Below are 56,033 nucleotides of genomic sequence, written 5' to 3' on the forward strand. Positions count from 1 at the left end.
ACGGTATTCGTCCCGTCCTGTCCCATCTTGAACGACATATCGTTCAACTTCATTTCCGCCGCCTTCACCGTGTGGTCCAACGCCCCAGCGATGCTGGCATCTGGCAGAAGGCTTTGCCACGCTTCCTTGCGGGCTACTTTCTTCAAGGCGACTTCTTCTGCCGCCACTTTCATTGTCGGATTCTCATCCAGGGCAATCTCCACGGCTCTGTCTAAGGTCAAGGTCAACGTGTCTGCCGCTACCTGAGTCTGCTGCGCCTTCGCCAAACTAAACGCACAGAACACTACAGACAGCAGAAGCGTCTTCTTACTTGTCAGTCTTTTCATCTTGTTCATAAACTGGTTTCTAATTAAATCTTTTATTTGGGTTGTAGGCAGAACCTCACTCCGGCTTCACGCCCGTGTGGCTTCCGCGATATTCTTGTATAAAATCTTCCAGCACTCTCGCTCCCTTCTCCGTGGAAATACCGCGGATGTAGGTGAACATAATGGATTCGTACACCTCTATGAAGGAATATTCACTGCAAATGTCCGTGTTGAACAATACATTGAACTGCTCGCGCACCATCAGATTGGAAATGGCAAAGTTCACATCCGAACGGAAAATCCCCTGTTCTACTCCTTTCTTGAAGAAAGAGGTTATATTGACCGAATCACTGTCCTGACGGGCTTTCATCATCTCATGTACCTTCGGATATTTCTTGATGTCCTTAAAGAAACGTTTGTTGGTTTGATGAAACATCTCAATACTCATCTGAAACACCGCAAGTATCACCTCCAGCACATTGTGCGATTCGGCGTAAACCTGCTGCAAATACCCGTCTCTATCTGCCTGCGCCTTCAGGACACACTCTTTCAGCAGTGTCTCTTTATCCTCAAAAAGTTCGTAAAGCGTGCGTTTGGAGATGCTCAGCGAAGCAGCAATGTCATCCATCGTAATACTCTTGATTCCGCTCGACCGGAAGGCCTTCATTGCCGTCACCACAATGCGCTCTCTCAAATCAGCCTTTGAGGAAACGTCTTTTCCATACTCTGCCATTGTTCGTTTTTCTTTATCGTTGTTATGCAGTTCTTGTTTTATTCTTCATTTCCAGTAGAAAACGGGGGCAAAGATATATAGAAAACTTAATTAGTATAGAGAGTTTTCAGTTATTTGTTCGCCATTTGAGAATTATTATCATTCGAGTGCACCATATAAAAACAAATGTTAAGAGAAAAGTCCGAAGCCGAAAGAATCCGGAAGTTTTATCGTATTTTTACGGGCATACAATACCGGACATATCATGGAAAGACTAAAAGAGATTACCGCCACCTACCGGCAAATCATCGGGCAGACAGAACTGGAACTGCAAGAAGCACGTAAACGAATCTATTACATCAGCCTGCTGCGGCTGGCCCTGTTCGTGGGAGCCATCACCGGAACCGTAGTCTTTTGGACAGACGGATGGTTGTGGGTATCTCTGTTCGGCGTCTTACCCTTCGCTCTCTTCGTCTGGCTGGTGAAGCGGCACAATCACTGGTTCTACCGCAAAGATTTCCTGAAGAAGAAAATAGAAATCAACGAACAGGAATTGAAAGCCCTCCGATACGACTTCTCCGACTTCGACGGCGGCAACGAATATGCCGACCCGGCACATCTATATACGTTCGACCTCGATATCTTCGGCGAGCAGTCGCTCTTCCAATCGGTCAACCGTACGTCGACCCCCGTAGGCAAGCAGCATCTCGCCCAATGGTTCAACGCCCACTTGGAGAACAAAGAAGCCATCGAACAACGGCAGGAAGCCATCCGCGAACTGGCCTCCGAACTGGAATACCGCCAGCAAATCCGCCTGCTTGGATTGCTCTACAAAGGCAAACCCGCCGACACCACCGAAATCAAAGAGTGGGCAGACAGCCCAAGTTACTACCGCAAGCACACCTTGCTACGCATCGTCCCCAATGCAATAACCCTCGTCAACCTTGTGTGCATCGTTCTTGCTTCCATCGGTCTCCTGCCGTTCAGCGTTGTGGGCGTTACTTTCACAAATTTTGTAATATTCAGCGCCATCTTCTCCAAAGGAATCACCAAACTGCAAATCACCTACGGCAAGAAGTTGCAAATCCTTTCCACATACGCCGACCAAATTCTTCTCACAGAACGGAAGGAGATGCACAGCCCCGTCCTGCAACAGCTAAAAGCAGAACTGACCGACAGCCGCAAAAAGACAGCATCGCAGGCTGTGCGCCAACTCTCGCAACTGATGAACGCGCTTGACCAGCGCAACAATGTATTAATCAGTATCATCCTCAACGGGTTTATCTTCTGGGAACTGCGGCAAATGATGCGCATCGAACAATGGAAAGAGACACACGCCAACGACCTGACGCGCTGGATAGAAACAATCGGAGAAATAGACGCCTATTGCTCGCTCGCCACTTTCGCCTACAACCATCCCGAATATATATACCCTACCATCGTCCCCCGTCCTTTCCTATTGCAAGCCAACGCATTGGGACATCCCCTGATGGAACGCACCAAATGCGTACGGAACGGTATAGATATCGACAAGCGTCCCAGTTTCATCATCATCACCGGAGCCAATATGGCAGGCAAAAGTACTTACCTGCGCACCGTCGGAGTCAACTACCTGTTGGCGTGTATCGGCGCACCTGTCTGGGCAGAGCGGATGGAGCTATATCCGGCACGTCTCGTCACCAGTCTCCGCACCAGCGACTCGCTCACCGACAACGAATCTTATTTCTTTGCCGAACTGAAACGTCTGAAACTTATCATCGACAAACTGAAAGCGGGAGAAGAACTCTTTATTATCCTTGACGAAATTCTGAAAGGCACCAACTCGATGGACAAACAGAAAGGTTCTTTCGCCCTCATCAAACAATTTATGAACATGAATACCAATGGCATCATCGCCACCCACGACCTACTGTTAGGCACATTGATAGATTCTTTCCCGCAAAACATACGCAACTACTGCTTTGAAGCGGACATCACCAACAACGAACTTACCTTCTCTTACTGCATGAGGGACGGAGTCGCCCAAAACATGAACGCCTGCTTCCTGATGAAAAAAATGGGGATAGCCGTTGTCGACGACTCTCCCCATCCTGCAAAAAATTAAAGTTATGTCTCAATACCTATGGTGTATCAGCCCTATCTGCTTTTCGCCAGAAAAGCTACAACGGCAGAAGCACCGTCACCGGTAAAATAGTGTACCGATGTAATCGGCTGATAATTGTATGGCACAAACTGGAACAACTGCACGGCGGCAAATTTCTTGTCCTCGGAAAGTATCACGTCCATACGTATATTGCCACTCGATTCGCTCTTGATAGCAGAAGCGGCTGAAAACGAATCCGAATTTATCATATTCGCCAACGCCTCCATATGTTTCAAATCGAAGAAGAGACTTTGATCCTTAGTAACGCTTCCGGTAGGCAGATAAACGGTCTCTTTGGATTTCCAAAAAAGACGGAAAACACCCGACAACAGCAGTGCCGTCCCTAAAACCATAAGTCCCATCCCTATCGAAGAGGACTTGTCATCCAACTTGAAAGTGGAAGCAATTGCCAATGCGCCAAGTAGCAGCATGACAAAAGAGAATAAAATTCCGGAAACACTCGTACGTTTAGCAATATCGGGATGTGAGGATGCGAATATGGTAGCATCCGTAGCTTGAATAGTTGTCATCATATAGGAATGTTTAATTTATTAGTAAAATGAATTGATTTAAAAAGAAGAAATACCAACAAATCAAACGGCTAAATAAGCATACGCCTTAAAGCAAACACATAGTATTCGCTCGAAAACTGACAATAATAGGAAGTTGTAGTGTTATAAATCCGCCCCCAATGTTGCGTCAGACAATCATCACATTTGGCACAACATTGCAGCAAATTTCTCAAAGTGGTAATGTATTCCCTAAGCTGCACACGCTGGATACGTGTAGCGGGAGTCTGATGACTTTGCAAGTTAGTCAGTTCCGCAACCGGCGAATAAGGATATTCCGGAGCATTTATGTCGCCGGTATGGTACACTGGATAGTCCACGACACTCTCCGCTTCTTCCACCGTTCTTTCAGTGAAAGTATTGCCCGCCATCCCATGAAAGGTAACCGCCAGCAACAGAAACAATATGATTCTTACAAATTTTGCCATATCTCTTTTACATACAACAAATCCTGTCTGCAGAAGTTCATCCCGAAATCCTCTTTTTTAAAATAAGCGAGAGTCCGGTACAAATCAACATCACCCATTGCTCAGCAAAAAAGGCTACTCCCACATATGGAAGTAGCCTCTTTTATATCTATAAGAATAATCGTTGGATTATTCTGCCGATTCAGCATTCGGAGCTTCAGTTGCCGGTGTTTCAACAGCAGCAGGAGCAGCTTCTGCACTCTTCTTGGAACGACGAGTACGAGTAGCTTTCTTAACAACCTTTTCTTTTGCCATGTTTTCATTGTAGTCAACCAACTCAATGAAACACATTTCAGCGTTGTCACCCAAACGGTGTCCAGTCTTGATGATACGAGTGTAACCACCCGGACGGTCAGCAATCTTCACAGAGATTTCCTTGAACAACTCTGTCACTGCAAACTTATCTTGCAAGTTGCTAAATACAACACGACGAGAGTTCGTTGTGTCTTCTTTAGACTTAGTGATCAAAGGCTCAACAAACTTCTTCAAAGCCTTAGCCTTTGCTACAGTCGTAGTGATTCTTTTGTGCTTGATCAAAGAGCAAGCCATGTTAGATAACATAGCGCTTCTATGAGAAGCAGTACGACCTAAATGATTGAATTTTTTATTATGTCTCATTTTTTATTCTTTATCTAATTTATATTTAGAGATATCAGTTCCAAACGACAGATTCAGACTTTCCAGCAAATCATCAAGCTCGGTAAGCGATTTCTTTCCGAAGTTTCTGAACTTCAAGAGGTCGGTCTTGTTGAATTGTACCAAGTCGCCAAGCGTTTCCACGTCAGCAGCCTTCAAACAGTTGAGGGCACGAACTGACAAGTCCATATCAACGAGCTTAGTCTTCAACAACTGACGCATATGCAATACTTCTTCATCAAACTCTTCATTGCTATCAGTATCATTACTTTCCAGCGTGATTTTCTCATCAGAGAACAACATGAAGTGATAAATCAGAATTTTTGCAGCTTCTTTCAGCGCTTCCTTCGGGTGTATGGAACCGTCGGTACTAATCTCAAGCACTAACTTTTCGTAGTCAGTCTTCTGTTCTACACGGAAGTTTTCTACAGCATACTTGACATTACGTATCGGAGTATAAATAGAGTCGATTGGAATTACATTAACATCCGTGCAGAACTCGCGATTTTCATCGGCAGGCACATAACCACGTCCTTTGTTAATGGTAATATCAATCTGCATAGTTGATTTAGAATCTAAATGACAAATAACTAATTCCGGATTTAACACTTCAAATCCAGTCAAATACTTACCTATGTCACCTGCTTTAAATTCACTGGAATTCTCGACAGTGATGCTCACTTTTTCGCTCTCGAACTCTTCAACTACTTGCTTGAATCTCACTTGTTTCAGATTCAAGATAATGTTGGTAACATCCTCTTTTACTCCAGGTACACTAGAAAATTCATGCTCCACACCATCAATTCTGATAGTAGTGATAGCAAAACCCTCTAATGAAGAAAGAAGGATACGGCGTAATGCATTACCCACAGTAATACCAAAACCCGGTTCCAACGGACGAAATTCGAATTTACCGAATCTGGAGTCCGCCTCCAACATTAATACTTTATCAGGTTTTTGAAATGCTAATATCGCCATGAAATTAATTATTATTTAGAATACAATTCAACGATCAAATGTTCTTTAATGTTCTCAGGAATATCTGCTCTCTCAGGTATGTGCAACATTTTACCAACCTTTGAAGACTCATCCCATTCCAACCAAGCATACTTGCTGTGATTGAAACCAGCGAGAGAATTAGCAATCACTTCCAAAGATTTAGATCTTTCACGAACACCAATCAATTGTCCTGGTTTTACTGCATATGAAGGAATATTCACCACTTCACCATCTACAGTAATGTGCTTGTGACTAACCAACTGACGAGCAGCAGCACGTGTAGGAGCGATACCCAAACGGAATACTACATTGTCAAGACGGCCTTCCAGCAATTGAAGGAGTACCTCACCGGTAATACCTTTAGCAGTAGCTGCTTTTTCAAACAAATTGCGGAATTGTTTCTCCAAAACTCCATAGGTGTATTTAGCTTTCTGCTTTTCACGAAGTTGAACACCATATTCAGAAGTTTTTCTTTTTCTTGAATTTCCATGCTGTCCGGGAGGATAGTTCTTCTTTGACAACACTTTATCAGCTCCAAAGATTCCTTCACCGAATTTACGGGCAATTCTTGATTTTGGTCCAGTATATCTAGCCATTTCTTTTTAAATATTTAATTGTTTATTCATGAACTCAATTTGTTGCAGCCGCGATTACAGAGAGAAATTAATGCAATCCAAAAACAAAATCAAGCTCATTGTAAGTTAAAGGTAAATTAAACTCTACGTCTTTTAGGAGGACGACAACCATTATGTGGAAGCGGAGTTACGTCGATGATTTCAGTAACCTCGATGCCAGCACCGTGGATAGTTCTAATAGCAGACTCACGTCCGTTACCTGGACCCTTCACATATGCCTTTACCTTTCTCAGGCCAAGATCGAATGCTATTTTAGCACAATCCTGGGCAGCCATCTGAGCTGCATAAGGAGTGTTCTTTTTAGAACCTCTAAATCCCATTTTACCAGCAGACGACCAAGAGATAATCTGCCCTTCACTATTTGCAAGAGAAACAATAATATTGTTGAAAGATGAATGAACATGCAACTGTCCATTAGCGTCTACTTTCACATTTCTCTTTTTAGCTGCAACTGTTTTTTTTGCCATATCAACAATTATTATTTAGTAGCTTTTTTCTTATTAGCAACGGTTTTCTTTCTACCCTTACGAGTACGTGCATTGTTCTTAGTGCTCTGACCTCTTACGGGAAGACCGATACGGTGACGCACACCACGATAGCAACCAATATCCATTAATCGCTTAATGTTCAATTGGATTTCAGAACGAAGGTCACCTTCCACTTTGTATTCTGCACCGATAATCTCACGAATCTTAGCAGCCTGATCATCTGTCCAGTCTTTAACCTTCAAGTCCTTGTCTACACCAGCTTTATCTAAAATTTTTGCTGAACTACTGCGACCTATTCCATATACATAGGTCAACGCAATTTCACCTCTTTTATTCTGAGGCAAATCTACACCAACTATTCTTATAGCCATATACTAAATTATTTTTTTTGCAAAAATAACAAATTATCCTTGACGTTGTTTATACTTAGGATTTTTCTTGTTAATAACATACAAACGGCCATTACGTCTAACGATCTTACATTCTGGCGTGCGTTTTTTTAATGATGCTCTTACTTTCATATCTTATTTTATTTATATCTAAACACAATTCTTCCTTTCGATAAGTCGTAAGGAGACATTTCGACTCTCACTTTATCTCCCGGCAAAATCTTGATGTAATGCATCCGCATCTTGCCCGAAATATGCGCAGTAATCTCATGTCCGTTTTCTAATTCAACACGAAACATTGCATTTGACAATGCTTCAACTATAACTCCATCTTGTTCTATTGCAGATTGCTTTGCCATATTATATTGCTTTATCTCCTAAAACTTCTTCTATGAATTTGAATGATGATAAAATATCAGCTTCACCGGCCCCTACAGCTACCGTATGTTCAAAGTGCGCAGCACACTTACGGTCTCTTGTCCTCACCGTCCATCCATCGCGTTCCATGATCACCTGACGGTCTCCGAGTGTTATCATCGGCTCTATCGCGATGCAAAGCCCTCTTTTCATCAAGGTGCCGCTTCCTCTCTTCCCGTAATTGGGCACTTGAGGATCTTCGTGCATTTGCTGACCGATACCATGACCTACAAACTCGCGCACTACGCCATACGAATGAGACTCACAATATTGCTGGATAGCATATCCGATATCTCCGATTCTTTTGCCATGCACAGCATTCTGGATGCCGATATATAACGCTTCTTTAGTTACCTTCAACAGATTATGAACCTCTTCGTCCACCTCTCCTACACAAAAAGTATAAGCAGAATCACCACAAAAACCATTCATATATGTTCCACAATCCACCGATACGATATCGCCGTCTTTCAGTACGATATCTCCCGGGATTCCGTGCACTACCTGTTCGTTAACAGAAGTACAAAGGGTTGCGGGAAACGGGTCTCCATATTGATTCGGAAATCCTTTGAAAGTCGGAACTGCTCCGTGATCTCTGATGAACTCTTCGGCCACCTTATCCAACTCACGTGTAGTAACACCGGGTTTCACTAATTTAGCAACCTCCGCCAAAGTCTTTCCGACAAGCAGATTACTCTGACGGAGCAATTCTATTTCATCTTCTGTTTTAAGAAATATCATTTCTAATCTAAAGAATTAATATGCCGCTACACCAGCGCGTCCTTTGATACGACCGGATTTCAACAGTCCGTCATAGTGTCTCATCAACAAATGACTTTCGACCTGTTGCAGTGTATCAAGAACTACACCTACAAGAATTAACAAAGACGTACCGCCGAAGAACTGAGCAAAACCGGCTTGCACTCCGAATACGCCGGCAAAAGCAGGCATAATAGCCACCAAAGCCAAGAAGAAAGAACCCGGTAAAGTGATATGAGACATAATGTCATCAATATACTCTGCCGTTTGCTTTCCCGGTTTGATGCCAGGGATGAAACCGTTGTTTCTCTTCATATCTTCAGCCATCTGAGTCGGATTAATTGTAATTGCAGTATAGAAATATGTGAATAATATGATCATTACCGCAAAGACAAAATTATACCAGAAACTTGTATGATCTGTAAACGCCTGCAAGAAACCGCTTGCATCATTTACATTTGAAAAACCGATAAATGTAATAGGAATAAACATGATTGCCTGAGCAAAGATGATAGGCATTACACCGGCAGCATTCACTTTCAAAGGAATGTACTGTCTTGCACCACCATATTGCTTGTTGCCGACAATTCTCTTAGCATACTGCACAGGTATCTTTCTTGTACCCTGCACCAAAAGGATAGCAGCACCAATCACTAACAACAAGAATACGATTTCAATTATAAACATAATCAGACCACCACTCTTATTTGCCACTCTGGAGACAACTTCCTGCAACAGAGCATCAGGGAAACGAGCGATGATACCAATCAAAATGATAAATGAAATACCATTACCAATACCTTTATCAGTAATTCTTTCACCAAGCCACAAAATAAACATACTACCTGCTGCCAAAATGATGGTAGAGGTAACCATAAACAGAGTCCAATCTAATGAAGCATTCAAGGAAGGACCAGCCTGCATTTTAAGATTGAGCAAATAAGAAGGGGCCTGAACTAACAATATACCGATCGTCAGATAACGGGTATACTGATTCATTTTTCTTCTGCCGCTCTCACCCTCGCGCTGCAGTTTCTGGAAATACGGCACAGCGATTCCCAACAACTGGATGACGATAGATGCAGAGATATAAGGCATGATTCCCAACGCAAAAATAGAAGCATTAGAAAACGCTCCTCCAGAGAACATATTCAACAAGGCTAAAAGGCCTTCACTTGTTTGTTCGTGCAATTTTGCCAGCATTGCCGGATTGATACCCGGTAACACGACATATGAACCGAAACGATAAATTGCCACGAACAATATGGTGATGAGGATCCGTTGTCTCAGATCCTCAATCTTCCATATATTCTTTAATGTTTCAATAGCTTTTCTCATTGAATCAGAGTTTTACTACAGTTCCACCAGCAGCTTCGATAGCAGCAGTTGCAGTCTTAGAGAATGCGTGTGCTTCTACTTCCAACTTGTTAGTCAGAGCTCCGTTACCCAATACTTTTACCAACTGATTTGAAGAAATAAATCCTGCTTCAACAAAATCGTTAATACCCACTTTAGCCAAGTTTTTAGCTTCAGCAAGTTTCTGGATAGTATCCAGGTTGATTGCTTTGTATTCTACACGATTGATGTTCTTAAAACCAAATTTAGGAACCCGACGTTGAAGCGGCATCTGACCACCTTCAAAACCGATTTTCTTAGAGTATCCAGATCTTGATTTAGCTCCTTTATGACCTCTTGTAGAAGTACCGCCTAAGCCAGAACCAGCACCACGTCCAATTCTTTTTCTTGTCTTAGTAGATCCCTCTGCAGGTTTTAAATTACTTAAGTTCATATTGTAATTTCGTTTTATTATTCAACAAATAATTACTTAACAATGGCAACCAAGTGTTTTACTTTATCTACCATTCCAAGAATTGAAGGAGTGCTTTCGTGTTCAACCACACGGTTCAGTTTACGAAGTCCCAGTGCATCAAGAGTTCTTTTCTGATCAGCCGGAGCACCAATTCTACTTTTAACTTGTTTAATCTTTATAGTTGACATATCTCCTCCTTATCCTCTAAATACTTTTTCTACACTAATACCTCTGTTTTGAGCCACCATTCTTGCATCACGCATCTCGCTCAAAGCCTCAATTGTAGCTTTCACGAGGTTGTGCGGATTTGAAGAGCCTTTTGACTTAGCCAAAACGTCGGTAACACCAACACTTTCCAATACAGCACGCATAGCACCACCAGCTACAACACCGGTACCGTGAGATGCAGGTTTGATGAATACTTCAGCACCACCGAATTTAGCAGACTGTTCGTGAGGAACAGTACCTTTCAAAATAGGCACTCTTACCAAATTCTTTTTAGCTGACTCAACACCCTTAGCAATAGCAGCCGTTACTTCACCTGCTTTACCAAGTCCCCAGCCGATGATACCTTCTTCGTTACCTACAACAACGATTGCAGAGAAACTGAAAGTTCTACCACCTTTGGTAACCTTAGTAACACGATTGATAGCAACCAGTCTATCTTTTAGTTCTATATCGTTAGTTATCTTAACTCTATTATTAACTCCTGCCATAATGATTAAAATTTAAGTCCACCGTTACGAGCAGCATCAGCTACTTCTTTTACTCTCCCATGATACAAGTAACCATTACGGTCGAAAACAACAGTAGTTATACCTGCTTCCTGAGCCTTTTTAGCAATCAACTCACCCACTTTGGCAGCTTGTTCTTTCTTAGCAACTTTTTCAGTCATACCTAAAGAAGAAGCAGCAGCCAATGTTTTACCAGAAAGATCATCGATAATCTGGACATAAATTTGCTTGTTACTTCTAAATACACTCATACGCGGACGTTCAGCAGTACCTGAAATTTTATTGCGTACTCTATATTTGATTTTAACTCGTCTTTCTATTTTTGTTGTCATAATAATCTAATTTTATATGATTTATTTAGCACCGGCTGATTTACCAGACTTTCTACGAATTACTTCGCCAACAAACTTAATACCTTTACCCTTGTACGGTTCAGGTTTACGGAAAGAACGTATTTTTGAGCAAACTTGACCAAGCAACTGTTTGTCACACGATTCCAGTATGATAAGAGGATTCTTGTTTCTTTCAGACTTAGTTTCAACTTTTACCTCAGCAGGCAATTGGATGAAAATATTGTGTGTATAACCTAAAGCCAGTTCAATGATGTTACCTTGATTAGAAGCACGATAACCTACACCGACAAGTTCCAGCTCTTTTTTGTATCCTTCAGATACGCCCACAACCATGTTGTGAACCAAAGAACGATACAAACCGTGGAAAGCGTGTTTCTGCTTCGGGTTATCAAGCATTTCTTTATCGTTTTCTGTTAAAGTCACGTGTCCGTCTTCAATGGCAACATTGATAGCAGGATTCACATATTGGCTCATTTCGCCTTTGGGTCCCTTTACGGTAACCACATTGTCTTTCAGAGTGACAGTCACTCCGGCAGGGATACTAATGGGTAATTTTCCTATTCTTGACATTCTAAATCCTCCTAATTAATATACGTAACACAAGACTTCACCACCGATTTTCAATTCAGCAGCCTCTTTGTTAGTCATCACACCTTTGGAAGTAGATATTATAGCAATACCCAACCCATTAATAACACGCGGCATATCTTTGTAACCGGTGTACTTACGCATACCCGGAGAAGATATTCTTTCTAACTTTTTGATTGCGTTAACTTTGTTAACAGAATCATACTTCAAGGCAACTTTAATAGTTCCTTGAGGACCATCTTCTACAAACTTATAGTTAAGAATGTAGCCTTTTTCAAAAAGAATCTTAGTGATTTCTTTTTTCAAATTCGAAGCGGGAACTTCCACAACTCTGTGCTTTGCACTAATTGCATTCCGCAACCTCGTCAAATAATCTGCTATTGGATCAGTCATATAAAAAATAAATTAAATTAATCAGGACTACCCTGACAATATTTAAACAATAATTACCAGCTTGCTTTTTTTACGCCGGGTATCAGTCCGTTGGAAGCCATTTCACGGAACTGAATTCTCGAAATTCCGAATTGGCGAATATAACCTTTAGGACGACCAGTCAGTTTGCAACGGTTGTGCAGACGAATCGGGTTAGAATTCTTCGGCAACTCCTGCAATTTCTGTGCTGCTTCGTAAGCATCAGCAGGATCACCTGTTCTAACGATTTGCTTCAGAGCAGCTCTTTTTTCGGCGTATCTGGCTACTAATTTAGCACGCTTTACTTCACGTGCTTTCATTGATTCCTTTGCCATATCTATTAGTCTTTTTTAGCGTTTTTAAAAGGTAAACCGAATTCCTTCAGTAATGCATAACCTTCTTCATCTGTCTGTGCAGAGGTTACAAAGGTAATATTCATTCCGAGAATTCTTGTAATACTATCGATATTTATTTCAGGGAAAATGATTTGTTCCTGAATACCAAGTGTATAGTTACCTTTACCATCGAACTTGCTTTCGATACCTTTGAAGTCACGGATACGCGGCAGAGCTACACGAACTAATTTTTCAAGGAATTCATACATTCTCTCACGACGTAAAGTTACCATAACGCCAATCGGCATTTTCTTACGCAACTTAAAGTTTGCGATATCTTTGCGAGAAATGGTAGCTACGGCTTTCTGACCTGTAATAGCTGTCATTTCATTGATTGCCACTTCAATAATCTTCTTGTCAGCGACAGCCATACCTAAACCCTGATTGATAACAATCTTCTTAAGTACGGGTACCTGCATTGAAGAAGAATACTGGAACTGTGATTTCAATGCAGGCGCGATACGCTCTGCATATTCTTTCTTAAGACTAGCAGTATTACTCATTACTTAATCTCCTCTCCTGATTTTTTAGAATAACGTACTACAGTTCTTTTACCATCCAAAGAACTTACTTTTCTTCCAATACGCGTTGCTTTACCAGTTTTTGGATCAACCGGGTTCAAATTTGAAATATGGATGGAAGCCTCTTGCTTCACGATACCACCTTGCGGGTTCTTCGCATTGGGTTTAGTGCTCTTAGATACCATATTGATACCTTCTACAAACGCACGTCCTTCTTTAACAAGAACCTTCAATACACGACCAGTTTTGCCCTTATCTTCACCAGCATTTACGTAAACTGTGTCGCCTTTTTTAATATGTAATTTACTCATTACTTAAATCTTTTACAAAATTAAAGTACCTCAGGCGCAAGTGACACCACTTTCATGTTTGCAGCACGAAGTTCTCTTGCTACAGGACCGAAAATACGACTTCCTCTAATTTCACCTGCATTGTTCAACAACACGCAAGCATTATCGTCAAAACGTATATAAGAACCATCGGGACGACGGATTTCTTTCTTTGTACGTACAATCAAAGCCTTTGATACTGCACCTTTTTTAACATCACTCGAAGGGATAACGCTCTTCACTGAAACCACAATGACATCCCCCACTGAAGCGTAGCGACGACGTGTACCGCCCAAAACGCGGATACACATAGCCTCTTTAGCTCCACTGTTATCACATACTGTAAGTCTGGATTCTACTTGTATCATAATTACTTAGCTCTTTCAATTATTTCTACTACTCTCCATCTTTTCGTCTTGCTCAAAGGACGAGTTTCCATGATGCGTACAGTATCACCGATATTGCATTCATTTTTTTCATCATGAGCATGGTATTTCTTCGTTTTGCTAACGAACTTACCATATATAGGGTGCTTTTCTTTAAACTTAGCAGCAACGGTGATGGTTTTGTCCATCTTATTGCTTGACACAACCCCTGTTCTTTCTTTTCTTAAATTTCTTGCTTCCATCAAGCTGATCATTTATTGTTAAGTTCTCTTTGGCGTAACTCGGTTTTCATACGCGCGATAGTCCTGCGTAACTGTTTGATTTGAGCAGGATTTTCCAAAGGAGAAATAGAATGATTGATAACCATTTGGTCATAATTAGCTGTTTCTGCCTGTACTCTTTCTACTAAATCATTAGTAGTCATTTCTTTAATTTCTGCAATTTTCATACCACTTACGCATTTTGATTTTGAATATCATAATCACGTCTTACGACAAACTTCGTTGTAATAGGAAGTTTCTGAGCAGCTAAGCGCAACGCTTCTTTCGCAATTTCGTAAGATACTCCTTCAGCTTCGATGATGATTCTTCCCGGAGTTACAGGAGCCACAAATCCTTCCGGAGCACCTTTACCTTTACCCATACGTACATCGGCAGGCTTTCTTGTGATAGGCTTATCCGGGAATATACGAATCCAGATCTGTCCTTGACGTTGCATATATCTTGTTACTGCAATACGAGCAGCTTCGATCTGACGGCCTGTAATCCATTTAGTCTCCAAAGCCTTTATGCCAAAAGAGCCAAAGGCCAACTGGTTACCTCTTTGGGCGTTACCTTTCTGGCGGCCTTTTTGTTGTCTTCTGAATTTTGTCTTTTTCGGTTGTAACATAGTTTCCTAAAATTCAAATTCGTTTAGCGATTATTTTTCTTTCTTTTGAAGTTTTTGCCGCCGTTGTTTCCACCATTGTTTCCACGACCACTTTCTTTGCTTTGTGTAAAGTTCGGAGCCAATTCTCTCTTTCCAAATACTTCACCTCTACAAATCCAAACTTTGATACCCAGCAAACCTACTTTGGTCAATGCTTCTGCATGACAGTAGTCGATATCTGCTCTGAAAGTGTGCAACGGAGTTCTTCCTTCCTTATACATTTCAGAACGAGCCATTTCCGCTCCATTCAAACGTCCTGAAATCTGAATTTTGATACCTTCGGCACCCATACGCATTGTGTTTGCGATAGCCATCTTGATGGCACGGCGATAGGCAATTTTACCTTCTACCTGGCGAGCGATGTTGTTGGCAACAATCACAGCGTCGAGTTCGGGTCTCTTCACTTCAAAGATATTGATTTGAATATCTTTGTCGGTAACCTTCTTCAACTCCTCTTTCAGTTTATCAACTTCTTGGCCACCTTTACCGATAATAATACCCGGGCGAGCAGTACAAACAGTAATAGTAACGAGCTTCAGCGTACGTTCAATTACGATTCTTGATACACTTGCCTTTGCAAGTCTTGCATTAAGATATTTACGGATTTTGCTATCTTCCAGCAAAGAATCACCGTAATCATTTCCACCGTACCAGTTAGAATCCCATCCTCTGATAATTCCTAAACGGTTGCTTATTGGATTAACTTTTTGTCCCATCTACCTTAATTTTGATCTTCGTTATTACTTTTAGCACCAACGAACAATGTTACGTGATTTGAACGTTTGCGAATTCTATAACCTCTACCCTGTGGTGCCGGTCTCATTCTTTTAAGCGTAGCTCCACCATCAACAAAAATCTTTGTTACGAACAATTCGCCGCTTTCTGCCTTACGTTCGTTTTTCTGTTCCCAGTTAGCAATTGCAGAGCGAAGCAGTTTTTCCACTCTTGCAGCAGCTTCTTTTGAAGAAAATTTCAAAACACCAAGTGCTCTGTTCACTTCCATGCCGCGAATCATGTCTGCCACCAGACGCATCTTGCGCGGAGAAGTAGGAACATTTTGCAATTTTGCAAAATACATGGTCTTAAGGGCTTCTTTTCTCTTTTCAGCCGATATTTTTTTTCTTGCTCCCATTATTATTTATTACTTTATTATTTCAAATAAATCCTGTTATTTTTTCTTGTTACCAGCGTGTCCTCTGAATGTACGAGTTGGAGCGAATTCGCCCAACTTGTGTCCTACCATATTTTCGGTAACATAAACAGGAATAAATTTATTTCCATTGTGAACTGCAACAGTATGGCCTACAAAATCAGGCGAAATCATTGAAGCTCTGGCCCAAGTCTTTACTACGACTTTCTTGCCTGATTCATTCATTGCAAGAATTCTCTTTTCGAGTTTTACGTTGATATATGGACCTTTTTTTAATGAACGACTCATAGTTTACTCAATTAATCAGATTACTTTTTTCTTCTCTCAATAATGTACTTAGATGATTGTTTCTTAGGAGCTCTTGTCTTAAGTCCCTTAGCGTACAATCCCTTACGTGATCTTGGGTGACCTCCGGAAGCACGTCCTTCACCACCACCCATCGGGTGATCAACCGGGTTCATAACAACACCACGGTTGCGAGGACGACGTCCTTGCCAACGAGAGCGTCCAGCTTTACCTGAACTTTCCAATCCATGATCTGAGTTACCTACACTACCGATAGTAGCTTTGCATGTGCTAAGAATCTGTCTTACTTCACCTGAAGGCAACTTGATTACACAGTACTTACCCTCACGAGAAGTCAACTGTGCGAAGTTACCAGCCGAGCGAACCAACGCTGCGCCCTGTCCCGGACGTAATTCGATGTTGTGGATTACAGTACCCACCGGGATGTTCTGAAGCGGAAGAGCGTTACCGATTTCCGGTGCAGCTGTTTCACCAGACATTAAAGTCGCGCCAACTTGCAATCCATTGGGAGCAATAATGTATCTTTTTTCTCCATCAGCGTAAAACAACAAAGCGATACGAGCCGAACGGTTCGGATCGTATTCTATCGTTTTAACTACTGCTGGAACACCGTCTTTATTTCTCTTGAAATCAACAATTCTAATCACCTTTCTATGACCGCCGCCGATGTAGCGCATTGTCATCTTACCTTCGTTGTTACGACCTCCGGATGATTTCTTACCATACACAAGAGACTTTTCTGGTACTGATGCAGTAATTTCTTCGAAAGTACCAATAATTTTATGTCTTTGCCCCGGTGTTGTGGGCTTAAATTTACGTACTGCCATTTTTATTAAATATTGCTATAAAAATCAATAGTATCTCCTTCTTTCAATGTAACGATTGCTTTTTTGTATGCATTCGTACGACCATTGATGATACCTGCTTTCGTATAACGGCTCTTATTTTTGCCAGCATACCGTAAGGTATTTACATCAACTACTGTAACATTATAAAGAGCTTCAACTTCCTTCTTAATTTCCAGTTTGTTAGCTTCAGGACGCACTACAAAGCCGAAACGGTTCAGCTTGTCAGTGATTGCAGTCATTTTTTCTGTTACCAACGGTTTAATAATAATTCCCATTATTTAAGCCTCCTTTTTAAATTAAGATATTGTCAATAGCTTTCAAAGAGTTTTCTGTAAGCACGATAACCCCAGCATTCAATACTCTGTAAGTATTTAATCCTGAGATAGTCTGTACATTAACACCTTCGATGTTACGAGCTGACAAATATACGTTTTTATTTGCTTCCGGTAAAATCATAAGTAGCTTTTTGTCGGAAACTTTAAGATTTTTTGTCATTCCAACGAAATCTTTTGTCTTCGGAGCTTCGAAAGTGAAGTCTTCTACGACAACGATTGCATTGTTCTGAGCTTTATAAGACAGAGCTGACTTGCGGGCCAATGTCTTAACTTTTTTATTCAACTTGAAGTAATAGTCTCTGGGGTTGGGACCGAACACGCGGCCACCACCTACGAGCACCGGTGAGTTCATATCACCACGACGAGCACCGCCGCCACCTTTCTGACGACCGATTTTGCGTGTAGAACCACTGATTTCACTTCTTTCTTTTGACTTATGAGTACCCTGACGCTGATTAGCCATAAATTGTTTTACGTCCAAATAGATAGCGTGGTCGTTGGGCTCAATTCCGAAGATAGATTCGTTTAACGTAACCTTTCTCCCAGTGTCTTCACCTTTAATGTTATATACGTTAACTTCCATTATTTCTCAATTAATACGATTGAACCTTTGCAACCCGGGATAGAACCTTTGATCAGAAGAAGGTTGTGTTCCGCGATTACCTTTAATACTTGCAAGTTTTGCACAGTGACTCTGTCGCCACCAAGCTGTCCACCCATACGCATTCCTTTGAATACTTTTGCGGGGTAAGAACAAGCACCGATAGAACCCGGTTTACGAGCACGGTTGTGCTGTCCGTGAGTAGTCTGGCCTACACCGCCGAAACCATGTCTTTTTACTACACCCTGGAAACCTTTACCTTTTGAAGTACCGACAACGTCTACAAAGTTAGCGTCGTTGAACAACTCTACGGTAACTGTATCACCCAGATTCAATTCTGTTTCAAATTCTTTGAACTCAGCCAAGTGTCTCTTCGGCGTTACTCCTGCTTTTTTGAAGTGACCCATCAACGGTTTCGTAGTATGTTTTTCCTTTTTATCCTGGAAACCCAACTGAACTGCTGCATAGCCATCTTTTTCTACAGTCTTAACTTGAGTAACAACACAAGGACCTGCTTCGATAACAGTGCATGGTACGTTCTTACCATCGGCACTGAAAACGGATGTCATTCCGATTTTTTTTCCTAATAATCCTGGCATTTCACTAATTTTTAATTATCAAACTTTAATTTCTACTTCCACACCACTCGGCAACTCCAGCTTCATCAAGGCGTCTACCGTCTTAGCTGTTGAGCTATAGATGTCGATCAATCTCTTATAAGAAGAGAGTTCGAACTGTTCGCGAGACTTCTTGTTAACGAAAGTCGAACGGTTCACTGTAAAGATACGCTTGTGCGTAGGCAAAGGAATCGGACCGCTAACGATAGCACCCGTAGCCTTTACGGTTCTTACAATCTTCTCAGCCGATTTGTCAACCAAGTTGTGGTCGTAAGATTTCAATTTAATTCTAATTTTCTGACTCATTATATGTTTAAATTAAGATAATTATAAATAAGATAAAGCGGCAGGCTAAGAGTCATTCGCTAGCCTGCTGCTTAAGATATTTTAGAGTAAATCAGCACGTCCCTTCACTTCCTCCAACACTGCTTTCGCAATAGAAGTAGAAACTTGAGCGTGGTGAGAATAGGTCATAGATGAAGTTGCACGACCCGAAGTGATGGTACGCAATGCTGTTACGTAACCGAACATTTCGGCCAGCGGAACCATTGCTTTCACGATGCGGGCACCCGAACGGCTTGATTCCATTCCTTCAACCTGTCCACGGCGTTTGTTCAAGTCGCCGATAACGTCACCCATGTTTTCTTCCGGAGTTACAACTTCCAACTTCATGATAGGCTCCATCAATACGGGACCTGCCTTAGAACAAGCGTTCTTGTAGGCTTGGATGGCACAGATTTCGAAAGACAACTGGTCAGAGTCAACCGGATGGAATGAACCGTCGACCAAAGTCACTTTCAATGAATCCAGCGGATAACCAGCCAATACACCGTTCTTCATTGCAGTTACGAAACCTTTCTGAACTGACGGGATGAATTCCTTCGGAATGTTACCACCCTTCACTTCGTCGATGAACTGCAATCCGCCTTCTTTGAAGTCTTCGTCAACCGGACCAATCTTAACGATGATATCGGCAAACTTACCGCGACCACCCGACTGCTTCTTGTAAACTTCGCGAAGGTCGACTGTCTTAGTAATGGCTTCTTTGTAGTTAACCTGAGGTTTACCCTGGTTACATTCTACCTTAAACTCGCGTTTCAAACGGTCGATAATGATATCCAAGTGAAGCTCACCCATACCTGAGATTACAGTCTGTCCTGTCTGTTCGTCAGTCTTCACTGTAAATGTCGGGTCTTCTTCAGCCAGTTTAGCCAAACCGTTAGACAGCTTATCCATATCTTTCTGAGTCTTGGGCTCAACGGCGATACCGATTACCGGTTCGGGGAAGTCCATAGATTCCAATACAATCGGAGCTGTTTCGTCGCACAATGTATCGCCTGTGTGGATATCTTTGAAACCTACACCGGCACCGATATCACCGGCACTGATTACTTCAACCGGATTCTGCTTGTTTGAGTGCATCTGGAACAGACGTGAAACACGTTCTTTCTTACCAGAGCGAGTGTTATAGATGTATGAACCGGCTTCAACCTTACCTGAATATACACGGAAGAAAGTCAGACGACCTACGTACGGATCGGTAGCAATCTTAAACGCCAAAGCAGAAGTCTTTTCGTCTTCACTCGGCTTGCGGTCTTCTTCAAGGCCGGTATCCGGGTTTTTACCGATTACATTTTCCGTATCCAGCGGAGAAGGCAAGAAAGCACAAACATAGTCGAGCAATGTCTGAACGCCTTTGTTCTTGAATGAAGAACCGCACAGCATCGGAACAACAGCCATCTGAACGGTAGCATTGCGAAGCGCTCTCAACACCTCTTCTTCTGTGATAGTAGAAGGATCGTCGAAATATTTCTCCATCAAAGCATCGTCGAATTCAGCTACTTTTTCGAGCATCTTGTCTCTCCATTCGTTAGCTTCGTCTACCAGATTGGCAGGGATTTCTTCTACGGTGTAGTCAGCTCCCATTGTCTCATCGTGCCAGTAGATAGCTTTCATCTTAATCAAGTCTACAAGACCTTTGAAAGTTTCTTCAGCACCGATAGGGACAACAATCGGACAAGGGTTTGCTCCCAAAACGTCCTTCATCTGACGCACTACTTCGAAAAAGTCAGCGCCCGAACGGTCCATTTTGTTTACGTATGCGATACGCGGAACATTGTATTTGTCAGCCTGACGCCATACCGTTTCCGACTGCGGTTCTACACCACCTACTGCACAGTAAGCAGCAACAGCACCGTCGAGGATACGCAACGAACGTTCTACCTCTGCGGTAAAGTCAACGTGTCCCGGAGTGTCAATCAGGTTGATTTTGTAAGTATCACCGGCATATTTCCATCTTGTTGTCGTAGCAGCAGATGTAATAGTGATACCACGTTCTTGCTCCTGTTCCATCCAGTCCATTGTAGCGGCACCGTCGTGCACCTCACCGATTTTGTGAGTCAATCCGGTGTAGAACAGGATACGTTCAGAAGTTGTTGTTTTTCCGGCATCGATGTGAGCCATGATACCGATATTACGAGTCAAATGTAAATCTTGCTTAGCCATTTTAATTTCCTCTACTTTAAGTTTTTATAATTACAGTATTAGAATCTAAAATGAGCGAATGCGCGGTTAGCTTCTGCCATTCTGTGCATATCTTCTTTACGCTTGAATGCACCACCTTGTTCATTGAAAGCATCCATGATTTCGGCAGCCAGCTTATCAGCCATTGATTTACCACCTCTTTTGCGTGCAAACAGAATCAGATTCTTCATTGAGATTGATTCTTTGCGGTCGGGGCGGATTTCTGTAGGAACTTGGAAAGTAGCACCACCTACACGGCGAGACTTAACTTCCACTTGCGGAGTCACATTATCCAAAGCCTTTTTCCAGATTTCAAGAGCAGTTTTTTCCTCGTTAGGAAGTTTTGCTTTTACTGTTTCCAGAGCGGCATAAAAGATTTCATAAGATGCATTTTTCTTACCGTCATACATCAAGTGGTTCACGAACTTAGAAACCTTTTGGTCATTAAAAACGGGGTCCGGAAGGATGACACGTTTTTTGGGTTTAGCTTTTCTCATTTGTTTGAAAAATAATGTTTTGTTCTTGGTTGTCTACTTCTTGACTTCTTCAACTCTCCCTCCGGAGAATTTACTCAACCCTTAGCATCTCCAACAAACTAAAACGTAAGTTATTACTTTAATTTTTTAACAAGATTTTAATCTTTATTTTTTCTTAGCCGGTGCTGCTTGTCCCGGTTTCGGACGCTTAGCTCCGTATTTGGAACGTCTTTGAGTACGGCCTGCCACGCCTGCTGTATCAAGTGTTCCACGAACAACGTGATAGCGTACACCCGGAAGGTCTTTCACACGACCGCCGCGTACGAGAACGATGGAGTGTTCCTGCAAGTTGTGTCCTTCGCCCGGGATGTAAGAGTTCACCTCTTTCTGGTTTGTCAAACGCACACGAGCTACTTTACGCATTGCAGAGTTCGGCTTCTTCGGAGTAGTTGTGTATACTCTCACGCAAACGCCACGTCTTTGAGGACATGAATCCAAAGCCGGAGATTTACTCTTCTCCACCAACGCTTCGCGTCCTTTTCTTACTAATTGCTGAATTGTAGGCATTTTAATTGTTTTTTGATTTATATTATTGTTATATTAATTTCGTAACTATACATTTCGGGGTGCAAAAGTACGAATTAATATTTGAATAGACAACCTGCTATGTTCTTTTTTTCTCTTTTAATATTTTTTATGGTTGTATCCTCTCCTTTTCTCCCGCCATTTTGTGGTTGTCGGGCAGAAGGCAAGGCCGTTCATTCTGATAGAAGGGAAGGAGTAGCGGAGAATTGCCTAAGATTTATCCTTCCGTTACCTAAAGAGTAGCTGCCGGAATGCATAAATTTATTCGTCTGACTATAGTGTCTCTTTCGTCTGACTATAGTATACGTTTCGTCTAACTATAGTCAGACGAAAGTTTAACTACAGTCAGACGAATAGTTTTTAGTAAGAAAGAGAATAGTCGTTCGTACTGTAATCCGTAAGCCGTCGCAAGAAAACGGTTAGATTACCACAGGGGATTCTGTACCAACAGCCTTCCCCTACTCTTTTGGATTTCATTATCCGGAATAGGGAAAAGGTACATCGAACGTCTCCAGGCGCGATTTTCAATCACTGTACGGGTATAATATGCACCGGGGTTTCCGGCTTCGTCCCGGCGGCCGCCATTCATATTCATTCCCCAAACAGTTGTCTAGTCTCCCTCCTGCCCTTCATCGCCTACCATCCAACGGCGCACGTCGAAGTAGTGGGTGCCTTCGGCAAACAATTCGACACGGCGTTCGCGATGGATGGCTTTGCGTTGCAATTCCTGGTTTCCGATGATATCCTTCAAGCCTTGCGCCTTCAGTTCTTGGTAGTCCAAAATACCAGCACGGTGACGCACTGCATCCAGATAATGGATGATATCGGGATGGGACGGGTCTAACTCCGGGTCCCAATATTTCACCTTATCCCACACTGCCAGGTTGTTGCCCTGGAAGAAGAGACGAAGATTGGTTATCTTCAGCCTTTCGAGCATCTTCTTGGAAAACTCGTAACCAACTTCCACGTTCTTCAGCCGCAAGAACCCCGAGTCCCGATACCACCACGTGCTGGGGAAATAGTTGTGTGTGTGTGTGAAATCGGCGCCGTGCACGCGAGGATAAAGCACCTTCTGATTGTAAGGTTCTTCCGCCTTCCAACGGTCGCGCAGCAATGCTCTTGCCGATGTTTTGTCTTTTCCTACCGTAAAAGGCATCATGGTGCTCGAACTCGCCATCAGGTTGACAGAAGAGTGTGCCGTCCCCTGGAAGGTCATTTCGTCATATTCGATGAATTTATTTTTGGCATACGTGATGTTTCCTATCGCAGAAAGTACAACGTCTCCCAAATTCTGCTTGAGGGTAAGGTTGGCATCAAATCCCTTGTTGGTCGCAATACCGAAGTTCTGATAAGGCGGGACACGCATACCGGCAACATCCAAAATAGTCCTGCGTTGCAGCAGGATGTCGTTTCTCCGGTTAGAGAAATAGTCGGCAGACAGATAGACCCTATCTTCGAACAAGCCTAAGTCGATACCAATATTCACTTTCTTTTCTTTCTCCCAGGAAAGGGCGGGCATGGCAATCGTTCTTTCCACAATACCTGCACCTGAGCCATTGGACGCACCACCGCCCTGACCGGGCGACAGTCCGAAGTTATATCCGGAAGCACCTGTGTTCACGCTTTCACGGTAGGGGAAACGGCCGTAATCATCGCCCAGCTTATCATTGCCGGTAATACCGTAAGAGGCTCTCAGTTTCAACGTGCTGATATAATCGGCTACTTGGCGCATAAACTTTTCGTGACTCACATACCAGGCAACTCCCACAGCAGGAAAAATTCCCCAACGATGTCCTTCGGCGAAGTTCTCGCTTCCCGTCATACCCATGCTCGCTTCTACCATGTAGCGGATGTCGTAGGCATAAGTTCCTCTGGCTACAACGCTCTGTTTACGGAAAGGAAGCAGATTCAGCCCGCCTTTATTCTGATACAGGCTCTCTTTCTGCATATATAGCAGCAAGCCTGTCACGTCGTGCTTCTCGTTGAACATACGCGCATAGTTCAAAGAGGCCTCCAAATAGATTTTCTTCTCACCGCTATTGGAAGAAAGCGAAGGGTCGGACAATGCAGTACCGGCTTTCATCTGTTTTTTCAACAGCCCACCGTCCTCACCGCGTCCGGTAGCAGCATACGTTTCCAGAGAATACCTTTTACGGACAATTCTTCGGTTATAAAGTCCAGTTTTTGATTCAACGTGACTTTCGTCTGTAAAAAGGCTCCCCACGTTTTGGTATATCCGCCATTGTTGAGCATATTATAGGGTTGGTCGGTCACTTCCCAACCAGTATCGTTGGCATCGGAGAAACTTCCGTCGGAATATAGCATTGGAATGACGTGGGTGGGATAGCGGTACACGACCGTAAAAATATCGTCGGAACCAAATCCCGGGGCATTCTTGCACAGGTATTGTCCGCTCATATCCAAAGAGAGCTGGGTGGTACGGCTCAAGTCCATGTCTACGTTAGAACGGAGGTTGAAACGCTGCAAACCGATATTGGCATTATAGTCGTCGACGGCAGAAGACTTGAAAATACCATCTTCGGAATAATAGGAACCGGAGGCGAAATAACGTACCTTGTCCGAACCTCCACGGAAACTGATGGTGTAGCGCTGGCTCTGTGTCTTTGTGTTGAGCAACTCCGTCCAGTCTACATTGGGATATAAATCGTGGTCTGCCCCGTCGCGGTAATATCCCAATATTTCATCGGAAGTATCGGGTGTGAATTGCTCCGGATTGCCGCTATCGTTCCACCTCGCTTCGTTGAACAGGCTCAGGTAATCGTAAGCGGGCAGCAATTCCATCACGCGGTTTGGCGTTACAATATTGTATTGCGCAGTGGCATTGACCTGTGTTTTCTGCACCTTGCCACGCTTTGAAGTAATCAGCACTACTCCATTAGCGCCTTCGGCACCATATACCGCAGTGGCGGCAGCATCTTTCAACACCGAGAAAGATTCAATTTCGTCCACATCAATATCGTTCATCGAACGCGGTACTCCGTCTACCAATACCAACGGACTTGTACCACCACCATACGAACTTTGGCCGCGAATGAAGAAGGCCGCCCCGTTTAGTAAATAATAAACATTCAAAACTAAGCGACTGTTGACTACGCCATGCGATACATTTACCCGCATCAACGTTTTCGATGGTTGATGTTCCCTTATGACGGTCGAAAACCAAACGCTCGTCGGGATTCATCACTGTAGCTTTCTCTTTGCCTGTGTTGCGGTCGATAGTCGTCACTTCTACCTTTCCATTCAAAAGGATTGTTTCTACCGTTCCTTCTTTGTCGTAACTGAATATTTTAAAAGCCGTACCAACTGCCTTTATTTTCATGTCAGTAGTATGAACTATAAAAGGCTGGCGAGCATTTGGAGCTACATCGAAAAAGGCCTACCCTTCTAAAGTGACATCACGGCTTTTACCTGTAAATGTTTTAGGATATGTCAGACGACTTAAAGGACCCATCTGCACCATTGTGCCATCCGGCAATGAGAAGGTATCAACGCCCCGGCTGCCTGAGTATACAATATTTGCCACTTTATCCTTATGTACTGACAAAGCAAAATAAAGCATTCCCGATATGCTCAACAAAAGTGCAAAAGATGCAACCATACTGTATGTTTTATAGAATCGCTCTTGCACGCACACATACCGCCTGCTTTCCATCTCGTTGCAAATGTTTCTCCATATTTTTTTGGAATCTGTTTTATCTTGTACGGTAACATCGTCAGCATATTCCAACTGATTCCGCATCCGTTCTTCAACAGGAGGAAGTGACAATAATTCCATCTCTTCTTTCTCTGACAAGAAACCCCGAATCATTTTCTTTAACAGAGTTTTTTCTTTGGTATGTTTCATTATGCTTATACTTATGCGTTTGTGTGTTAAAACACGCAAAACAAAGTTGTGAGAAGTATCACATAAATGCAATAAGCAAAAGGAGATTTTTCTTCAAGTATTCCAGTGCGGTATTTATCTGATTTTCCACTGTTTTTTCTGATATCTGAAGAGATTGGGCTATTTCTTTATAACTGAGATTCTGTTTACGGCTCATATTGAAAATCTCTTGACAACGGAGAGGTAACTCATTTATCAGTTTGTCGATGAAGTCTTGCAAGTCGGCAGCTTCATACTCTTTTTCCACATCTTGATAGGATAAGTTCTTTTTCGTGCATCTCCATAATATCAAATTTATCATTATTCTCTTAATGCTCATATAAAAATCAGTCGGAAGATAACACAATGACAGGGCTAAAAAGATTTCTTCTCGCCCTGTCATTACATTCTTATACCCAACAACGTTATCAAATCAAAAGAACAAGCATATCGGTTTTAACAACCGACTATGCTTCTCCCTTGAAACCATCCAACGGGGGAATATACGTATCTTTCTTGTTGTTATTCTCCGGAATCCGAATCGGGCCGAACACCGACTCGTATTTGCGCACATTGTCCTGCAATGCGTGCAACAGGCGCACCGCGTGTTCAGGGGTGAGGATGACACGCGACTGTACGCCGGCTTTCGGCATCCCTGGCATCACACGTATAAAATCAAGAATAAATTCCGAACTCGAATGCGTTATAACAGCAAGGTTGGCATACGTTCCTTGCGCTACCTCTTCTTTCAATTCTATCTGCAACTGCCCGTTATTGTTTTGCTCTTCCATATATCTGATGAATGTTATAAAGTTATTATGCAAAGAAAGACATTTTTTTCGTAAGAAAGAAAATAAGTCTTTACAAAAAGAAAAAGGAGCAATCACCATCCTGGGCAATCGCTCCTTTTTCATATAGTCAATTGAATTGTATTATTCTACTTCGCTGTAGTCGAGTACGGTCTTCTTGTTGGCCAAGATACGGTCATACTCTTCTTTCGAACCGACAATCAGTTTTTCGAATTCACGCTGTCCTGTACCTGCCGGAATCAGGTGACCGCAAATCACATTTTCCTTCATACCTTCGAGACGGTCAACCTTGCCGTTGATGGCAGCTTCGTTGAGCACTTTCGTCGTCTCCTGGAAAGAAGCAGCCGACATGAAACTTGAAGTCTGCAATGCGGCACGGGTGATACCTTGAAGAATCTGAGTCGAGGTAGCAGCCACAGCATCGCGTACTTCGACCGGTTTCAAGTCACGACGTTTCAACATACTGTTTTCATCGCGCAACTTGCGGGCTGTCACAATCTGTCCCGGCTGCAAGTTCTGAGAATCGCCGGCATCAGTTACTACCTTCTTGCCCCAGATACGGTCGTTCTCTTCCATGAACTCAAGTTTGTCTACCACCTGTTGTTCCAGGAAGCGGGTATCGCCCGGTTCGTCAATCTGAACCTTACGCATCATCTGACGAACGATAATCTCGAAGTGCTTGTCGTTAATCTTCACACCCTGCAAACGGTACACATCCTGAACTTCATTCACGATATATTCCTGTACAGCCGTAGGACCTTTGATGGCAAGGATATCTGCTGGAGTAATGGCACCGTCGGACAACGGAGTACCGGCACGTACATAGTCATTCTCCTGCACCAAAATCTGCTTGGACAATGCAACCAAATATTTCTTAACCTCACCTGTCTTGGAAGTCACAATGATTTCGCGGTTACCACGCTTAATCTTACCCATTGTCACCTCACCGTCAATTTCAGAAACAACGGCAGGATTAGACGGATTGCGGGCTTCGAACAATTCGGTCACACGAGGAAGACCTCCTGTGATATCACCTGCCTTACCTACAGCACGCGGAATCTTCACGATTACCTCACCGGCCTTAACCTTCTGACCGTTTTCGATAATTACGTGACCGCCCACCGGCAAGTTGTAAGTACGAATCAAATCGCCATCTTCGGTCAAGATATGAGCCGAAGGAACTTTGGTCTTATCTTTGGATTCGATAATGATAATTTCACGAAGACCGGTAGCTTCGTCAGACTCAACCTTGTAAGTAACGTTTTCAATCACGCCCTCAAACTCGATTTTACCAGTTGCTTCAGTGATAATAACGGCATTGAACGGGTCCCACTTGGCAATCAGCTTGCCTTTTTCTACCAGTTCGCCGTCACCTACATACAATGTCGAACCGTAAGGTACATTGTGAGTGGAAAGAACGATACCGGTGTTGACATCAACGAAACGAACTTCAGCCAAACGGCCTACGACCACTTTCGCAGATTCGCCCATTTCATCCACGATATCTACCGTACGCAATTCTTCAAATTCGAGACGTGCGTTATTCTTAGCGACGATGCTTGCATTTGCTGCGATATTGGCAGCAGTACCACCGGCGTGGAATGTACGCAGTGTCAACTGTGTACCCGGCTCACCGATAGACTGAGCTGCGATTACACCGACAGCTTCGCCCTTCTGAACCATGCGGCTTGTTGCCAAGTTGCGTCCGTAGCATTTAGCACAAACACCCTTCTTAGCCTCACAAGTCAATACCGAGCGGATTTCAACACTCTCAATCGGAGAATCCTGAATCTTCTTGGCAATTTCTTCCGTGATTTCTTCTCCTCCGGCAACTAAGAGTTCACCGGTAGTCGGATGAATAATATCATGTACGGAAACACGTCCCAAGATACGTTCGTACAGCGTAGCAATAACTTCATCGTTATTCTTAAGGTCTGTACAAACCAATCCACGGAGTGTACCGCAGTCTTCTTCCGTAATAATAACATCGTGCGATACGTCTACCAAACGACGAGTCAGATATCCGGCATCGGCAGTCTTCAAGGCCGTATCCGCCAAACCTTTACGGGCACCGTGGGTAGAGATAAAGTACTCCAACACCGAAAGTCCTTCCTTAAAGTTCGACAAAATCGGGTTCTCAATAATCTGTCCACCTTCTGCACCGGCTTTCTGCGGTTTTGCCATCAAACCACGCATACCTGACAACTGACGAATCTGCTCCTTAGAACCACGGGCACCTGAGTCAAGCATCATGTAAACAGAGTTGAAACCTTGATCGTCCGAAGAGATAGTCTTCATCAGGATGTTGGACAACTCGGAGTTAACGTGTGTCCAGATATCAATCACCTGATTGTAACGTTCGTTGTTGGTGATGAAACCCATGTTATAGTTGTTGACAACCTGCTCCACTTCTTCGTAACCCTTCTGTACCAGAGCTTCTTTTTCTTCCGGAATGATGATGTCACCCAAGTTGAACGACAAACCACCCTTGAACGCCATTTGGTAACCTAAGTTCTTGATTCCGTCGAGGAAGTTGGCAGCCTTAGCCACACCACACACTTTAATTACATCGCTAATGATGTCACGAAGAGACTTCTTAGAGATGATGGTATTGATGTAACCTGCTTCGGGCGGAACGATTTCGTTCACAATGACACGACCTACCGAAGTTTCGCGCATCACGTCAACAATGTTGCCATTCTCATCAACGTCTTTCACGATAACTTTCACCGGAGCGTGAATATCTACCTTACCTTCATTGTAAGCAATCAGGGCTTCTTCCGGTCCGTAGAATGTCAGACCTTCGCCCTTCGCACCGGCACGCAACTTGGTGATATAGTACAAACCAAGAACCATATCCTGTGCAGGCACCGTGATAGGCGCACCGTTCGCCGGATTCAAGATATTATGTGATTGAAGCATCAACATCTGTGCTTCAAGAATTGCTTCATTGCTCAAAGGCAAGTGCACAGCCATCTGGTCACCGTCAAAGTCGGCATTGAAAGCCGTACAGGCCAACGGGTGCAACTGGATAGCCTTACCTTCAATCATTTTAGGCTGGAAAGCCTGGATACCCAGACGGTGCAATGTCGGAGCACGGTTCAGAAGCACCGGATGACCTTTCATCACGTGTTCCAGAATATCCCAAATGACAGCCTCTTTGCGGTCTACGATTTTCTTTGCAGACTTAACAGTCTTAACGATACCGCGTTCGATGAGCTTACGGATAATAAACGGCTTGTATAACTCGGCAGCCATCAGTTTAGGAATACCGCACTCACCCATTTTCAATTCAGGACCTACGACAATTACCGAACGGGCAGAGTAGTCGACACGTTTACCCAGCAAGTTCTGACGGAAACGTCCCTGCTTACCCTTCAAACTGTCAGACAGTGATTTCAACGGACGGTTGGCATCTGTCTTCACAGCACTTGACTTACGTGAGTTATCGAACAAAGAATCGACTGATTCCTGAAGCATACGTTTTTCATTACGCAAGATTACTTCCGGAGCCTTGATTTCAATGAGTCGTTTCAGACGGTTGTTGCGGATAATCACACGACGGTAGAGGTCGTTCAAGTCGGAAGTAGCAAAACGGCCACCGTCCAACGGAACCAACGGACGAAGTTCAGGCGGAATAACCGGTACAATACGTACAATCATCCATTCCGGTTTGTTACGTCCACGTGAAGCACGGAACGACTCTACCACCTGTAAGCGCTTCAAAGCCTCGTTCTTACGCTGCTGTGAAGCATCGTTACCGGCACGGTGACGTAATTCGTATGACAAAGCGTCCAAATCCAGACGAGACAACAAGTCGTAGATAGCTTCAGCTCCCATCTTGGCAATGAACTTGTTCGGGTCGTTATCTTCAAGGAACTGGTTATCCTTCGGAAGCGTATCGAGAATGTCCAAATATTCTTCTTCCGAAAGCAAATCATATTCTGCTACGCCATCTTCCGCCTTTACACCCGGCTGAATGACAACATAACGTTCGTAGTATATAATCGAATCGAGTTTTTTGGTCGGCAAGCCGAGCAAATAACCGATTTTGTTAGGAAGTGAACGGAAATACCAGATGTGAGCCACCGGCACAACCAACTGGATATGTCCCATACGTTCACGACGTACCTTCTTTTCGGTAACTTCCACACCACAACGGTCGCAGACGATACCTTTATAACGGATACGCTTGTACTTACCGCAATGGCACTCGTAGTCCTTGATAGGACCAAAGATGCGCTCACAGAACAAACCGTCACGTTCGGGTTTGTAGGTGCGGTAATTGATGGTTTCAGGCTTCAAAACTTCACCACTCGAATTCTCAAGGATTTCTTCCGGAGAAGCCAGACCTATCGAGATCTTCGAGAAATTACTTTTCGTCTTATTTTCTTTTCTAAAAGCCATACTCTATATAATTGAGATTTGATAATTGAATCATTGGAAATTGAAAAAGACACGGATGTCAGCAAGCCACATTACCGACTTGCTGACACCGCCTGTTCTTCTGTATTTTATTCGAAGTTGATGCTCAAGCCTAAACCTCTCAACTCATGGAGCAATACATTCAGAGACTCCGGAATGCCAGGCTGCGGCATCGGCTCACCTTTCACGATTGCCTCATAAGCCTTCGAACGTCCTACCACGTCGTCAGACTTGATAGTCAGGATTTCCTGCAGGATGTGGGCAGCCCCAAAGCCTTCAAGCGCCCAAACCTCCATTTCTCCGAAACGCTGACCACCAAACTGTGCCTTACCACCAAGAGGTTGCTGAGTAATCAATGAGTACGGACCGATAGAACGAGCGTGCATCTTGTCTTCAACCATGTGGCCTAATTTCAACATATAAGTCACACCTACGGTTGCCGGCTGGTCAAATTGCTCACCGGTACCACCGTCGCAAAGATAAGTCTTGCAATAGCGCGGCAATCCGGCCTTGTCTGTCCATTCGTTCAAATCTTCCATTGTAGCACCATCGAAAATAGGAGTGGCAAATTTAACTCCCAATGTTTTTCCGGCACGTCCGAGTACAGCTTCAAAAATCTGACCGATGTTCATACGAGAAGGCACACCCAACGGATTGAGCACAATGTCAACCGGCGTACCATCGGACAAGAACGGCATATCTTCCTGACGTACAACGCGCGACACGATACCTTTATTACCGTGGCGACCTGCCATCTTATCTCCGACACCAATCTTACGTTTCTTGGCAATATACACTTTTGCCATCTGAATGATACCGGCAGGAAGTTCGTCGCCGATTGTGATAGCAAACTTCTTACGCTTCAATTCGGCATCCAGTTCTTTGTACTTCTTGATGAAATTCATCACCAAATCACGAATCATACCGTTGGTATGTTCGTCAGCAGTCCAATTACTCAACTGAATAGAAGTAAAGTCGAGCGAATCGAAATCGGATGCGCTGAACTTCGAACCTTTGGCAATTACCTCGGCTCCCAAGTAGTCTTTCACACCTTGCGAAACCTTACCTTCCGTCAGCGTCATCAGTTTCTTCACCAAAATACGCTTCAAGTCGGCTACTTTCGATTCGAACTCGTCGTCGATTTTAGGCAGCAACGCTTTGTCTGCCAATTTTGCGCTACGGTTCTTGATGACACGCGAGAACAACTTCTTGTCGATGACAACACCTTTCAGAGAAGGAGAAGCCTTCAACGAAGCATCTTTCACATCGCCCGCCTTGTCGCCAAAAATAGCACGAAGCAGTTTTTCTTCCGGTGAAGGGTCGGATTCACCTTTCGGAGTAATCTTACCAATCATGATATCACCCGGTTCGATGCGGGCACCGATTCTTACGATACCGTTTTCGTCCAGGTCTTTTGTTGCTTCTTCACTCACATTCGGGATATCGGAAGTCAACTCTTCCATACCGCGTTTCGTTTCACGAACTTCCAAAGAATATTCCTCTACGTGGACAGAAGTCAGCAAGTCTTCACGCACCACGCGTTCGTTCAACACGATAGCATCCTCATAATTGTATCCCTTCCAGGGCATATAGGCAACCAGCAGGTTCTTACCCAACGCCAGTTCACCTTTTTCGGTAGAATAACCTTCAGTCAGGATATCTCCCTTCTTCACACGCTGACCTTTGTCGCAAATCGGACGCAAGTCAATCGTCATATTCTGGTTAGTCTTGCGGAATTTCGGAATTCTATACTCTTTCAAAGCAGATTCGAAACTTACGAATTCTTCATCCTCCGTACGGTCATACAGAATACGAATCGTAGTAGCATCCACATAGTCAACCACACCGTCTCCTTCCGCTGTAATCTGCGTACGAGAGTCGCGAACCAACTGACGTTCGATACCTGTACCTACAATCGGCGCCTCGCTTCTCAGCAAAGGAACAGCTTGGCGCATCATGTTCGAACCCATCAATGCGCGGTTAGCATCGTCGTGTTCAAGGAAAGGAATCAATGAAGCTGCGATTGAAGCAATCTGCTGAGGAGAAACGTCCATCAGCTCTACTTCGCCCGGTTCTACTACCGGGAAATCCGCATCCTGACGAGACTTCACTTTGTTGCGCACAAACGAGCCGTCCTCATTCAAAGGAGCATTACCCTGTGCAATAATTTTGGCCTCTTCTTCTTCGGCAGACAAGTAAACCAAACCGTTTTCAGAAAGATCCACCTTTCCGTTCTCGACTTTACGATACGGAGTTTCGATGAATCCGAGTTCATTAATCTTAGCAAACACACACAAGGAAGAAATCAAACCGATGTTCGGACCTTCAGGGGTCTCAATCGGACAAAGACGACCATAGTGTGTATAGTGAACGTCGCGCACCTCAAATCCGGCACGCTCGCGGGAAAGACCACCAGGACCCAGTGCCGACATACGACGCTTGTGTGTAATTTCGGCAAGCGGATTCGTCTGGTCCATGAACTGAGACAGCGCGTTCGTTCCGAAGAAAGAATTGATTACTGAAGAAATCGTCTTCGCATTAATCAAATCAATCGGGGTGAACACCTCATTGTCGCGGACATTCATACGTTCGCGAATGGTACGCGACATACGAGCCAGACCGACCGCGAACTGGTTGGACAACTGCTCGCCTACCGTACGCACGCGGCGATTGCTCAAGTGGTCGATATCATCCACATCTGCCTTTGAGTTGATTAGCTCAATCAGATATTTGATGATTTCAATGATATCTTCCTTAGTGAGTACACGCACGTCCATATCAGTAGTCAGATTCAACTTTTTGTTGATTCTGTAACGGCCTACATCACCCAAGTCATATCGTTTTTCTGAGAAGAACAAGTTGTTGATAACCTCACGTGCACTTGCATCATCGGCCGGATCGGCATTACGCAACTGACGGTAGATATACAACACAGCTTCCTTTTCCGAGTTACTCGGGTCCTTCTGCAACGTATTATATATAATAGAGAAATCGGACTGATTCGGTTCTTCCTTATGCAGAAGAATGTTCTGAACACCCGACTCCAGAATTTCATCAATATGCTCCTCTTCCAGTACGGTTTCACGGTCGATAATAACTTCGTTACGTTCGATAGAAACCACTTCACCGGTATCTTCATCAACGAAATCTTCAATCCATGTTTTCAAGACACGTGCAGCCAGTTTGCGTCCCAGCACTTTCTTCAGATTAGTCTTGTTCACCTTCACATCTTCCGCAAGGTTGAATATTTCGAGAATATCCTTATCATTCTCGAAACCGATTGCGCGCAACAAAGTGGTTACGGGCAACTTCTTCTTACGGTCGATGTACGCATACATCACATTATTGATGTCAGTAGCAAACTCAATCCACGAACCCTTGAACGGGATAATACGAGCCGAATAAAGTTTCGTACCATTAGCGTGCACGCTCTGACCGAAGAACACACCCGGAGAACGGTGAAGCTGTGAAACAACTACACGTTCGGCACCATTAATGACGAAAGTAGCCTTGTCGGTCATATAAGGGATGGGGCCGAGGAATACATCCTGAATCACTGTATCAAAATCCTCATGATCGGGGTCTGTACAATAGAGCTTAAGTTTCGCTTTTAAAGGAACGCTATAAGTGAGCCCACGCTCTATACAATCGTCGATGGTATAACGCGGCGGATCAATATAATAGTCCAGAAACTCAAGAACAAAATTGTTTCTTGTATCGGCAATAGGGAAGTTTTCGGCAAATACTTTATACAATCCCTCATTCTTACGTTTTTCGGGCGGGGTATCTAATTGTAGAAAGTCTTGGAATGACTTCAATTGTACTTCCAGGAAATCCGGATATTCGAGCGGATTCTTAGTCGAAGCAAAATTAACTCTTTGATTTACAGTATTTGAAGACATCTATTAATGAATTTGGAGAACTTAATTTGAAATATATACACAAAAAGGTTAAGAATCCTCTTTCGAAGGATTCTTAACCGAACTACCTGATTACCAGGCTAATGTTATTTAAGTTCAACTTCAGCTCCAGCTTCTTCCAATGTTTTCTTCAATGATTCTGCTTCGTCTTTAGCCAAACCTTCTTTTACTACACTGGGAGCACCGTCAACCATGTCCTTAGCTTCTTTCAAACCAAGACCACAAGCTTCCTTAACGGCTTTAACTACCTGAAGTTTAGCTGCACCAGCGCTCTTCAATACTACGTCGAAAGAAGTTTTTTCTTCTACAGCAGCAGCACCAGCTGCGGGGCCAGCAGCAACAGCTACAGCTGCAGCAGCAGGTTCAATACCGTATTCTTCTTTAAGGATAGTTGCAAGTTCATTAACTTCTTTTACTGTCAAGTTAACTAATTGTTCTGCAAAAGCTTTCAAATCTGCCATTTTTTGTATGATTTTAATTGTTTAAATACTTTGTTGTTTTATGAAATTATTCGGGTCTCTCACCAAGCGTTTTGAGTACTCCGTGAAGTGTGTTACCACCTGATTGAAGAGCAGAAATAACATTCTTCGCCGGAGATTGCAGCAATGCAACGATGTCAGCGATAACTTCATTCTTACTCTTGATTGCAACGAGAGCATCCAATTGGTCTGCACCAATGTAGAAGCTTTCTTCTGCATATGCAGCTTTCAGTCCGGGAATACCGTCTTTTGCTTTGTCTTTGATCAGTTTGGCCGGTACGTTTGCAGTGTTGCAGAACATAATAGCGGTAGTACCTTTCAAAGAGCCGTACAGAGGAGAGAAATCTTCTTCCAGGCTTTCGAGAGCCTTGTGAAGCAATGTGTTTTTAACCACCATCAATTTGATGTCCGATTTAAAACAATCTCTTCTCAATGCGCTGGTAGCGGCAGCATTCATAGCTGTAACGTCTACCAAATAGAAATGACCGTATTCCTTTACTGTAGCAGCAATCTGTGCTATAATCGAATTTTTATCTTCCTTTCTCATGATTAGTCTGTTTTATTAGATTTCTTCCACTGATTTCGGGTCAATCTTAATACCCGCACTCATTGTACTTGAAAGATAAATACTCTTAATATATGTACCCTTTGCTGCTGTCGGTTTCAGTTTGTTGAGCGTAGAGATGAACTCTTTCGCGTTGTCGCGAATCTGCTCAGGACTGAATGAAACCTTACCGATAGAAGTATGAACGATACCGCTCTTGTCAACTTTAAAGTCAATCTTACCTTGTTTTACTTCTTTTACAGCTTTAGCAACATCCATAGTTACAGTACCACTCTTAGGGTTCGGCATCAATCCGCGAGGACCGAGTACACGACCGAGTGCACCAATTTTACCCATGATAGACGGCATAGTGATAATCACATCGATATCAGTCCATCCACCTTTGATCTTTTCAATATATTCGTCAAGACCAACATAGTCAGCGCCAGCTTCTTTTGCAGCAGCTTCAGCATCCGGTGTACAGAGCACCAACACACGTACTTGTTTACCAGTACCGTGAGGAAGTGAAACGACACCTCTCACCATCTGGTTGGCTTTACGCGGGTCAACGCCTAAACGTACATCGATATCCAGTGAAGCATCGAACTTGGTGAAAGTGATTTCCTTTACCAAAGATGCAGCTTCTTTCAGTGAGTATGCTTTCCCTGCTTCAATTTTTTCTGCAGCTAACTTTTGATTTTTTGTCAGTTTACCCATTACAATTGAAGTTTATTAGTTATTAACCGGGAACTCCCCTTTTACAGCGATACCCATACTTCTGGCTGTACCTGCAACCATTCTCATGGCAGCTTCCACAGTAAAACAGTTCAAGTCCACCAATTTGTCCTGAGCAATCGTACGAACCTGTTCCCAAGTAATCTCGGCAACTTTCTTACGGTTAGGCTCAGCAGAACCGCTCTTTACCTTAGTCAATTCAAGCAATTGAATAGCAACGGGAGGAGTCTTGATTACAAAATCGAAAGACTTATCTGCGTAGTAAGTAATGATAACAGGCAAAATCTTACCTGCCTTGTCTTGGGTTCTGGCATTGAATTGCTTGCAAAATTCCATAATATTGATACCTTTGGAACCCAAAGCAGGTCCTACCGGGGGTGATGGATTTGCAGCGCCTCCTTTAATCTGTAATTTGATTAGTCCAGCAACTTCTTTAGCCATTTTTTTATTGATTTATATATAAACATTAAACGAAGAACAACAACAGCGTAACAATTCCGCGTTATTCCTTTTCCACTTGCATAAAACCTAATTCAAGCGGCGTTTTGCGCCCGAATATCTTTACCATGACTTTCAGTTTCTTTTTTTCACTGTTCACTTCTTCAATGATGCCACTGAATCCGCTAAAAGGTCCAAAAGTAACTTTTACAGTTTCGCCAACTACGTAAGGGATATTGAGTTCTTCACCCGTCTCCTGCAGTTCGTCCACTGTACCAAGTATACGATTCACTTCTGATTGTCTGAGGGGTACCGGTTTTTCGGAACCGCCCAAAAAGCCTATCACATTGGGAGTGTTGCGTAAGTGGTGAGAAACCTCACCTACCAAAGCAGCCTCCACCAAAACGTAACCAGGGAGATAACTTCTCTCCTTCACAATTTTTTTACCATTGCGAACCTGGTAAACCTTTTCAGTAGGAATCAATACCTGAGATACATATTCGCCGAGGTCGCTGTTTTTAATGTCAGCTTCAAGGTATTCCTTCACCTTAGCTTCTTTTCCGCTAATAGCACGCAACACGTACCATTTCTTCTCCATCTCAGCCATTTTCAACTCCTAATTTTAATGTGGATAAACGATTTTTTCCATGAAGTTCTGGAAACAGACATCCATACCCCATACTACCAATGCAATAAGCAGGGAAGCATATAAAACAACTACTGCACTGTTAGCAAGTTCGGAATACGTAGGCCACGATACTTTATGTACAAGTTCGTCGTAAGATTCTTTAATATAAGCTATTATCTTTTTCATTTCAATAATATTAGCACGGGAGGAGAGGCTCGAACTCCCGACACCCGGTTTTGGAGACCGGCGCTCTACCAACTGAGCTACTCCCGTTTGTACATAATCAGTTCCCGATAGAAAACCGGGAACTGATTAAATATTGTGTATTAGTCAAGAATTTCAGTAATCTGACCAGCACCTACTGTACGTCCACCTTCGCGGATAGCGAAACGAAGACCCGTATTCAATGCTACCGGGTAGATCAATTCTACTGTGATAGTTACGTTATCACCCGGCATTACCATTTCAGTTCCTTCCGGCAAAGTGATTTCACCTGTACAGTCCATTGTACGCAGGTAGAACTGAGGACGGTATTTGTTGTGGAACGGAGTGTGACGACCACCTTCTTCTTTCTTCAAGATATAAACCTCAGCTTTGAATCTTGAGTGCGGTTTAATCTGACCCGGTTTACAAAGAACCATACCACGTTTGATTTCGTTCTTGTCGATACCACGGAGCAACAGACCTACGTTGTCACCAGCTTCACCCTGATCCAGCAATTTGCGGAACATTTCAACACCAGTTACAACTGATTTCTTGTCTTCACCCAAACCGAGGATTTCAACTTCGTCACCTACATGGATAACACCTGTTTCGATACGACCTGTTGCTACAGTACCACGACCTGTGATAGAGAACACGTCTTCAACCGGCATCAAGAAAGGTTTATCAACATCGCGCGGAGGCAGCGGAATCCAAGTATCAACAGCTTCCATCAACTCCATTACTTTTTCCTCCCACTTTTCTACGCCGTTCAATGCGCCAAGAGCAGAACCCTGAATAATCGGAGTATTGTCACCATCGAATTCATAGAATGAAAGAAGTTCTCTCATTTCCATTTCAACGAGCTCCAACATTTCAGCATCGTCTACCATATCGCACTTATTCAAGAATACAACCAAGCGAGGAACGTTTACCTGACGAGCCAACAGGATGTGTTCGCGAGTCTGAGGCATCGGACCGTCAGTTGCAGCACAAACAATAATAGCACCGTCCATCTGAGCAGCACCGGTTACCATGTTCTTTACGTAGTCGGCGTGTCCCGGACAGTCAACGTGTGCGTAGTGACGGTTAGCTGTTTCGTATTCAACGTGTGAAGTATTGATAGTGATACCTCTTTCTTTTTCTTCAGGAGCGTTGTCGATAGAATCGAAAGAACGCAATTCAGAAAGACCTTTTTTTGCCAACACTGTAGTGATAGCAGCAGTCAACGTTGTCTTACCGTGGTCTACGTGACCGATTGTACCAATGTTTACGTGCGGTTTGGTACGTTCAAATTTCTCTTTAGCCATAGCTTTACTTGTTATTTATTTGATTAATAATCAGCATTTACATCTTGTGAGCTGTTACCGGGACTTGAACCCGGGACCTCTTCCTTACCAAGGAAGTGCTCTACCGCTGAGCTATAACAGCAAGAAAAGAGAGCGGAAGACGGGGCTCAAACCCGCGACCCTCAGCTTGGAAGGCTAATGCTCTATCAACTGAGCTACTTCCGCATTCTCACCAAAGCAATCATTACTTTGTCGTGGGCAAAGATGGATTCGAACCACCGAAGGCGTAAGCCAGCAGATTTACAGTCTGCCCCATTTGGCCACTCTGGTATTTGCCCCTGATTCATTAAATAAAAGAACGAACATCAAACAAAATCGCACCATCCGGTGTTGTTTCTATGATTTTACTCTTTTTCTTGAGCCTCTTGTCGGATTCGAACCAACGACCCCGAGATTACAAATCACGTGCTCTGGCCAACTGAGCTAAAGAGGCATTCTGGCTAAAATTTGCAACCGCCACGTATAATGTAAGCGAAACGGCTGCAAATTTAGTTATTTATTTCTTTTCCGCAAAAATATTTGCAGCTTTTTTATTTATCACGTTGTTTTTCCTTGTATTTCACCAGTTGTTTGCCGAGTGCATCCACATCCAGGTCGATAGCTTCCTCAAATGTATCGCATATTTTGCTTGCATAAAACTCCCCGTTCGGAACGAGAACTTTAATGCCTGCTTCTTTGTTTTCGGCTACTTCCGGCTTCACTACCTTTAACGACACCTCTACTTTCTTTATATCTTCGTAATATTTCTCCAACTTAGACACTTTCTTCTGAATAAATGCTTGCAATTGCTCTGACGCATCAAAGTGAATTGATTGAATTCTAATATCCATACTTACCTCCTTTTTTTTAAGCTCTTGGATGAGCTTGTTTATACACTTTTTTAAGTTCCTCAAACGTAGTGTGCGTATAGATTTCGGTAGTCGTTATGCTCTCGTGCCCCAAAAGCTCTTTTACCGCGCCAAGTTCCGCTTCATTGTTCAGCATCGCAGTGGCAAAAGTATGCCTCAGCACGTGAGGACTCCTTTTCTTCAACGTCGCTACTTTTGATAGGTTCCGTTTCACTAAATTATAGACTAACCCCATATAAAGCCGTTCTCCGTTCTCTCTGACGAAAAAAGCGTCCGACTTCTTCGGAATCGTTTCGTTTCTTATATTCATATACTCAAGCAACAACGTCCGCAGTTCGTCGCCAAACGGAATCAGCCGTTGCTTGTTTCTTTTCCCGGTCACTTTGAGAAGAGAAGCCGAAAAATCCACATCCCCGTCGTTCAGGCCTATCAGTTCCGAATGCCTTATGCCGGTGAGATAAAACACCTCGATAATCAATCGGTCGCGACATCCTTTAAACCCTTCGCCAAAATCAGTTTCGTCCAGCAGCCTGTCCATTTCGGCCTCTTTCAGGAACACCGGCAACGCTTTTTTATTTTTCGGTCCCTTTATTCTACACAAGGGGTCGACCGTTGCCACTCCTTGTTTCAAAAGATACCGATAGAACGCCCGGAGCGAACTTAGCTTACGGTTGACGGAAGTAGAAGTATATCCCTTATCCATTAATGAAACAATCCATTCACGAATTAGTTCCGCTTCGACCTCCAAAGGATTAAATTTTCCGTACTCTTCTTGAGCAAACTCCTGTAATTGCCTGATGTCCTCGCCGTATGCGATAACGGTTTTGTCCGAGTAGTTCCGCTCATACCGGAGATAATCAAGAAAAGATTCTATCAACATAATTACGCTACATCTAAAATCGTGCAACGAATGTATGAAAAAGAATTCAATAATTCAAAGGAAATTACGAATTATTTAGTCTTCTACTTGCTGAAGTTTCTGTACGTAAACCGCACGTTCTCTCTTAAGTCTGTTAGTTACAGACGGTTTGTCAAACTGCTGTCTGCTTCTCAGTTCTTTTACGATACCGGTTTTCTCAAATTTTCTCTTAAATTTCTTCAGCGCTTTTTCGATGTTTTCGCCTTCTTTTACAGGTACTACAATCATTTTGTTTCTATTAAATATTTATGATTAAAAAATTTCTGCAGTCAAAATTGCGCCGCAAAAGTACACATACTTTCTTTATTCACAAAACTTTCGGCAAATATTTCTCAAAAACTATTCATAAACAAAGCGTTAAACGTAGAAAGTTAGTACCTTTGAGTCAATTAATATACTTACCATAATATAATGAACGTATGAAACAGAACATCAAAGAAAGAGTGAATGCGTTGCGCGCGATATTGCGTGGCGGCAACATCCAGGCATTTATCATCCCCAGCACCGACCCTCACCTGAGCGAATATGTGGCTCCGCACTGGATGTCGCGCGAATGGATTTCGGGCTTTACCGGTTCGGCGGGAACCGTGGCGGTGACAATGGACGACGCCGGATTATGGACCGACTCGCGCTACTTCCTGCAAGCCGGCGAGGAACTGAAGGACACTGGCATCGCTTTATATAAGGAGGGGCTGCCGGACACTCCGGGCCTCACCGACTTCCTCTGCCGTAATTTGCAGCCGGGCGATTCTGTCGGCATCGACGGAAAAATGTTTTCCGTGCAGCAGGTGGAGCAGATGAAGGAGGAGTTGGCTGCCCACCGGTTGCAGCTCGACATCTTCGGCGACCCGTTGGAACGCATTTGGGAAGACCGGCCTTCCATCCCCGACGCTCCGGCTTTTGTCTACGACCTTTGCTATGCGGGAAAAACCTGCGCGGAGAAAATATCCGCCATCCGCGCCGAATTGAAAGGCAAGGGAGTAGACGCCTTATTCCTGTCGGCTCTGGACGAGATAGCATGGACACTCAATCTCAGAGGAAACGACGTACATTGCAATCCGGTCGTAGTCAGCTATTTGCTTATCACGCAGGAGGAGACGGTTTATTTCATCTCTCCGGAAAAGGTGACGCAGGAGGTTGCTTCTTATCTGAAAGAGCAGCAGATAGGCCTGCATGATTATGACAAGGTGGAGACTTTCTTGCAGGGCCTTTCCGGAAGGAGGATTCTTATCGACCCCCGAAAGACGAATTTCGCCGTTTACTCTGCCATCCGTCCGGAATGCACGATTGTCCGGGGCGAATCGCCGGTGGCACTGCTGAAGGCCATCCGCAACGAGCAGGAAATCGCCGGTCTGCGGGCTGCCATGCAACGCGACGGAGTGGCGCTTGTCAAATTCCTCCAATGGCTGGAAGGCGCGGTCGCGTCGGGCAAGGAGACGGAGTTGAGCATTGACCAAAAGTTGCATGAATCCAGGGCTGCCCAACCTCTTTACATGGGCGAGAGTTTCGACACGATTGCGGGATACAAAGAGCATGGAGCCATCGTGCACTATTCGGCAACACCGGAAAGCGCTGCCGTGCTCCAGCCCAAAGGTTTCCTGCTTTTAGACTCCGGGGCACAGTATATGGACGGAACCACCGACATCACGCGTACCATCGCACTGGGCGAACTCACCGAGGAAGAGAAAAGAGACTATACTCTCGTATTAAAGGGGCACATTGCGCTGGCAAGAGCCAAATTTCCTGCGGGTACCCGTGGCGTGCAGCTCGACGTGCTGGCGCGTATGCCGCTCTGGAGCCACGGGATGAACTACCTGCATGGCACCGGACATGGGGTAGGCCATTTCCTCAGCGTGCACGAAGGGCCGCAAAGTATCCGCATGAACGAGAATCCGGTGGTGCTGCAACCGGGTATGGTGACTTCCAACGAACCGGGCGTCTACAAAGCCGGCAGCCACGGGATACGCATCGAAAACCTGACACTGGTTTGCAAAGCGTGCGAAGGTATGTTTGGCGATTACCTCGCGTTTGAAACCCTTACGCTGTGTCCTATCTGCACGAAGGGAATCATCAGGAAGATGCTGGCCAATAAGGAAATCGAATGGCTGAACAGTTATCACCAGACGGTCTACGAACAACTGTCTCCGAATCTTAGCGAAGAAGAAAAAAACTGGCTGCGAGAGGCTACTGCTTCCATTTAAACGAAACTTGTCTGAGACCCGGGTCTCAGCATCACCGACACCCGGGTGTCAGACTATCCGAGACCCGGGTCCCAGTGGCGCTGACACCCGGGTGTCAGCCAACATTCGGTCGCATCAATTAAAAATCTTTATCAGAAACAAATCATTTTATGGCTTTAATCAAATCAGTACGGGGATTTACGCCCGAAATCGGAGAGAATTGTTTCCTTGCCGACAACGCAACCCTCATCGGGGATGTGAAAATAGGAAACGACTGTAGCATTTGGTTCAACAGCGTATTGCGGGGCGACGTCAATTCCATACGAATAGGCAACGGGGTGAATATTCAGGACGGTAGTGTCCTGCATACGTTGTATCAGAAATCGGTCATCGAAATCGGCAATCATGTGTCCGTAGGGCACAATGTCACCATCCACGGAGCAACGGTGAAAGATTATGCGCTTATCGGAATGGGAGCGACGGTTTTAGACCACGCCATCGTGGGAGAAGGTGCGATTGTCGCCGCCGGCTCGCTGGTGCTGAGCAACACGGTGATTGAACCGGGAAGCATTTGGGGCGGCGTGCCTGCCAAATTCATCAAAAAGGTAGACCCCGAACAGGCGAAGGAGCTGAATCAGAAGATTGCGCACAATTATCTGATGTATGCCCAATGGTACAAGGAGTAATAAGAGACTCCGCTACGGCAGGGGCTTGCCTGTACGTAGCGGAGTTTCAATAGATTTCAAGATTCTATTCCTCTTTCTATATTTATCCAACCGATTCAAGTCAAAGGCTCTGAAACGTTCATTGGATATACTATTTCTCAAATAGACAATTCCATCCGCACAAGTATATAAATTGGTACATTCATAATTTCCGTTCCACCGGGGCGAATTTCCTAAGCTACGAATGCAATAAACGGAGTTACCTAATAAACGGGCAGGTACATAGACGTTATCCAAGCCTGCTTTCATCCATATGGATTCCAACAAGTGTGCAGGCGGTTCTTCCAATTTGCAGGCCGAAAGAGTGTCGGCGTAATAGCGTGTCAGAATCTCTCCACTACCTACCGTGAAGGCAACAACCGCATAATCGGCCTGATATTTCGCTACCAAACGGCTTCCCATAGAACGCAGATAAGGGAAACTGCCTGTCAGCTTTTCCTTCTTCTGCGTATGTTTATAATGAGCATAAATGATAGCCTTTTCGCCTTCTTTGAGTCTTTTGTCGATAAATGTCCGCGCATTGTCATATAGATAAAAATCCCTGTTCAACATTGCATAAAAAGCCTCTTCCTCAGTCACGCTATCATGGCTCATACGAATGATGCCATCAAGTGTCTCTTCCAACAGACCGTATTCGTCGTCTCCCATCAACAGCACCAATCTCTCCTTATGCTGCCTTATTCCCTCGCGCACATCCTCAAAGTATAGCCGGTCAATCCCTTGCAGCAACGGATAGAAAATAGCCTTATCCGCTTCACTGTAAAATTCATACAGGTAATCGAACAACGCATTGGAGGTATAATTATAGCTACCCTCCATCCCAAGAATCCGGACTTTCGCAGGAGAAGCAGCATTGTATTGCCTCAGCCAGACAAGAAAAGATTCCAATTCGTGTATATCAAACAGGTGTCCGGCAACATCTTGCATAATCTCACGGATAGCCGATTCGCGCGTGTGCCCGCCAACATACAGATTCATTTTCAGACAAAGCCCCATTTCTGCCTCCAACAGCACCAAACGGCAATTATCGTAGCGAATGCTGTTTTTTATCACCTGAAACACACGCCGGTTAACCGTCGTACTGCCGTGTACGGTTTCGCCCAACGCAATTATCCTTTTATCCTGAAGCCCCATCTTTCGCAAGAAACTTTCATCCGGCCGGTCGAATATATTTTCATACGACACATCCGGCAGACTGTACGCTTGCGGTACGCGAAAAGGATATTTATGGAGAACCGGTGTAATATCCTGCCCTCCCACACGGATGCTCATCCTGTCCAAATAAACTTTAGAAGGCAGAAAATCCAATAAGGTCTTCATCTTGCTGCATCCTACAATCCCCACTATAAGATGCCGCACATCTTTCAAGGGCAACGAGCACCGGACGGTTTGCCACCCCGTTCCGCCGGGCACCACCATAGAATCCGTCCTTAGGAAATTTTGCTGCAAATCCATTCCCATCACCTGCAAACAGACCTTACTCATACCCATCAGCCGAAGGTGTAAATCTACAGTAACCGTATCCCTGTCATATCCGGCGGGTAGTTGAAATGCCTGATGCAAATTCAACATAACCGGATGGTTCGCGCGTCTCAACGAAAAAATGGAATTCTGATTAACTCTTTCCGGAAGTATCACAAGCGGATGTTTGCCATGCATCAATTCCGTCGAATCGAATTGCATCACCGGAATGTAAGTGGTACGCCACTGAAAATCCGAAGAGTCTGCCGAATGAAAATCCAAATTGAATCTGTCCTGCTGACCATACATATGGAGCGGACAAATACAAACAAGAAAAAACAGTTTTATCGACAGGTCAAACCGCCTACTCGCTCCAGCCCGCCCCAACAGGCAGCTTTGTGGATAAAAAGACTTAATATATCTCATACAATGCACGTTGACGTTCAAACCGTTCTACTGATTTTTTAAATTTATCTACCCAGGAAACTGCTTCGTGAATAAGATGCATAGCCTCGCTATTCTCCACATAAACGGCCCCATCCATAGAAAGATAGGGATGGAATATAGTATGCAGTTGAGTGGCATTGCCCTTCATCCTCGCATACAAGGGTCTACGAGGAAACAACGAAACGGAAGCATAAAAGAAAGGAGAGTTGAAACGATGCAACAGGCTTTCCAGATGGTTACCATCAACCGGTTGTAACGGTATTTTAGAAAAAAACGGCAATCTACCTGTCTCCATCTTAGCATAGTGCAGTTCTTGCAAACCACACGTTGCTTCTCCTTCGTAAGCAAACAGACCCACAGCACCATATTCGTCGCCATATTCTTTTTTCAGAAAAGAGCCACAGGAAAGAGGCGGATATACATCAAGGGTATGGGTTTTATCAAAACAAATATGTCCCAAATGAGCATACAAGGTAACCGTCTCGGAGGATTCGCAAAAGAGTTCTATCATGTATCTGACGCTTTCGAACATGAGAGAATCACGCAGAGGATATACTTCTTCCTCATCATTGACAGTGGCAGTTGTCGCCAACCACTTCCTCCACCAGAAATCAATCAATTTCATCTCTGACGGAATAGAGTTCTTTTGAAAGGCCGTATCGTTCTCCACCAACGAAAAACCATTTTCCATAGCCTGCCGACAATTTTTCAGATGCAAAGCCAAAAATGCTTTTGCAGCATCGCTCAACTCATCTTTGTTCAGGGAATAAAAATAGTTGTATATATTCGACGGATACGAGAACACACTTGTACTTGGAGCATCCATACCCAAAACAGAAACCTTGCGTTGCGCATAACGATTATACTCCCGCACCCACTCGAAGAAATCAAGAATTTTAGCTGAACACAAAATCAAATCCAGACTGTTGGCTATCGTGTCCAATTCAAACCGTGTATCGCCTTGCACATAACGATTCACATTCAGCATGACTTCAAACGGAATTTCCAACAATACAAGTTTGCAATTATTATATAAGATGCGGCTTTTTATAATTTGAATAGCCGTTTCGGATAAAGTTTCACTGCCGTGAATCGATTCGCCTATCGCCAGAATTTTAGGAGCAGTCATCCCCGTGGCCCGTTGGTAGGAAGTTAAATCCCCCCAGCTTAGTTTTGCCACGCAATTCGTATCGGGTACAAATGCTTCACAAACATTGGGGGCTTGATATTCAGTCAGATTTCTGCCATCTGCCAATAGTTGTATTTGGCCGAGGCCAAGCATCCGGTCTGCATTCTCGCCATTGCTTTCCACGTATAATTGTAATCGCATATAAGATACATTCTTCACAGATATGCGCGTGGCAAATGTATCCCAATTGGAAGTTTCCGCTATTTGCAATGTATCTGATGAAACAATTTCCCCATCCGTACTGAAGCCTGAAAGGAGAAAATACATCGTAGAAAAACCTGCATTTTTACCGTAGAAAACGACTTCTGCTTCTTCCATATCATTAATGGCCGGCATAAGAAAACCGGAAATAATATTGAGGGCTATCTTCTGCGCGGTTGGCGAAAATGTAAAAACCGTGGCCTTGTGTCCATTCTCCAATACTTCACTTGCTATTTTTTCACTAAGTTTCGCTATTGGTTTAGCGGCAATCCGCCAGCCAACAAGTTTGTTATCAGCTTTATTAATAGTAAAATTCAGTATATCTTCCAACTTGTCTGGTTGCCGTTGAGCAAACAAGGCAAGGGGAATGAAGTTTAATATGAAGAAAATAAACCCCATCAAAATATTGGTTATGACAGCCACCCACGTAACTCCGGCAAAATTCATCATCACGCACACCTATTAGTATTTACTTATCCCGAGTGACAACCGAAGTCCCTAACAGCCCTTGCCGCATCTGCTTAAATCCTACCGTCCTGACAAATTCCAAAACGTCCTTCCTTTCGTCGGCAGTAAATGAGGCAGGTATCAGTTCTTCCATTTCCTGCTCAGACATTTCTTTACCATCGCAAAGGTACTTCACCATGAGGTAGTTAATGCACACATTCGGATGGGGAGTCTTTTTCAACTCTTCGCCAAAAAGCATGAACGATTTCTGATAAGCAATGTGTGCAGCTTCCACATCGTCATTCTTCTCCAGATAAACGCCTTTCAGCGTATAATAATATGAATTTTCCAATGCATATTTCTCAGCAGACAGACAGGTTTGCAATGCTTCCGGAAATCGTTTCAACCTGTCTAAACATTGTGCTTTGTGCATATATGCCAAGACATAAGAACTGTCGATAGCAATCGCTTCATCCAACAACAAAACCGCTTGTTCCAATGAATCCGGACGGAACATTAACTTCACTGCCTGATTATTCTTCTCAATGGCAGCAGGTACATACTCTTGTGCAAAAACGATGGAAGAGTAAATTAAGAACAAAACACCTGATACAAACTTTTTCATAATACTTAAATTAAAGAGTTATTTATTAAAATCGCATACATAATAATTTAAGGCAAAGGACTGAAAGCCTTTCCGGAAGATACCGAAAAAGCAATTTCCATATCTTTCACAATCATCGGATATTTCTTTCCCATCTTTTCGCACAATTCAGCATACAAATTTGTCTCCTCTATGGTTGAATGCAGACTGTGAAAGAAAAAATACCAGAAAGAAAAGACATCCCCCTGCCATATCATCGACAAGCGTTGAAACATCACTTCCGGCTTTTTGTGCATTACCTGCCTGACAACCATCTGTAAGTAATTCGGTGCATCGGCTTCCCATCTGCCACCAATACAAAGTCTTATCAGTTTATCACAATAGATGGAATCCGGCAAAAGAGTAACCAATCGTCCCAATCCGTTCACAATATGGTCATGCGCCGATTTATACATTGTCAAATCTTCCTGCGGACAAAAATCATAGGTCTGCAAAAAAGATTTCCAAGTATCGGGGAAAGCCGTAAAAAACTTTTTTTGAACCTCTACCGACATCGGTTCTTCTACCAGTTTTCGATATGAAGCATTTAAGCCCAATGTATCAACACGACTTTGAGCAACCAATATTGTAAATGAAAATAGCGATAATAAAAACAAACGTGTTCTTAGCATAACAATTACCCATAAATATTAATAATCATACCATCAGTTCCTTCATAACTATTGAGCGACAACTTTCCCTCTCCTATCCATCAATATAGGAACTCCTTGCTTATATGCACGGATAATATTATCGGATACACGGGTTATTGAATCATACTCCAAAGGGATGACAACCTTTCCGTTTTTATCAATCATACCCATCCGGTGCTGTTTTTCTACGCAAGCATAGCCCCTATAATAATCCAATTTATCATATTGAGGAGAAACTAACAGTTTAATCAATCCCCACATACCATCTTTCTTTATCATCCAACGACTGCGGTCTTGTTCATCAAAGTTAATTATCTCTTCATATTCCACAGGAAGAACAACCTTGCCCCTTGTATTTATCAGCCCATACTTTCCGCCTTCATTCCAACCCATTCCACCAAACTTTTCGATACCATTATTCACACGAGCCAATCCCTTAAATCCCAAAGCACTTTCGTAAAATTCGCCAAAACTCCAGCATTTATCATAAGGAGCTTCAATCACCACTTCCCCTTTACGATTGATATAACGCCATTTTTTATCATATCCTCTCACTAAAGCAAGCCCGCAACTGAATTCATGTGCTTCCATAAACTCATCTTTCCGACCAGATACATCAGGGTCGGGAATGCGTTGCTGACCAAAGCGGTCAACAAATACGAAATTATGACTACTCGGTGAGGGATTTGGCTTTCACATAAAGCATCTCATCTTCATGAACACGGTAATTTTTACTCGACTGACAGGAAACTATCAGTAAAAAAACTGTTGACAATACTAAAAATGTTCTCATACTATTATATTTAATGTGACATTAAAAACATTCAGAATCTTACCCTTACTCTGCGAAAACTCCTATGTCCCAATTTATCATATTTCATTGTATTATAAGGGCTTTGTATATAAATATGCATAAGAAGGTTCTAACCCCACATCAAACACAGTGTTATTATACACTTTTAACATTTCACATAAAGAAACCGGATGGTTTCAGCACGAAGCATAAAAAGAATGGCTGAAAGCGTTCTTTTACAAACACTTTCAGCCATTCTTTTTAACTTGAGCCTAAACCTTAAATCAATAAAAGGAAATTAGAAGTTAATCATGTGCATAATCTTCTCTGTTGCTCCAGCATTATCGGTTACATAATTGCCGGCTTTCTCTCCTGTTTCGTTCAGGAAAGCGACATCGGTATGGAATCGGTTCAGCAATGTATCCAATTCGGTGTAGTCCTTGATGGAATAGGCACCTTTCGTTTCGAGCAATTGTATGGCTTCCATAAATTTTTGATACTTAGGTCCAAATATGACAGGAATGCCATATACAGCAGCTTCTAATGTATTGTGGATACCCACTCCAAAGCCACCGCCGATATAAGCTATCTCGCCATATCGGTAAATGGAAGAGAGCAACCCGAAACAGTCGATAATCAAGCAATCGGCTTTCAACACGTTCTTTTCGTCGGCACGGGTGTAGCGCACGTAAGGACGCTTCAACTTTCCGATAATCTCCACCAGGTGGTTTTCGTCTATCACATGAGGAGCGATTATCAATTTCATCTCCGGATGATTGTTGAAGTATTCAATGAACAAGTCTTCATCGGGTCCCCACGAACTGCCTGCCACAAATGTGAAACGGTTGTCGCCCTTAAACTTCGCTACCAACGGAAGTTCTTTCGCCTCTTCGCGAATCTGCAACACACGGTCGAAACGCGTATCGCCGACCACCGTCACACGGTTGATGCCAATCTTCGACAAATAACGCTTGGAAGCTTCGTTCTGCACAAACAGATAATCGAAGTTTCTCAGCACGTGACGATACGTGCCGCCGTACCACTTGAAGAAAACCTGGTCGCGACGGAAAATGGAAGAGACGCTATAGACCGGAATGCGGCGTTTATGCAACTCGTCCAAATAGTTCTTCCAAAATTCGTATTTGATGAAGAACGCCATACAAGGAGTGGTGATATCCAAAAACTTCTTCACATTACGAGGTTTGTCGAACGGAAGGTAGCAGACGATATCGGCTCCCCGGTAATGCTTGCGCACTTCGTAACCGGAAGGTGAAAAGAAAGTCAGCAGTATCTTATAGCCGGGATAGGTGGAACGGATTTTTTCTATCAACGGACGTCCCTGCTCAAATTCGCCCAACGAGGCTGCATGAAACCAAATGTACCTCTCTCCCTTCTCTACCTGCTGACGCAACAATTCATACACTACCCAATGCCCTTTCATCATCTTGCGGGGTTTGTGACTGAAAGGAGCAGCCAAATGCACTGCGAAATCGTAGAGGATAATCGCCAGATTGTAAAGCATAACAAACAAATATATGATTAAAATACTAACACACAGAAGAAAAGCCGGGAGATTATCCCAGTTTTTCCACTGCACTGCGGATGCGGCTGATGGTTTCGTCCTTACCCAGCAGTTCGGTTATGTCGAACATATGAGGTCCCTTGCACTCTCCTACCACTGCCAGGCGGAAAGCATTCATTACATTACCCATATGATAACCCTTTTCCGTAATCCAGCCGATAACGATGTCTTCCGAAGGTTTGGACGAGAAGTCCGCTATACCTTCCAGCACGGTTATCAGTTCGCCCATGATGCGGGGAGTATCTTCCGACCAACGCTTTTTCACATCCTTTTCGGCATACTGCGTAGGAGCTGCAAAGAAGAAGCGGCTTTGGTCCCACAATTCTTTCACAAAGTTGACACGGCCTTTCACTAATGATACGACTTTAGCCAAATAATCATCGCTATAAGCCGCCGCGTCCACTCCATTTGCTGCCAATACCGGCTTGAACAGTTGGGCAAGTTCGGCATCGGGCTTCATCATGATATATTCGTGGTTGAACCATGTTCCTTTCTTATAGTCGAATTTAGCACCCGACTTGCTACAATGATTCAGGTCGAACAGTTTCACCAATTCGTCCATCGACATCACTTCCTGGTCGTTGCCCGGATTCCATCCTAGCAAAGCGAGGAAATTGATAACGGCTTCGGGCAGGTAACCCGATTCGCGGTAGCCCGAGGAGACGTCGCCCGATTTCGGGTCGTGCCATTCCAACGGGAATACAGGGAATCCCAAACGGTCGCCGTCGCGCTTGCTCAGTTTTCCATTGCCTTCCGGTTTGAGCAACAAAGGCAGATGGGCAAATTCGGGCATAGTGTCTTCCCAGCCGAAAGCGCGATACAACAGCACGTGCAAGGGAGCGGAAGGCAACCACTCTTCACCGCGAATCACGTGAGACACTTCCATCAAATGGTCGTCTACGATATTTGCCAGGTGGTAAGTGGGCAGTTCGTCTGCCGATTTGTAGAGTACTTTGTCGTCGAGGATGGATGAATTGATAATTACTTCGCCGCGAATCAAGTCGTTCACGTGTACATCCTCATTCGGTTCTATTTTGAAACGGACTACATATTGTTTGCCTTCAGCAATCAGTGCGTCCACTTCTTCTTTCGGCATAGTCAGTGAATTGCGCATCATTCCACGTGTAGATGCGTCATATTGGAAGTTAGCAATTTCCGCGCGTTTAGCATCCAGTTCCTCCGGAGTATCAAAAGCGATGTATGCCTTTCCATTTTCCAGCAAAACCTGCACGTATTTCTTGTAGATTTCACGGCGTTCGGACTGACGGTACGGACCATGTTCGCCACCGAAACTCACACCTTCATCAAAATGGATACCCAACCACTTGAAAGATTCGAGTATATACTCTTCCGCTCCCGGAACGAACCGGTGAGAATCAGTATCTTCAATACGGAATATAAGGTCTCCGCCGTGCTGGCGCGCAAATAGATAATTATACAAAGCTGTACGCACACCACCAATGTGCAATGCCCCGGTAGGACTTGGAGCAAAACGAACTCTTACTTTTCTTTCTGCCATAATATTGGGTTAGTAATATAGGTAAATTCATGGCAAAATTAAACCTTTTTTTCCACACTATTGTTTTTTTTTGTACTTTTCGCAAAAATTTCAATGGATATGGAACATTTGAAGAAGAAAAAGAGTTTTTCATGGAGAGATTTGCTATATAAATCACTGTTGCTCATAAGTACGGTGGCCTTCATCGTCTATTTTCTACCGCGCGACGGCAAGTTCAACTATCAATTTGACATAAACAAGCCGTGGAAATACGGACAACTGATAGCCACTTTCGACTTCCCCATCTATAAGAGCGACGCAGTAGTGAAGAAGGAACAAGACAGCCTGATGGCGCTTTTCCAGCCTTATTACGAACTCGACAAAACTGTGGGAAAGGAAGCGATAGCCAAACTGAAGGAGAATTACCAAACGCACCTGAAAGGCCTGCTCCCTTCCGCAGACTACCTGCGCTACATCGAACGCACACTGAGAGAAATCTATGAGGCGGGAATCATTTCTACGGAGAATATACACCAACTGCACAAAGACAGTACTGCGTCCATCATGGTTATTGATGCTATCCTCGCCAACTCACGTCCCACAAATGATATTTATACCGTAAAAAAGGCCTACGAGCACCTGTTTTCGGCCGACTCCACCCACTTCAACCGGGAGATTCTCAGGCATTGCTCGCTGAACGACTACATCACTCCCAACCTTATCTTCGATGCAAAGAGAACCCAGACTGCCAAAGAAGAACTGCTGAACAGTTATTCGTGGGCAAACGGAATGGTAGTAAGCGGACAGAAAATTATCGACCGGGGCGAAATCATCAGCCCCGATACCTATAATATATTGGAGTCGCTACGCAAAGAATCCATCAAGCGCAATGAATCGATGGAACAAAGCCGCCTGATACTGGGCGGGCAAATCCTGTTTACAGGTATGCTGATACTCTGCTTCATGCTTTATCTCGACCTGTTCAGACAAGATTATTACGAACGGAAAGGCAGCCTGTCGCTGCTATTCACATTGATTGTGTTCTACAACATCGTCACGGCCTTTATGGTGTCGCACAACTTGTTCAATGTGTACATCATCCCCTATGCCATGTTACCCATCATCATCCGCGTATTCCTCGATTCGAGAACAGCGTTCCTGACGCACGTTGTCACCATATTGATTTGTTCCGTTTCACTGCGTTTCCCGCATGAGTTCATTCTCACCCAGTTAGCAGCAGGAATGATTGCGATATTCAGTTTGAAAGAGCTCTCGCAAAGATCGCAGCTTTTCCGCACCGCCTTGTTGGTGATACTGACGTATGCTGCCGTTTATTTCGCCTTCGAGCTGATGACGGAAAGCGGACTTTCAAACGACTTCTCCAAACTGAACATACGGATGTACACCTACTTCGTCATCAACGGAATCTTATTGCTGTTTGCTTATCCGTTGTTGTTCCTGCTCGAAAAAATGTTCGGGTTTACTTCCAACGTGACGTTAGTGGAGCTATCCAATATCAACAACGACCTGTTGAGACAAATGTCCGAAACAGTGCCAGGCACATTCCAGCACTCCATGCAGGTTGCTAACCTTGCCGCCGAAGCCGCCATCCGCGTCGGTGCGAAAAGCCAGTTGGTGCGTACGGGAGCTTTGTATCACGACATAGGGAAAATGGAAAATCCGGCGTTCTTTACAGAAAACCAGTCGGGCGGCGTCAACCCGCACAAGAACCTGGGATACGAACAGAGTGCGCAAGTTGTCATCAACCACGTCATCGACGGACTGAAACTTGCCGACAGACACAACCTGCCCAAAGCGGTGAAAGACTTTATCAGTACCCACCACGGACGGGGAAAAACCAAGTATTTCTATATTTCATGGAAGAATGAGCATCCGGACAAAGAGCCGAACGAAGAACTGTTCACCTATCCCGGTCCAAATCCATTCAGCAAAGAACAAGCGATTCTGATGATGGCGGATGCAGTGGAGGCAGCATCGCGAAGCCTGCCGGAATATACGGAAGAAAGTATCAGCAACCTGGTCGACAAGATTATCGATTCACAGGTTGCCGAAGGTTATTTCAAGGAGTGTCCCATCACGTTCAAAGACATTGCGACAGTGAAAGCCGTATTCAAAGAAAAACTGAAAATAGCTTATCACACCCGAATCAGCTATCCTGAGTTAAAGAAGTAAGCAGACCGGCACAGGCGTCTTCAAGAATATCAAGCACGTATTCAAAGCCTTCCGCCCCACCGTAATAGGGGTCGGGCACGTGGTCGGCAGGGATGCGGGTGCAATATTCCGTCATGCGGTGAATCTTTTTCCATTCTTGGGTAGAAGGGGCTTTATCTTTCAAATCATCTATGTTACGGTCGTCCATACCGATGATTAAATCGAAATTGTAAAAATCGTCCGTGCAGACGGGGCGCGAACGGTGTACCAGTTGATAGCCGCGCCGGGCTGCATGGGCACGCATCCGGCTGTCAGGCAACTCGCCCTGATGATAAGAAAGGATTCCGGCAGAGTCTATCAAAAATTCCTTTTCCAATCCGGCTTCTTTTATCAGATGGAGCATTACACCTTCTGCCGTGGAACTGCGGCAGATATTTCCTAAACATACGA

The 56,033-nt window shown here is 43.9% G+C and carries 65 protein-coding genes, 5 tRNA genes and 2 pseudogenes (2 of these 72 cut by a window edge); 4 read left to right on the forward strand and 68 right to left on the reverse strand.

Annotated elements, in window-relative coordinates; genetic code table 11:
- Positions 1-335 carry the beginning of a TolC family protein gene (locus tag QZ331_RS02720; protein WP_294627845.1) on the reverse strand. The gene continues 1,012 nt to the left of window position 1, outside the view, so only the first 335 of its 1,347 coding nucleotides appear in the window; the start codon lies at positions 333-335; the stop codon falls past the left edge of the window.
- Between the two features lie 46 nt (positions 336-381).
- Positions 382-1,038: a TetR/AcrR family transcriptional regulator gene (locus QZ331_RS02725; protein WP_294627847.1), complete on the reverse strand. Its 657-nt coding sequence runs from the start codon at positions 1,036-1,038 to the stop codon at positions 382-384.
- A 244-nt stretch (positions 1,039-1,282) separates the two neighbouring features.
- Between QZ331_RS02725 and QZ331_RS02730 the strand changes: the two genes are divergently transcribed.
- Entirely contained in the window at positions 1,283-3,121 is a 1,839-nt protein-coding gene (locus tag QZ331_RS02730; protein WP_294627849.1) for a MutS family DNA mismatch repair protein, read from the forward strand.
- 32 nt (positions 3,122-3,153) lie between these two features.
- Here the strand turns inward: QZ331_RS02730 and QZ331_RS02735 are convergent, their stop codons facing one another.
- The 58 genes and pseudogenes from QZ331_RS02735 to rpsU all read right to left on the reverse strand — a co-directional run bounded on the left by QZ331_RS02735 (position 3,154) and on the right by rpsU (position 41,820).
- Positions 3,154-3,690 (reverse strand): hypothetical protein, encoded by a 537-nt coding sequence (locus QZ331_RS02735; protein WP_294627991.1) that lies wholly within the window; start codon positions 3,688-3,690, stop codon positions 3,154-3,156.
- 71 nt (positions 3,691-3,761) lie between these two features.
- A complete protein-coding gene (locus QZ331_RS02740; protein ID WP_294627851.1) occupies positions 3,762-4,157 on the reverse strand; it encodes a hypothetical protein in 396 nt (131 codons plus the stop codon).
- 168 nt (positions 4,158-4,325) lie between these two features.
- The gene (gene rplQ, locus QZ331_RS02745; protein ID WP_294627853.1) at positions 4,326-4,814 is read right to left on the reverse strand and encodes a 50S ribosomal protein L17; all 489 of its coding nucleotides are present in this window, start codon (positions 4,812-4,814) and stop codon (positions 4,326-4,328) included.
- A gap of 3 nt (positions 4,815-4,817) precedes the next feature.
- Positions 4,818-5,810, reverse strand: a complete 993-nt coding sequence (locus tag QZ331_RS02750; protein WP_294627855.1) for a DNA-directed RNA polymerase subunit alpha — start codon at positions 5,808-5,810, stop codon at positions 4,818-4,820.
- An 11-nt stretch (positions 5,811-5,821) separates the two neighbouring features.
- Positions 5,822-6,427 carry a 30S ribosomal protein S4 gene (rpsD, locus tag QZ331_RS02755; RefSeq protein ID WP_294627857.1) on the reverse strand — a complete coding sequence of 202 codons (606 nt, stop codon included), beginning with the start codon at positions 6,425-6,427 and terminating at the stop codon, positions 5,822-5,824.
- 116 nt (positions 6,428-6,543) lie between these two features.
- Entirely contained in the window at positions 6,544-6,933 is a 390-nt protein-coding gene (gene rpsK, locus QZ331_RS02760) for a 30S ribosomal protein S11 (RefSeq protein ID WP_004296327.1), read from the reverse strand.
- Positions 6,934-6,944: 11 nt separating this feature from the next.
- Positions 6,945-7,325, reverse strand: a complete 381-nt coding sequence (gene rpsM / locus QZ331_RS02765; RefSeq protein WP_004296328.1) for a 30S ribosomal protein S13 — start codon at positions 7,323-7,325, stop codon at positions 6,945-6,947.
- A gap of 33 nt (positions 7,326-7,358) precedes the next feature.
- Positions 7,359-7,475, reverse strand: a complete 117-nt coding sequence (gene ykgO, locus QZ331_RS02770) for a type B 50S ribosomal protein L36 (RefSeq protein WP_002558051.1) — start codon at positions 7,473-7,475, stop codon at positions 7,359-7,361.
- Positions 7,476-7,483: 8 nt separating this feature from the next.
- Entirely contained in the window at positions 7,484-7,702 is a 219-nt protein-coding gene (infA, locus tag QZ331_RS02775) for a translation initiation factor IF-1 (RefSeq protein WP_002558052.1), read from the reverse strand.
- A 1-nt stretch (position 7,703) separates the two neighbouring features.
- Positions 7,704-8,501: a type I methionyl aminopeptidase gene (gene map / locus QZ331_RS02780; RefSeq protein ID WP_294627859.1), complete on the reverse strand. Its 798-nt coding sequence runs from the start codon at positions 8,499-8,501 to the stop codon at positions 7,704-7,706.
- A 15-nt stretch (positions 8,502-8,516) separates the two neighbouring features.
- Complete coding sequence (gene secY, locus QZ331_RS02785) at positions 8,517-9,857, reverse strand: preprotein translocase subunit SecY (RefSeq protein WP_294627860.1); 1,341 nt, start codon at positions 9,855-9,857, stop codon at positions 8,517-8,519.
- Positions 9,858-9,861: 4 nt separating this feature from the next.
- The gene (rplO, locus tag QZ331_RS02790; protein WP_294627861.1) at positions 9,862-10,308 is read right to left on the reverse strand and encodes a 50S ribosomal protein L15; all 447 of its coding nucleotides are present in this window, start codon (positions 10,306-10,308) and stop codon (positions 9,862-9,864) included.
- Positions 10,309-10,340: 32 nt separating this feature from the next.
- Positions 10,341-10,517 carry a 50S ribosomal protein L30 gene (rpmD, locus tag QZ331_RS02795; RefSeq protein WP_004296332.1) on the reverse strand — a complete coding sequence of 59 codons (177 nt, stop codon included), beginning with the start codon at positions 10,515-10,517 and terminating at the stop codon, positions 10,341-10,343.
- A 9-nt stretch (positions 10,518-10,526) separates the two neighbouring features.
- Positions 10,527-11,045: a 30S ribosomal protein S5 gene (gene rpsE, locus QZ331_RS02800; protein WP_289765824.1), complete on the reverse strand. Its 519-nt coding sequence runs from the start codon at positions 11,043-11,045 to the stop codon at positions 10,527-10,529.
- A 5-nt stretch (positions 11,046-11,050) separates the two neighbouring features.
- Positions 11,051-11,395 carry a 50S ribosomal protein L18 gene (rplR, locus tag QZ331_RS02805; RefSeq protein WP_294627864.1) on the reverse strand — a complete coding sequence of 115 codons (345 nt, stop codon included), beginning with the start codon at positions 11,393-11,395 and terminating at the stop codon, positions 11,051-11,053.
- Between the two features lie 21 nt (positions 11,396-11,416).
- Entirely contained in the window at positions 11,417-11,986 is a 570-nt protein-coding gene (gene rplF, locus QZ331_RS02810) for a 50S ribosomal protein L6 (protein ID WP_004296335.1), read from the reverse strand.
- A gap of 15 nt (positions 11,987-12,001) precedes the next feature.
- On the reverse strand, positions 12,002-12,397 hold the full coding sequence (rpsH, locus tag QZ331_RS02815; RefSeq protein ID WP_294627867.1) for a 30S ribosomal protein S8: 396 nt from the start codon (positions 12,395-12,397) through the stop codon (positions 12,002-12,004).
- 53 nt (positions 12,398-12,450) lie between these two features.
- Positions 12,451-12,750 carry a 30S ribosomal protein S14 gene (rpsN, locus tag QZ331_RS02820; RefSeq protein ID WP_294627869.1) on the reverse strand — a complete coding sequence of 100 codons (300 nt, stop codon included), beginning with the start codon at positions 12,748-12,750 and terminating at the stop codon, positions 12,451-12,453.
- Positions 12,751-12,755: 5 nt separating this feature from the next.
- On the reverse strand, positions 12,756-13,313 hold the full coding sequence (rplE, locus tag QZ331_RS02825) for a 50S ribosomal protein L5 (protein ID WP_004294559.1): 558 nt from the start codon (positions 13,311-13,313) through the stop codon (positions 12,756-12,758).
- Positions 13,313-13,642: a 50S ribosomal protein L24 gene (rplX, locus tag QZ331_RS02830; protein ID WP_294627871.1), complete on the reverse strand. Its 330-nt coding sequence runs from the start codon at positions 13,640-13,642 to the stop codon at positions 13,313-13,315. The genes rplE and rplX overlap by 1 nt, the downstream gene beginning before the upstream one ends.
- Before the next feature lie 20 nt (positions 13,643-13,662).
- Positions 13,663-14,028, reverse strand: a complete 366-nt coding sequence (gene rplN / locus QZ331_RS02835) for a 50S ribosomal protein L14 (protein ID WP_294627873.1) — start codon at positions 14,026-14,028, stop codon at positions 13,663-13,665.
- 2 nt (positions 14,029-14,030) lie between these two features.
- Positions 14,031-14,300, reverse strand: a complete 270-nt coding sequence (rpsQ, locus tag QZ331_RS02840; RefSeq protein WP_294627875.1) for a 30S ribosomal protein S17 — start codon at positions 14,298-14,300, stop codon at positions 14,031-14,033.
- Positions 14,297-14,494 (reverse strand): 50S ribosomal protein L29, encoded by a 198-nt coding sequence (gene rpmC, locus QZ331_RS02845; RefSeq protein ID WP_294627877.1) that lies wholly within the window; start codon positions 14,492-14,494, stop codon positions 14,297-14,299. Before rpmC ends, rpsQ begins: the two co-directional genes overlap by 4 nt.
- A gap of 5 nt (positions 14,495-14,499) precedes the next feature.
- Complete coding sequence (gene rplP / locus QZ331_RS02850) at positions 14,500-14,934, reverse strand: 50S ribosomal protein L16 (protein ID WP_004291234.1); 435 nt, start codon at positions 14,932-14,934, stop codon at positions 14,500-14,502.
- Positions 14,935-14,957: 23 nt separating this feature from the next.
- Entirely contained in the window at positions 14,958-15,689 is a 732-nt protein-coding gene (rpsC, locus tag QZ331_RS02855; protein ID WP_005675430.1) for a 30S ribosomal protein S3, read from the reverse strand.
- 5 nt (positions 15,690-15,694) lie between these two features.
- Complete coding sequence (rplV, locus tag QZ331_RS02860) at positions 15,695-16,105, reverse strand: 50S ribosomal protein L22 (RefSeq protein WP_005675428.1); 411 nt, start codon at positions 16,103-16,105, stop codon at positions 15,695-15,697.
- Positions 16,106-16,141: 36 nt separating this feature from the next.
- Positions 16,142-16,411, reverse strand: coding sequence for a 30S ribosomal protein S19 (gene rpsS, locus QZ331_RS02865; RefSeq protein ID WP_007747939.1), 270 nt, complete (start codon positions 16,409-16,411; stop codon positions 16,142-16,144).
- Between the two features lie 20 nt (positions 16,412-16,431).
- A complete protein-coding gene (gene rplB / locus QZ331_RS02870; RefSeq protein ID WP_007747936.1) occupies positions 16,432-17,256 on the reverse strand; it encodes a 50S ribosomal protein L2 in 825 nt (274 codons plus the stop codon).
- 5 nt (positions 17,257-17,261) lie between these two features.
- Positions 17,262-17,552 (reverse strand): 50S ribosomal protein L23, encoded by a 291-nt coding sequence (gene rplW, locus QZ331_RS02875; protein WP_279115045.1) that lies wholly within the window; start codon positions 17,550-17,552, stop codon positions 17,262-17,264.
- A gap of 16 nt (positions 17,553-17,568) precedes the next feature.
- Positions 17,569-18,195 carry a 50S ribosomal protein L4 gene (gene rplD / locus QZ331_RS02880; protein ID WP_294627881.1) on the reverse strand — a complete coding sequence of 209 codons (627 nt, stop codon included), beginning with the start codon at positions 18,193-18,195 and terminating at the stop codon, positions 17,569-17,571.
- Positions 18,195-18,812 carry a 50S ribosomal protein L3 gene (gene rplC, locus QZ331_RS02885; RefSeq protein ID WP_024988101.1) on the reverse strand — a complete coding sequence of 206 codons (618 nt, stop codon included), beginning with the start codon at positions 18,810-18,812 and terminating at the stop codon, positions 18,195-18,197. The genes rplD and rplC overlap by 1 nt, the downstream gene beginning before the upstream one ends.
- 18 nt (positions 18,813-18,830) lie before the next feature.
- Complete coding sequence (gene rpsJ, locus QZ331_RS02890; protein ID WP_002558075.1) at positions 18,831-19,136, reverse strand: 30S ribosomal protein S10; 306 nt, start codon at positions 19,134-19,136, stop codon at positions 18,831-18,833.
- Between the two features lie 81 nt (positions 19,137-19,217).
- The gene (gene fusA / locus QZ331_RS02895) at positions 19,218-21,335 is read right to left on the reverse strand and encodes an elongation factor G (RefSeq protein WP_294627883.1); all 2,118 of its coding nucleotides are present in this window, start codon (positions 21,333-21,335) and stop codon (positions 19,218-19,220) included.
- A gap of 38 nt (positions 21,336-21,373) precedes the next feature.
- Complete coding sequence (gene rpsG / locus QZ331_RS02900) at positions 21,374-21,850, reverse strand: 30S ribosomal protein S7 (RefSeq protein ID WP_294627884.1); 477 nt, start codon at positions 21,848-21,850, stop codon at positions 21,374-21,376.
- 144 nt (positions 21,851-21,994) lie between these two features.
- Positions 21,995-22,396 carry a 30S ribosomal protein S12 gene (gene rpsL / locus QZ331_RS02905; RefSeq protein WP_294627886.1) on the reverse strand — a complete coding sequence of 134 codons (402 nt, stop codon included), beginning with the start codon at positions 22,394-22,396 and terminating at the stop codon, positions 21,995-21,997.
- Between the two features lie 442 nt (positions 22,397-22,838).
- Positions 22,839-24,497 (reverse strand): annotated as a pseudogene (locus tag QZ331_RS02915) (RagB/SusD family nutrient uptake outer membrane protein).
- Positions 24,498-24,505: 8 nt separating this feature from the next.
- Positions 24,506-25,429: a TonB-dependent receptor plug domain-containing protein gene (locus QZ331_RS02920; RefSeq protein WP_294627993.1), complete on the reverse strand. Its 924-nt coding sequence runs from the start codon at positions 25,427-25,429 to the stop codon at positions 24,506-24,508.
- Positions 25,386-25,799: pseudogene (locus QZ331_RS02925) on the reverse strand (hypothetical protein); the annotation flags it as partial. The pseudogene QZ331_RS02925 and the gene QZ331_RS02920, both read right to left, overlap by 44 nt.
- 12 nt (positions 25,800-25,811) lie before the next feature.
- Positions 25,812-26,279, reverse strand: coding sequence for a hypothetical protein (locus QZ331_RS02930; protein WP_294627892.1), 468 nt, complete (start codon positions 26,277-26,279; stop codon positions 25,812-25,814).
- Positions 26,280-26,337: 58 nt separating this feature from the next.
- The gene (locus QZ331_RS02935) at positions 26,338-26,565 is read right to left on the reverse strand and encodes a sigma-70 family RNA polymerase sigma factor (RefSeq protein ID WP_294627893.1); all 228 of its coding nucleotides are present in this window, start codon (positions 26,563-26,565) and stop codon (positions 26,338-26,340) included.
- Between the two features lie 199 nt (positions 26,566-26,764).
- Entirely contained in the window at positions 26,765-27,088 is a 324-nt protein-coding gene (locus QZ331_RS02940; protein WP_024988098.1) for a DUF3467 domain-containing protein, read from the reverse strand.
- Positions 27,089-27,229: 141 nt separating this feature from the next.
- The gene (gene rpoC, locus QZ331_RS02945) at positions 27,230-31,513 is read right to left on the reverse strand and encodes a DNA-directed RNA polymerase subunit beta' (protein WP_294627895.1); all 4,284 of its coding nucleotides are present in this window, start codon (positions 31,511-31,513) and stop codon (positions 27,230-27,232) included.
- A 107-nt stretch (positions 31,514-31,620) separates the two neighbouring features.
- Positions 31,621-35,433 (reverse strand): DNA-directed RNA polymerase subunit beta, encoded by a 3,813-nt coding sequence (gene rpoB / locus QZ331_RS02950; protein ID WP_294627897.1) that lies wholly within the window; start codon positions 35,431-35,433, stop codon positions 31,621-31,623.
- 104 nt (positions 35,434-35,537) lie between these two features.
- A complete protein-coding gene (gene rplL / locus QZ331_RS02955) occupies positions 35,538-35,912 on the reverse strand; it encodes a 50S ribosomal protein L7/L12 (protein WP_002558082.1) in 375 nt (124 codons plus the stop codon).
- 46 nt (positions 35,913-35,958) lie between these two features.
- A complete protein-coding gene (gene rplJ / locus QZ331_RS02960) occupies positions 35,959-36,477 on the reverse strand; it encodes a 50S ribosomal protein L10 (RefSeq protein WP_294627900.1) in 519 nt (172 codons plus the stop codon).
- 15 nt (positions 36,478-36,492) lie between these two features.
- Positions 36,493-37,191 carry a 50S ribosomal protein L1 gene (rplA, locus tag QZ331_RS02965; protein ID WP_175631403.1) on the reverse strand — a complete coding sequence of 233 codons (699 nt, stop codon included), beginning with the start codon at positions 37,189-37,191 and terminating at the stop codon, positions 36,493-36,495.
- 15 nt (positions 37,192-37,206) lie between these two features.
- Positions 37,207-37,650, reverse strand: coding sequence for a 50S ribosomal protein L11 (rplK, locus tag QZ331_RS02970; protein WP_175631402.1), 444 nt, complete (start codon positions 37,648-37,650; stop codon positions 37,207-37,209).
- A 61-nt stretch (positions 37,651-37,711) separates the two neighbouring features.
- Entirely contained in the window at positions 37,712-38,254 is a 543-nt protein-coding gene (gene nusG / locus QZ331_RS02975; RefSeq protein ID WP_294627904.1) for a transcription termination/antitermination protein NusG, read from the reverse strand.
- 15 nt (positions 38,255-38,269) lie between these two features.
- Positions 38,270-38,461 (reverse strand): preprotein translocase subunit SecE, encoded by a 192-nt coding sequence (gene secE, locus QZ331_RS02980; RefSeq protein ID WP_294627906.1) that lies wholly within the window; start codon positions 38,459-38,461, stop codon positions 38,270-38,272.
- 14 nt (positions 38,462-38,475) lie between these two features.
- A tRNA-Trp gene (locus QZ331_RS02985) sits at positions 38,476-38,548 on the reverse strand.
- A gap of 53 nt (positions 38,549-38,601) precedes the next feature.
- The gene (gene tuf, locus QZ331_RS02990; protein WP_294627908.1) at positions 38,602-39,786 is read right to left on the reverse strand and encodes an elongation factor Tu; all 1,185 of its coding nucleotides are present in this window, start codon (positions 39,784-39,786) and stop codon (positions 38,602-38,604) included.
- 49 nt (positions 39,787-39,835) lie between these two features.
- Positions 39,836-39,907: transfer RNA gene (locus QZ331_RS02995), tRNA-Thr, on the reverse strand.
- Between the two features lie 10 nt (positions 39,908-39,917).
- Positions 39,918-39,990: transfer RNA gene (locus tag QZ331_RS03000), tRNA-Gly, on the reverse strand.
- A gap of 30 nt (positions 39,991-40,020) precedes the next feature.
- Positions 40,021-40,103 (reverse strand) — tRNA-Tyr (locus QZ331_RS03005).
- An 81-nt stretch (positions 40,104-40,184) separates the two neighbouring features.
- Positions 40,185-40,258 (reverse strand) — tRNA-Thr (locus QZ331_RS03010).
- 97 nt (positions 40,259-40,355) lie between these two features.
- A complete protein-coding gene (gene raiA / locus QZ331_RS03015) occupies positions 40,356-40,655 on the reverse strand; it encodes a ribosome-associated translation inhibitor RaiA (RefSeq protein WP_294627909.1) in 300 nt (99 codons plus the stop codon).
- Between the two features lie 16 nt (positions 40,656-40,671).
- Complete coding sequence (locus QZ331_RS03020) at positions 40,672-41,553, reverse strand: tyrosine-type recombinase/integrase (RefSeq protein WP_294627911.1); 882 nt, start codon at positions 41,551-41,553, stop codon at positions 40,672-40,674.
- A 75-nt stretch (positions 41,554-41,628) separates the two neighbouring features.
- The gene (gene rpsU / locus QZ331_RS03025) at positions 41,629-41,820 is read right to left on the reverse strand and encodes a 30S ribosomal protein S21 (RefSeq protein ID WP_024988277.1); all 192 of its coding nucleotides are present in this window, start codon (positions 41,818-41,820) and stop codon (positions 41,629-41,631) included.
- 191 nt (positions 41,821-42,011) lie between these two features.
- On the opposite strand from rpsU, the gene QZ331_RS03030 reads away from it, so the two are divergent.
- On the forward strand, positions 42,012-43,793 hold the full coding sequence (locus QZ331_RS03030) for an aminopeptidase P family protein (RefSeq protein ID WP_294627913.1): 1,782 nt from the start codon (positions 42,012-42,014) through the stop codon (positions 43,791-43,793).
- Between the two features lie 149 nt (positions 43,794-43,942).
- Entirely contained in the window at positions 43,943-44,458 is a 516-nt protein-coding gene (locus QZ331_RS03035) for a gamma carbonic anhydrase family protein (protein WP_294627915.1), read from the forward strand.
- Positions 44,459-44,470: 12 nt separating this feature from the next.
- Here QZ331_RS03035 and QZ331_RS03040 read toward each other — a convergent pair whose 3' ends face one another.
- From QZ331_RS03040 to gltX, 7 genes are all read right to left on the reverse strand, one after another.
- A complete protein-coding gene (locus QZ331_RS03040) occupies positions 44,471-46,384 on the reverse strand; it encodes an erythromycin esterase family protein (RefSeq protein WP_294627917.1) in 1,914 nt (637 codons plus the stop codon).
- Entirely contained in the window at positions 46,371-48,245 is a 1,875-nt protein-coding gene (locus QZ331_RS03045) for an erythromycin esterase family protein (protein WP_294627919.1), read from the reverse strand. Before QZ331_RS03045 ends, QZ331_RS03040 begins: the two co-directional genes overlap by 14 nt.
- Before the next feature lie 19 nt (positions 48,246-48,264).
- On the reverse strand, positions 48,265-48,867 hold the full coding sequence (locus QZ331_RS03050; RefSeq protein ID WP_294627921.1) for a tetratricopeptide repeat protein: 603 nt from the start codon (positions 48,865-48,867) through the stop codon (positions 48,265-48,267).
- 47 nt (positions 48,868-48,914) lie between these two features.
- Entirely contained in the window at positions 48,915-49,301 is a 387-nt protein-coding gene (locus tag QZ331_RS03055; protein WP_294627923.1) for a hypothetical protein, read from the reverse strand.
- 264 nt (positions 49,302-49,565) lie between these two features.
- Complete coding sequence (locus QZ331_RS03060; RefSeq protein WP_294627925.1) at positions 49,566-50,129, reverse strand: WG repeat-containing protein; 564 nt, start codon at positions 50,127-50,129, stop codon at positions 49,566-49,568.
- Positions 50,130-50,629: 500 nt separating this feature from the next.
- Complete coding sequence (locus tag QZ331_RS03065; protein WP_294627927.1) at positions 50,630-51,853, reverse strand: glycosyltransferase N-terminal domain-containing protein; 1,224 nt, start codon at positions 51,851-51,853, stop codon at positions 50,630-50,632.
- Positions 51,854-51,905: 52 nt separating this feature from the next.
- The gene (gltX, locus tag QZ331_RS03070) at positions 51,906-53,432 is read right to left on the reverse strand and encodes a glutamate--tRNA ligase (RefSeq protein ID WP_294627928.1); all 1,527 of its coding nucleotides are present in this window, start codon (positions 53,430-53,432) and stop codon (positions 51,906-51,908) included.
- Between the two features lie 99 nt (positions 53,433-53,531).
- Here gltX and QZ331_RS03075 point away from each other — a divergent pair, with 99 nt between their 5' ends.
- The gene (locus QZ331_RS03075) at positions 53,532-55,604 is read left to right on the forward strand and encodes an HDIG domain-containing metalloprotein (protein WP_294627930.1); all 2,073 of its coding nucleotides are present in this window, start codon (positions 53,532-53,534) and stop codon (positions 55,602-55,604) included.
- Here the strand turns inward: QZ331_RS03075 and QZ331_RS03080 are convergent.
- Positions 55,579-56,033: the 3' portion of a low molecular weight protein-tyrosine-phosphatase gene (locus QZ331_RS03080; protein ID WP_294627932.1), read on the reverse strand. Its footprint extends 16 nt past the window's final position; only the last 455 of its 471 coding nucleotides appear in the window; the start codon falls outside the window, past its right edge — the gene reads right to left on this strand; the stop codon is at positions 55,579-55,581. The genes QZ331_RS03075 and QZ331_RS03080 overlap by 26 nt on opposite strands.

It is taken from the genome of uncultured Bacteroides sp. (assembly GCF_910586915.1).
Lineage (GTDB): Bacteria > Bacteroidota > Bacteroidia > Bacteroidales > Bacteroidaceae > Bacteroides.

Excerpts from the sequence above, each read along its gene's own strand:
- QZ331_RS02725 (WP_294627847.1), bottom strand. The coding sequence starts at position 1,038 with ATGGCAGAGTATGGAAAAGACGTTTCCTCAAAGGCTGATTTGAGAGAG.
- QZ331_RS02730 (WP_294627849.1), top strand. The coding sequence starts at position 1,283 with ATGGAAAGACTAAAAGAGATTACCGCCACCTACCGGCAAATCATCGGG.
- QZ331_RS02735 (WP_294627991.1), bottom strand. The coding sequence starts at position 3,690 with ATGACAACTATTCAAGCTACGGATGCTACCATATTCGCATCCTCACAT.
- QZ331_RS02740 (WP_294627851.1), bottom strand. The coding sequence starts at position 4,157 with ATGGCAAAATTTGTAAGAATCATATTGTTTCTGTTGCTGGCGGTTACC.
- rplQ (WP_294627853.1), bottom strand. The coding sequence starts at position 4,814 with ATGAGACATAATAAAAAATTCAATCATTTAGGTCGTACTGCTTCTCAT.
- QZ331_RS02750 (WP_294627855.1), bottom strand. The coding sequence starts at position 5,810 with ATGGCGATATTAGCATTTCAAAAACCTGATAAAGTATTAATGTTGGAG.
- rpsD (WP_294627857.1), bottom strand. The coding sequence starts at position 6,427 with ATGGCTAGATATACTGGACCAAAATCAAGAATTGCCCGTAAATTCGGT.
- rpsK (WP_004296327.1), bottom strand. The coding sequence starts at position 6,933 with ATGGCAAAAAAAACAGTTGCAGCTAAAAAGAGAAATGTGAAAGTAGAC.
- rpsM (WP_004296328.1), bottom strand. The coding sequence starts at position 7,325 with ATGGCTATAAGAATAGTTGGTGTAGATTTGCCTCAGAATAAAAGAGGT.
- ykgO (WP_002558051.1), bottom strand. The coding sequence starts at position 7,475 with ATGAAAGTAAGAGCATCATTAAAAAAACGCACGCCAGAATGTAAGATC.
- infA (WP_002558052.1), bottom strand. The coding sequence starts at position 7,702 with ATGGCAAAGCAATCTGCAATAGAACAAGATGGAGTTATAGTTGAAGCA.
- map (WP_294627859.1), bottom strand. The coding sequence starts at position 8,501 with ATGATATTTCTTAAAACAGAAGATGAAATAGAATTGCTCCGTCAGAGT.
- secY (WP_294627860.1), bottom strand. The coding sequence starts at position 9,857 with ATGAGAAAAGCTATTGAAACATTAAAGAATATATGGAAGATTGAGGAT.
- rplO (WP_294627861.1), bottom strand. The coding sequence starts at position 10,308 with ATGAACTTAAGTAATTTAAAACCTGCAGAGGGATCTACTAAGACAAGA.
- rpmD (WP_004296332.1), bottom strand. The coding sequence starts at position 10,517 with ATGTCAACTATAAAGATTAAACAAGTTAAAAGTAGAATTGGTGCTCCG.
- rpsE (WP_289765824.1), bottom strand. The coding sequence starts at position 11,045 with ATGGCAGGAGTTAATAATAGAGTTAAGATAACTAACGATATAGAACTA.
- rplR (WP_294627864.1), bottom strand. The coding sequence starts at position 11,395 with ATGACAACAAAAATAGAAAGACGAGTTAAAATCAAATATAGAGTACGC.
- rplF (WP_004296335.1), bottom strand. The coding sequence starts at position 11,986 with ATGTCAAGAATAGGAAAATTACCCATTAGTATCCCTGCCGGAGTGACT.
- rpsH (WP_294627867.1), bottom strand. The coding sequence starts at position 12,397 with ATGACTGATCCAATAGCAGATTATTTGACGAGGTTGCGGAATGCAATT.
- rpsN (WP_294627869.1), bottom strand. The coding sequence starts at position 12,750 with ATGGCAAAGGAATCAATGAAAGCACGTGAAGTAAAGCGTGCTAAATTA.
- rplE (WP_004294559.1), bottom strand. The coding sequence starts at position 13,313 with ATGAGTAATACTGCTAGTCTTAAGAAAGAATATGCAGAGCGTATCGCG.
- rplX (WP_294627871.1), bottom strand. The coding sequence starts at position 13,642 with ATGAGTAAATTACATATTAAAAAAGGCGACACAGTTTACGTAAATGCT.
- rplN (WP_294627873.1), bottom strand. The coding sequence starts at position 14,028 with ATGATACAAGTAGAATCCAGACTTACAGTATGTGATAACAGTGGAGCT.
- rpsQ (WP_294627875.1), bottom strand. The coding sequence starts at position 14,300 with ATGATCAGCTTGATGGAAGCAAGAAATTTAAGAAAAGAAAGAACAGGG.
- rpmC (WP_294627877.1), bottom strand. The coding sequence starts at position 14,494 with ATGAAAATTGCAGAAATTAAAGAAATGACTACTAATGATTTAGTAGAA.
- rplP (WP_004291234.1), bottom strand. The coding sequence starts at position 14,934 with ATGTTACAACCGAAAAAGACAAAATTCAGAAGACAACAAAAAGGCCGC.
- rpsC (WP_005675430.1), bottom strand. The coding sequence starts at position 15,689 with ATGGGACAAAAAGTTAATCCAATAAGCAACCGTTTAGGAATTATCAGA.
- rplV (WP_005675428.1), bottom strand. The coding sequence starts at position 16,105 with ATGGGAGCAAGAAAAAAAATATCGGCTGAAAAGAGAAAAGAAGCCCTT.
- rpsS (WP_007747939.1), bottom strand. The coding sequence starts at position 16,411 with ATGAGTCGTTCATTAAAAAAAGGTCCATATATCAACGTAAAACTCGAA.
- rplB (WP_007747936.1), bottom strand. The coding sequence starts at position 17,256 with ATGGCAGTACGTAAATTTAAGCCCACAACACCGGGGCAAAGACATAAA.
- rplW (WP_279115045.1), bottom strand. The coding sequence starts at position 17,552 with ATGGGAATTATTATTAAACCGTTGGTAACAGAAAAAATGACTGCAATC.
- rplD (WP_294627881.1), bottom strand. The coding sequence starts at position 18,195 with ATGGAAGTTAACGTATATAACATTAAAGGTGAAGACACTGGGAGAAAG.
- rplC (WP_024988101.1), bottom strand. The coding sequence starts at position 18,812 with ATGCCAGGATTATTAGGAAAAAAAATCGGAATGACATCCGTTTTCAGT.
- rpsJ (WP_002558075.1), bottom strand. The coding sequence starts at position 19,136 with ATGAGTCAGAAAATTAGAATTAAATTGAAATCTTACGACCACAACTTG.
- fusA (WP_294627883.1), bottom strand. The coding sequence starts at position 21,335 with ATGGCTAAGCAAGATTTACATTTGACTCGTAATATCGGTATCATGGCT.
- rpsG (WP_294627884.1), bottom strand. The coding sequence starts at position 21,850 with ATGAGAAAAGCTAAACCCAAAAAACGTGTCATCCTTCCGGACCCCGTT.
- rpsL (WP_294627886.1), bottom strand. The coding sequence starts at position 22,396 with ATGCCTACAATTCAGCAATTAGTAAGAAAAGGACGCGAAGCGTTGGTG.
- QZ331_RS02930 (WP_294627892.1), bottom strand. The coding sequence starts at position 26,279 with ATGAAACATACCAAAGAAAAAACTCTGTTAAAGAAAATGATTCGGGGT.
- QZ331_RS02940 (WP_024988098.1), bottom strand. The coding sequence starts at position 27,088 with ATGGAAGAGCAAAACAATAACGGGCAGTTGCAGATAGAATTGAAAGAA.
- rpoC (WP_294627895.1), bottom strand. The coding sequence starts at position 31,513 with ATGGCTTTTAGAAAAGAAAATAAGACGAAAAGTAATTTCTCGAAGATC.
- rpoB (WP_294627897.1), bottom strand. The coding sequence starts at position 35,433 with ATGTCTTCAAATACTGTAAATCAAAGAGTTAATTTTGCTTCGACTAAG.
- rplL (WP_002558082.1), bottom strand. The coding sequence starts at position 35,912 with ATGGCAGATTTGAAAGCTTTTGCAGAACAATTAGTTAACTTGACAGTA.
- rplJ (WP_294627900.1), bottom strand. The coding sequence starts at position 36,477 with ATGAGAAAGGAAGATAAAAATTCGATTATAGCACAGATTGCTGCTACA.
- rplA (WP_175631403.1), bottom strand. The coding sequence starts at position 37,191 with ATGGGTAAACTGACAAAAAATCAAAAGTTAGCTGCAGAAAAAATTGAA.
- rplK (WP_175631402.1), bottom strand. The coding sequence starts at position 37,650 with ATGGCTAAAGAAGTTGCTGGACTAATCAAATTACAGATTAAAGGAGGC.
- nusG (WP_294627904.1), bottom strand. The coding sequence starts at position 38,254 with ATGGCTGAGATGGAGAAGAAATGGTACGTGTTGCGTGCTATTAGCGGA.
- secE (WP_294627906.1), bottom strand. The coding sequence starts at position 38,461 with ATGAAAAAGATAATAGCTTATATTAAAGAATCTTACGACGAACTTGTA.
- tuf (WP_294627908.1), bottom strand. The coding sequence starts at position 39,786 with ATGGCTAAAGAGAAATTTGAACGTACCAAACCGCACGTAAACATTGGT.
- raiA (WP_294627909.1), bottom strand. The coding sequence starts at position 40,655 with ATGGATATTAGAATTCAATCAATTCACTTTGATGCGTCAGAGCAATTG.
- QZ331_RS03020 (WP_294627911.1), bottom strand. The coding sequence starts at position 41,553 with ATGTTGATAGAATCTTTTCTTGATTATCTCCGGTATGAGCGGAACTAC.
- rpsU (WP_024988277.1), bottom strand. The coding sequence starts at position 41,820 with ATGATTGTAGTACCTGTAAAAGAAGGCGAAAACATCGAAAAAGCGCTG.
- QZ331_RS03030 (WP_294627913.1), top strand. The coding sequence starts at position 42,012 with ATGAAACAGAACATCAAAGAAAGAGTGAATGCGTTGCGCGCGATATTG.
- QZ331_RS03035 (WP_294627915.1), top strand. The coding sequence starts at position 43,943 with ATGGCTTTAATCAAATCAGTACGGGGATTTACGCCCGAAATCGGAGAG.
- QZ331_RS03040 (WP_294627917.1), bottom strand. The coding sequence starts at position 46,384 with ATGAGATATATTAAGTCTTTTTATCCACAAAGCTGCCTGTTGGGGCGG.
- QZ331_RS03045 (WP_294627919.1), bottom strand. The coding sequence starts at position 48,245 with ATGATGAATTTTGCCGGAGTTACGTGGGTGGCTGTCATAACCAATATT.
- QZ331_RS03050 (WP_294627921.1), bottom strand. The coding sequence starts at position 48,867 with ATGAAAAAGTTTGTATCAGGTGTTTTGTTCTTAATTTACTCTTCCATC.
- QZ331_RS03055 (WP_294627923.1), bottom strand. The coding sequence starts at position 49,301 with ATGTATAAATCGGCGCATGACCATATTGTGAACGGATTGGGACGATTG.
- QZ331_RS03060 (WP_294627925.1), bottom strand. The coding sequence starts at position 50,129 with ATGGAAGCACATGAATTCAGTTGCGGGCTTGCTTTAGTGAGAGGATAT.
- QZ331_RS03065 (WP_294627927.1), bottom strand. The coding sequence starts at position 51,853 with ATGCTTTACAATCTGGCGATTATCCTCTACGATTTCGCAGTGCATTTG.
- gltX (WP_294627928.1), bottom strand. The coding sequence starts at position 53,432 with ATGGCAGAAAGAAAAGTAAGAGTTCGTTTTGCTCCAAGTCCTACCGGG.
- QZ331_RS03075 (WP_294627930.1), top strand. The coding sequence starts at position 53,532 with ATGGAACATTTGAAGAAGAAAAAGAGTTTTTCATGGAGAGATTTGCTA.